This is a genomic window from Actinophytocola sp. (assembly GCF_035762905.1).
Taxonomy (GTDB): Bacteria; Actinomycetota; Actinomycetes; order Mycobacteriales; family Pseudonocardiaceae; genus DASYTH01.
The window spans coordinates 1-57,671 of record NZ_DASUCC010000146.1; the positions used below are offsets into that span (position 1 = coordinate 1).

At 68.8% G+C, this 57,671-nt stretch carries 46 protein-coding genes and 2 pseudogenes (1 of these 48 running past the window's edge); 12 read left to right on the plus strand and 36 right to left on the minus strand.

Annotated elements, in window-relative coordinates; genetic code table 11:
* Positions 1-390: 390 nt before the first annotated feature.
* Together tyrS and VFV67_RS31240 are read right to left on the minus strand one after the other, a co-directional pair.
* On the minus strand, positions 391-1,665 hold the full coding sequence (tyrS, locus tag VFV67_RS31235; protein ID WP_326474289.1) for a tyrosine--tRNA ligase: 1,275 nt from the start codon (positions 1,663-1,665) through the stop codon (positions 391-393).
* 28 nt (positions 1,666-1,693) lie between these two features.
* Positions 1,694-2,062, minus strand: a complete 369-nt coding sequence (locus tag VFV67_RS31240; RefSeq protein WP_326474290.1) for a RidA family protein — start codon at positions 2,060-2,062, stop codon at positions 1,694-1,696.
* A 64-nt stretch (positions 2,063-2,126) separates the two neighbouring features.
* Here VFV67_RS31240 and VFV67_RS31245 point away from each other — a divergent pair, with 64 nt between their 5' ends.
* The gene (locus tag VFV67_RS31245) at positions 2,127-2,417 is read left to right on the plus strand and encodes a PASTA domain-containing protein (RefSeq protein WP_326474291.1); all 291 of its coding nucleotides are present in this window, start codon (positions 2,127-2,129) and stop codon (positions 2,415-2,417) included.
* A gap of 1 nt (position 2,418) precedes the next feature.
* On the opposite strand, the gene VFV67_RS31250 is transcribed toward VFV67_RS31245, so the two are convergent.
* The 11 genes from VFV67_RS31250 to VFV67_RS31300 form a co-directional block, all read right to left on the minus strand.
* Positions 2,419-3,033: a DNA-3-methyladenine glycosylase gene (locus VFV67_RS31250; RefSeq protein WP_326474292.1), complete on the minus strand. Its 615-nt coding sequence runs from the start codon at positions 3,031-3,033 to the stop codon at positions 2,419-2,421.
* Positions 3,030-4,427, minus strand: a complete 1,398-nt coding sequence (gene argH / locus VFV67_RS31255; RefSeq protein WP_326474293.1) for an argininosuccinate lyase — start codon at positions 4,425-4,427, stop codon at positions 3,030-3,032. Before argH ends, VFV67_RS31250 begins: the two co-directional genes overlap by 4 nt.
* Positions 4,424-5,626 (minus strand): argininosuccinate synthase, encoded by a 1,203-nt coding sequence (locus VFV67_RS31260; protein ID WP_326474294.1) that lies wholly within the window; start codon positions 5,624-5,626, stop codon positions 4,424-4,426. The genes argH and VFV67_RS31260 overlap by 4 nt, the downstream gene beginning before the upstream one ends.
* Positions 5,623-6,153 (minus strand): arginine repressor, encoded by a 531-nt coding sequence (locus VFV67_RS31265; protein ID WP_326474295.1) that lies wholly within the window; start codon positions 6,151-6,153, stop codon positions 5,623-5,625. The genes VFV67_RS31260 and VFV67_RS31265 overlap by 4 nt, the downstream gene beginning before the upstream one ends.
* Entirely contained in the window at positions 6,150-7,070 is a 921-nt protein-coding gene (gene argF / locus VFV67_RS31270) for an ornithine carbamoyltransferase (RefSeq protein ID WP_326474296.1), read from the minus strand. Before argF ends, VFV67_RS31265 begins: the two co-directional genes overlap by 4 nt.
* 1 nt (position 7,071) lies before the next feature.
* Positions 7,072-8,253, minus strand: a complete 1,182-nt coding sequence (locus tag VFV67_RS31275; RefSeq protein WP_326474297.1) for an acetylornithine transaminase — start codon at positions 8,251-8,253, stop codon at positions 7,072-7,074.
* Positions 8,250-9,152: an acetylglutamate kinase gene (gene argB / locus VFV67_RS31280; RefSeq protein ID WP_326474298.1), complete on the minus strand. Its 903-nt coding sequence runs from the start codon at positions 9,150-9,152 to the stop codon at positions 8,250-8,252. The genes VFV67_RS31275 and argB overlap by 4 nt, the downstream gene beginning before the upstream one ends.
* Positions 9,149-10,300: a bifunctional glutamate N-acetyltransferase/amino-acid acetyltransferase ArgJ gene (gene argJ / locus VFV67_RS31285; RefSeq protein ID WP_326474299.1), complete on the minus strand. Its 1,152-nt coding sequence runs from the start codon at positions 10,298-10,300 to the stop codon at positions 9,149-9,151. The genes argB and argJ overlap by 4 nt, the downstream gene beginning before the upstream one ends.
* Positions 10,297-11,325, minus strand: a complete 1,029-nt coding sequence (gene argC / locus VFV67_RS31290; RefSeq protein WP_326474300.1) for an N-acetyl-gamma-glutamyl-phosphate reductase — start codon at positions 11,323-11,325, stop codon at positions 10,297-10,299. Before argC ends, argJ begins: the two co-directional genes overlap by 4 nt.
* 28 nt (positions 11,326-11,353) lie before the next feature.
* Complete coding sequence (locus VFV67_RS31295) at positions 11,354-12,349, minus strand: winged helix DNA-binding domain-containing protein (protein ID WP_326474301.1); 996 nt, start codon at positions 12,347-12,349, stop codon at positions 11,354-11,356.
* Between the two features lie 306 nt (positions 12,350-12,655).
* Positions 12,656-14,269, minus strand: a complete 1,614-nt coding sequence (locus VFV67_RS31300; RefSeq protein ID WP_326474302.1) for an alpha/beta fold hydrolase — start codon at positions 14,267-14,269, stop codon at positions 12,656-12,658.
* Between the two features lie 111 nt (positions 14,270-14,380).
* On the opposite strand from VFV67_RS31300, the pseudogene VFV67_RS31305 reads away from it, so the two are divergent.
* Together VFV67_RS31305 and VFV67_RS31310 are read left to right on the plus strand one after the other, a co-directional pair.
* A pseudogene (locus VFV67_RS31305) lies at positions 14,381-15,078 on the plus strand (DNA alkylation repair protein).
* Positions 15,079-15,284: 206 nt separating this feature from the next.
* Positions 15,285-17,534 carry a hypothetical protein gene (locus VFV67_RS31310; RefSeq protein ID WP_326474303.1) on the plus strand — a complete coding sequence of 750 codons (2,250 nt, stop codon included), beginning with the start codon at positions 15,285-15,287 and terminating at the stop codon, positions 17,532-17,534.
* Between the two features lie 57 nt (positions 17,535-17,591).
* On the opposite strand, the gene pheT is transcribed toward VFV67_RS31310, so the two are convergent.
* From pheT to VFV67_RS31360, 10 genes are all read right to left on the minus strand, one after another.
* On the minus strand, positions 17,592-20,090 hold the full coding sequence (gene pheT / locus VFV67_RS31315; protein ID WP_326474304.1) for a phenylalanine--tRNA ligase subunit beta: 2,499 nt from the start codon (positions 20,088-20,090) through the stop codon (positions 17,592-17,594).
* A gap of 3 nt (positions 20,091-20,093) precedes the next feature.
* On the minus strand, positions 20,094-21,161 hold the full coding sequence (pheS, locus tag VFV67_RS31320; RefSeq protein ID WP_326474305.1) for a phenylalanine--tRNA ligase subunit alpha: 1,068 nt from the start codon (positions 21,159-21,161) through the stop codon (positions 20,094-20,096).
* A gap of 113 nt (positions 21,162-21,274) precedes the next feature.
* Positions 21,275-21,667, minus strand: coding sequence for a type II toxin-antitoxin system VapC family toxin (locus tag VFV67_RS31325; protein WP_326474306.1), 393 nt, complete (start codon positions 21,665-21,667; stop codon positions 21,275-21,277).
* Entirely contained in the window at positions 21,664-21,954 is a 291-nt protein-coding gene (locus VFV67_RS31330; RefSeq protein WP_326474307.1) for a hypothetical protein, read from the minus strand. Before VFV67_RS31330 ends, VFV67_RS31325 begins: the two co-directional genes overlap by 4 nt.
* 64 nt (positions 21,955-22,018) lie before the next feature.
* Positions 22,019-22,765, minus strand: coding sequence for an RNA methyltransferase (locus VFV67_RS31335; protein ID WP_326474308.1), 747 nt, complete (start codon positions 22,763-22,765; stop codon positions 22,019-22,021).
* A 35-nt stretch (positions 22,766-22,800) separates the two neighbouring features.
* Positions 22,801-23,175, minus strand: coding sequence for a 50S ribosomal protein L20 (gene rplT, locus VFV67_RS31340; RefSeq protein WP_326474309.1), 375 nt, complete (start codon positions 23,173-23,175; stop codon positions 22,801-22,803).
* Positions 23,176-23,250: 75 nt separating this feature from the next.
* A complete protein-coding gene (rpmI, locus tag VFV67_RS31345; RefSeq protein WP_326474310.1) occupies positions 23,251-23,445 on the minus strand; it encodes a 50S ribosomal protein L35 in 195 nt (64 codons plus the stop codon).
* 46 nt (positions 23,446-23,491) lie between these two features.
* On the minus strand, positions 23,492-24,133 hold the full coding sequence (gene infC / locus VFV67_RS31350) for a translation initiation factor IF-3 (protein WP_326474311.1): 642 nt from the start codon (positions 24,131-24,133) through the stop codon (positions 23,492-23,494).
* A 343-nt stretch (positions 24,134-24,476) separates the two neighbouring features.
* The gene (locus tag VFV67_RS31355; protein ID WP_326474312.1) at positions 24,477-25,160 is read right to left on the minus strand and encodes a response regulator; all 684 of its coding nucleotides are present in this window, start codon (positions 25,158-25,160) and stop codon (positions 24,477-24,479) included.
* Complete coding sequence (locus tag VFV67_RS31360) at positions 25,157-26,737, minus strand: sensor histidine kinase (RefSeq protein ID WP_326474313.1); 1,581 nt, start codon at positions 26,735-26,737, stop codon at positions 25,157-25,159. Before VFV67_RS31360 ends, VFV67_RS31355 begins: the two co-directional genes overlap by 4 nt.
* Positions 26,738-26,834: 97 nt before the next feature.
* Between VFV67_RS31360 and VFV67_RS31365 the strand changes: the two genes are divergently transcribed.
* A complete protein-coding gene (locus VFV67_RS31365; RefSeq protein WP_326474314.1) occupies positions 26,835-28,220 on the plus strand; it encodes a cation:dicarboxylate symporter family transporter in 1,386 nt (461 codons plus the stop codon).
* 70 nt (positions 28,221-28,290) lie between these two features.
* Here the strand turns inward: VFV67_RS31365 and VFV67_RS31370 are convergent, their stop codons facing one another.
* The 6 genes from VFV67_RS31370 to VFV67_RS31395 form a co-directional block, all read right to left on the minus strand.
* A complete protein-coding gene (locus VFV67_RS31370; RefSeq protein WP_326474315.1) occupies positions 28,291-29,937 on the minus strand; it encodes a long-chain fatty acid--CoA ligase in 1,647 nt (548 codons plus the stop codon).
* Complete coding sequence (locus tag VFV67_RS31375; RefSeq protein ID WP_326474316.1) at positions 29,934-31,163, minus strand: helix-turn-helix domain-containing protein; 1,230 nt, start codon at positions 31,161-31,163, stop codon at positions 29,934-29,936. The genes VFV67_RS31370 and VFV67_RS31375 overlap by 4 nt, the downstream gene beginning before the upstream one ends.
* Positions 31,164-31,270: 107 nt before the next feature.
* Positions 31,271-31,729, minus strand: coding sequence for a polyketide cyclase (locus tag VFV67_RS31380; RefSeq protein WP_326474317.1), 459 nt, complete (start codon positions 31,727-31,729; stop codon positions 31,271-31,273).
* A 1-nt stretch (position 31,730) separates the two neighbouring features.
* A complete protein-coding gene (locus VFV67_RS31385) occupies positions 31,731-32,438 on the minus strand; it encodes a zf-HC2 domain-containing protein (protein ID WP_326474318.1) in 708 nt (235 codons plus the stop codon).
* Positions 32,439-32,532: 94 nt separating this feature from the next.
* Positions 32,533-33,066 (minus strand): sigma-70 family RNA polymerase sigma factor, encoded by a 534-nt coding sequence (locus VFV67_RS31390; protein WP_326474422.1) that lies wholly within the window; start codon positions 33,064-33,066, stop codon positions 32,533-32,535.
* Positions 33,067-33,285: 219 nt separating this feature from the next.
* A complete protein-coding gene (locus tag VFV67_RS31395) occupies positions 33,286-33,813 on the minus strand; it encodes a hypothetical protein (RefSeq protein WP_326474319.1) in 528 nt (175 codons plus the stop codon).
* A 183-nt stretch (positions 33,814-33,996) separates the two neighbouring features.
* Here VFV67_RS31395 and VFV67_RS31400 point away from each other — a divergent pair, with 183 nt between their 5' ends.
* On the plus strand, positions 33,997-34,875 hold the full coding sequence (locus tag VFV67_RS31400; RefSeq protein ID WP_326474320.1) for an oxidoreductase: 879 nt from the start codon (positions 33,997-33,999) through the stop codon (positions 34,873-34,875).
* Between the two features lie 86 nt (positions 34,876-34,961).
* Here VFV67_RS31400 and uvrA read toward each other — a convergent pair whose 3' ends face one another.
* Positions 34,962-37,841: an excinuclease ABC subunit UvrA gene (gene uvrA / locus VFV67_RS31405; RefSeq protein ID WP_326474321.1), complete on the minus strand. Its 2,880-nt coding sequence runs from the start codon at positions 37,839-37,841 to the stop codon at positions 34,962-34,964.
* Positions 37,842-38,069: 228 nt separating this feature from the next.
* Between uvrA and VFV67_RS31410 the strand changes: the two genes are divergently transcribed.
* On the plus strand, positions 38,070-38,873 hold the full coding sequence (locus VFV67_RS31410; protein ID WP_326474322.1) for a maleylpyruvate isomerase N-terminal domain-containing protein: 804 nt from the start codon (positions 38,070-38,072) through the stop codon (positions 38,871-38,873).
* Between the two features lie 56 nt (positions 38,874-38,929).
* On the opposite strand, the pseudogene VFV67_RS31415 reads toward VFV67_RS31410, so the two are convergent.
* Positions 38,930-39,997: pseudogene (locus tag VFV67_RS31415) on the minus strand (acyltransferase family protein); the annotation flags it as partial.
* Positions 39,998-40,121: 124 nt separating this feature from the next.
* On the opposite strand from VFV67_RS31415, the gene VFV67_RS31420 reads away from it, so the two are divergent.
* From VFV67_RS31420 to VFV67_RS31430, 3 genes are all read left to right on the plus strand, one after another.
* Positions 40,122-40,799, plus strand: a complete 678-nt coding sequence (locus VFV67_RS31420; RefSeq protein ID WP_326474323.1) for an MBL fold metallo-hydrolase — start codon at positions 40,122-40,124, stop codon at positions 40,797-40,799.
* A gap of 425 nt (positions 40,800-41,224) precedes the next feature.
* Complete coding sequence (locus tag VFV67_RS31425; protein WP_326474324.1) at positions 41,225-41,680, plus strand: hypothetical protein; 456 nt, start codon at positions 41,225-41,227, stop codon at positions 41,678-41,680.
* A 646-nt stretch (positions 41,681-42,326) separates the two neighbouring features.
* Positions 42,327-45,632: a type ISP restriction/modification enzyme gene (locus VFV67_RS31430; RefSeq protein ID WP_326474325.1), complete on the plus strand. Its 3,306-nt coding sequence runs from the start codon at positions 42,327-42,329 to the stop codon at positions 45,630-45,632.
* Here the strand turns inward: VFV67_RS31430 and VFV67_RS31435 are convergent.
* Together VFV67_RS31435 and VFV67_RS31440 are read right to left on the minus strand one after the other, a co-directional pair.
* Positions 45,629-46,021: a hypothetical protein gene (locus VFV67_RS31435; RefSeq protein ID WP_414636383.1), complete on the minus strand. Its 393-nt coding sequence runs from the start codon at positions 46,019-46,021 to the stop codon at positions 45,629-45,631. The two genes, VFV67_RS31430 and VFV67_RS31435, sit on opposite strands and share 4 nt — an antisense overlap.
* The gene (locus tag VFV67_RS31440; RefSeq protein ID WP_326474326.1) at positions 46,018-47,286 is read right to left on the minus strand and encodes a helix-turn-helix domain-containing protein; all 1,269 of its coding nucleotides are present in this window, start codon (positions 47,284-47,286) and stop codon (positions 46,018-46,020) included. Before VFV67_RS31440 ends, VFV67_RS31435 begins: the two co-directional genes overlap by 4 nt.
* A gap of 993 nt (positions 47,287-48,279) precedes the next feature.
* On the opposite strand from VFV67_RS31440, the gene VFV67_RS31445 reads away from it, so the two are divergent.
* From VFV67_RS31445 to cyaB, 3 genes are read left to right on the plus strand one after another with little or no spacing between them, the layout of a single operon-like run.
* Positions 48,280-50,421 carry a radical SAM protein gene (locus tag VFV67_RS31445; RefSeq protein WP_326474327.1) on the plus strand — a complete coding sequence of 714 codons (2,142 nt, stop codon included), beginning with the start codon at positions 48,280-48,282 and terminating at the stop codon, positions 50,419-50,421.
* A gap of 19 nt (positions 50,422-50,440) precedes the next feature.
* Positions 50,441-51,481, plus strand: coding sequence for an aldo/keto reductase (locus VFV67_RS31450; protein ID WP_326474328.1), 1,041 nt, complete (start codon positions 50,441-50,443; stop codon positions 51,479-51,481).
* A gap of 12 nt (positions 51,482-51,493) precedes the next feature.
* Positions 51,494-52,048, plus strand: a complete 555-nt coding sequence (cyaB, locus tag VFV67_RS31455) for a class IV adenylate cyclase (protein ID WP_326474329.1) — start codon at positions 51,494-51,496, stop codon at positions 52,046-52,048.
* A gap of 140 nt (positions 52,049-52,188) precedes the next feature.
* On the opposite strand, the gene VFV67_RS31460 is transcribed toward cyaB, so the two are convergent.
* The 3 genes from VFV67_RS31460 to VFV67_RS31470 all read right to left on the minus strand — a co-directional run.
* A complete protein-coding gene (locus VFV67_RS31460) occupies positions 52,189-55,779 on the minus strand; it encodes a hypothetical protein (protein WP_326474330.1) in 3,591 nt (1,196 codons plus the stop codon).
* Positions 55,780-56,452: 673 nt separating this feature from the next.
* Positions 56,453-57,652: a relaxase/mobilization nuclease domain-containing protein gene (locus VFV67_RS31465; RefSeq protein ID WP_326474331.1), complete on the minus strand. Its 1,200-nt coding sequence runs from the start codon at positions 57,650-57,652 to the stop codon at positions 56,453-56,455.
* Positions 57,649-57,671, minus strand: the 3' end of a protein-coding gene (locus VFV67_RS31470) for a hypothetical protein (RefSeq protein ID WP_326474332.1). 358 nt of this gene lie beyond the right edge of the window; the window shows 23 of its 381 coding nt (coding positions 359-381); the start codon falls outside the window, past its right edge; it ends in the stop codon at positions 57,649-57,651. Before VFV67_RS31470 ends, VFV67_RS31465 begins: the two co-directional genes overlap by 4 nt.

A 57,671-nucleotide genomic window follows, 5' to 3' on the forward strand; every position in this document is an offset into this window, starting at 1 on the left:
CAGCGTTCGTCCTGAGCCAGGATCAAACTCTCCAAAAAAACCTAGCCCAACTCAAAAAGAACCAACAAAGGTTCACAAAACATAAAGCTCTACTGGCTTAAATCGGCACACTGTTGAGTTCTCAAACAACACACGCGCACCTACCGCAACGCACATGGCGCGCCGCAGGGGCTGAGTACTGCGTTTGCTTTGTCCGGCCCGAATCCCTCCGAGCCAACGGTCGCCCACTCTACCACTCGCTGTGGGAGCTTGGTTCGCGACCCCCTTGCCGGCACCCGTTCTCGAAGTCCGAGCCCGTTCCGTTCCGGCGTCAACGAAGTTACACCGCGGCCGTCGCGATGGTCAAATCGATATACATCCGACGGAAACCCGCTGGTCACAGCGTTGTCATCAGCGGACCAGGTGCACCCCGGCGATGTTGCGCTTGCCCCGGCGCAGCACCAACCACTTGCCGTGCAACAGGTCGTCCGGTCCCGGCCGCCAGTCCTCCGCGGCGACCTTGACGTTGTTCACATACGCCCCGCCCTCGTTGACCGTCCGGCGCGCCGCCCCGCGACCGGGCGCGAGGCCGGTGGTCACCAGAAGATCCACGATGGTCGGCGACTCGGTCAGCGGGGCGGTCCCGGTCGGGACCTCCGCCATCGCCGCGTCGAGCGTGGCGGCGTCCAGGTCGCGCAGCTCCCCCCGGCCGAACAGGGCCTGGCTCGCCGCGACCACCTGGTGCGTCTCCCGCTCGCCGTGCACCAACGTGGTGAACTCCTCGGCCAGCCGGCGCTGAGCCTGCCGCAGCTGAGGAGTCTGCTCGGTGCAACGCTCGAGCTCGGCCATCTCTTCCCGGCCGATGAACGTGAACATCCGCAGGTAGCGCAGGGCGTCCTGGTCGCCGACGTTGACGAAGTACTGGTACCACGCGTACGGCGAGGTCATCGCCGGGTCCAGCCAGACGTTCCCGCCGCCGGTGGACTTGCCGAACTTGCGGCCCTCCGAGTCGGTGACCAGCGGCAGCGTCAGCGCGTGCACCGCCGCGCCGTCCACCCGGCGGACCAGATCGACCCCGGAGATGATGTTGCCCCACTGGTCGGCACCGCCGATCTGCAGCCGGCAGCCGTGCCGCCGGTGCAGCTGCAGGTAGTCGTTGGCCTGCAGGAGCATGTAGCTGAACTCGGTGTAGGAGATGCCGTCGGTCTCCAGCCTGCGCTTGATGGTGTCCCTGGCCAGCATCACGTTGACCGAGAAGTGCTTGCCGACCTCGCGCAGGAACGTGGTCACCGGGAGATCGGCGGTCCAGACCAGGTTGTTCGCCACCAGCGCGCCGGTCGGTGAGTCGTCGAAGTCGACGAACCGCTCCAGTTGCCCGCGGATCCGCTCGGTCCACTCGGCCACCGTGTCCAGGGACTGCATGGTGCGCTCCCCGACGTCCCGCGGGTCGCCGACCATGCCGGTGGCGCCGCCGGCCAGCACGATCGGACGGTGCCCGGCGCGCTGGAACCGGCGCAGGCCGAGGAGCGGGACCATGTGGCCGGCGTGCAGGCTGGGACCGGTCGGGTCGAAACCCGCGTAGAGCGTGACCGGTCCGGCGTTCAGGTCGCGGCCAAGCGCGTCCTGGTCGGTGGACTGCGCGATCAGCCCGCGCCAGGCCAGCTCGTCGAGAATGTGTTCACCCACGGCTAGGTATCTTCCTGTACGCACCCGGTCAGTCGGCCGCAAGGCCCTCGATCTCGAGGAGCCAGGCCTCGTCATAGATGCCGGTGATGATGACCGTCAGCGCCGGGCAGTGATCGCCGAGCACCTCGCGCCGGATCTCGGCGTTCTCCTCGCGGAAGCGGCGATCGGACAGGAAGATCGTGACCTTGACCAGGTCGCGGACCGTCATGCCGGCCTCGGCGAGCACGCCCGCCACGTTGCGCCAGGCCAGCCGGCACTGCCCGGCGAAGTCCGCCGGGATGCCGTCCTCGGGGGTCTCGGGCACCTGGCCGCTGACGAACAGCAGCCGCCGCGCGCCGGTCACCAGGGTGCCCTGCGCGTAGGCGCGGGGCTGGGGGAAGATCGACTCGAGCCGCACTCCGGCACGGTAACGAGCCGGGGACCGTTGGCACGACCGGTTTCCGGGGGTAGCGTCGGTCGCGGTGACCGAGCCGACCATCGAGGTGCCCGATTTCCGGGGGATGCAGGCGTTGAACGCCTGGCTCACCGGGCACGACCGCGGTCTGCTGTTGCAGGGACCCGATCCGGACAGCGCCGAGCCGCTGCTGCACGGCATCGTGATCCGGCAGTTGCCGGAGCCGCGCACCCGGCTGAACCGATGGGATCCGGTGACGGTGTGGGTGCGGATACCGCCGGAGGACGGCAGCGGGGTGCGTGAGCCGCGCCGGCCGCTGCCGCCGGTGCGGAGCAACCGGGCCCACGGCGAGACGTAGCTCAGCGCGCGCGTTTGCCGCCGCGGCGGTAGGTGCTGACCGTGGGTGAGCCGGACAGCCAGAAGCGCCAGGGGACGTCCATGGCGACGGCGACGCCGATCCGGGGGCCGACCCGGATGTCGGTGGGCGAGACCGGGTCGCCGGTGAGCAGGCGCACCGGCGAGTCGGGGTCGGTGAGGTCCACGCCGTTGTGCCGGCGGTCCAGGCCGAGCACGCCGGTGAGCCGGGCCGGGCCCTTGGCCAACTCGGTCGTGCTGCGCGCGCTCGGTCGCCTGCGGGTGGCGACGTCCACACCGGACACCACCTCGCCGGCGCGCAGCAGCACGGCGCCGGGCACGCCGTCGGTGAGCGCCACCACGTTGGCGCAGAAGTGCATGCCGTAGACGAAGTAGACGTACAGGTGGCCGGCCGGGCCGAACATCACCTCGTTGCGCGCGGTGCGGCCGCGGTAGCAGTGCGACGCCGGGTCGTCGCCGCCGCGGTACGCCTCGACCTCGGTGAGCCGGACCCGCACCACCCCGTCCGGCAGGTCGGACTCCAGCACGCAGCCGATCAGCCGGCGGGCGGCTTCGACCGGATCGATGGCCAGTTCCGCGCGCGTGATCGGCCCGGTCACGAAATCCACGCACGGTGGTCGGCGAGACGACCGGCCACACGGTGCAACTGCTCGGCCACCCGGTCGGGGGCCGTACCGCCATAGGCGTCGCGCGAGGCGATCGAACCGGTCACGGTGAGCACACTACGCAACTCGGAGGTCAGGCTGGGATGGATGCCGGCCAACTCGGCGTCGGTCAACTCGTCCAGTCCCACCTCGCGGGACTCGGCCAGCCGGACGCAGGCGCCGGCCGCCTCGTGCGCCACCCGGAACGGAATCCCTTGCCGCACAAGCCATTCCGCGATGTCAGTGGCCAGGGTGAAGCCGGCAGGGGCCAGCTCGGCCAGCCGCGCGGTGTCGAAGGTGAGCGTGCCGACCAGGCCGGCCACCGCGGGCAGCAGCAGCTCGAGCTGGTCCACCGAGTCGAACAGCGGCTCCTTGTCCTCCTGCAGATCCCGGTTGTAGGCCAACGGCTGGCCCTTGAGCGTGGCCAGCAGCCCGGTCAGGTTGCCGATCAGCCGGCCGGACTTGCCCCTGGTCAGCTCGGCCACGTCCGGGTTCTTCTTCTGCGGCATGATCGAGCTGCCGGTGGCCCAGGCGTCGTCCAGCACCACGTAGCCGAACTCCGCGGTACTCCAGATGATCACCTCCTCGGCGATCCTGGACAGGTCCACCCCGAGCATGGCCAGGCAGAACGCGATCTCCGCGGCGAAGTCCCGGGACGCGGTGCCGTCGATCGAGTTCTCCGCCGCGGCGTCGAACCCCAGCTCGGTCGCGACCGCCACCGGGTCCAGACCCAGCGAGGAACCGGCCAACGCGCCCGACCCGTACGGCGAGACCGCCGCCCGCCGGTCCCAGTCGCGCAGCCGGTCCACGTCCCGCAGCAGCGCCTGCACGTGCGCGAGCAGATGGTGGGCCAGCAGCACCGGTTGGGCGTGCTGCAGGTGGGTGCGGCCGGGCATCGGCGCGTCCGGGTGCGCCTCGGCCTGCGCCACCAGAGCGCCGGCCACGTCCAGCACTCCGGCGGCCACCCGACGAGCCGCGTTCCGCAACCACATCCGGAACATCGTGGCGATCTGGTCGTTGCGGGACCGGCCGGCCCGCAGCTTGCCGCCGAGCTCGGTGCCGGCCCGCTCGAGCAGCCCGCGCTCCAGCGCCGAGTGCACGTCCTCGTCCTGCGGCAACGGGACGAACGCCCCCGAGCCGACGTCGGCGGCGAGCGCGTCCAGCGCGGCGAGCATCGCGGCCAGCTCGTCGTCGGTGAGCAGCTTGGCCCGGTGCAGCACCCGGGCATGCGCGCGCGACCCGGCGATGTCGTACGGCGCCAGCTGCCAGTCGAAGTGCGTCGAGCAGGACAGCGCGGCCATGGCGCCGGCCGGGCCGGACTCGAACCGGCCGCCCCACAGTCCGCTCATGAGGGGTAATGCTGGTCGCGCTTGGCCGCGATCCGGCTGGGCAGGCCCCACAGCTGCACGAAGCCCTTGGCCATGGACTGGTCGAAGGTGTCGCCCTCGTCGTAGGTGGCCAGGTTGAAGTCGTACAGCGACCGCTCGCTGCGCCGGCCGGTCGGAACCGCCCGGCCGCCGTGCATGGTCATCCGGATGTCCCCGGTGACGTGCTCCTGTGTGCTGGCGACGAACGCGTCCAGGGCGTCCCTGAGCGGGGAGAACCACAGGCCGTCGTAGGCCAGCTCGGCCCAGCGCTGCTCCACCTGCCGCTTGAACCGGGCCAGGTCCCGCTCGACCGTGACCGACTCGAGCTCCTGGTGCGCGGTGATCAGCGCGATCGCCCCCGGCGCCTCGTACACCTCCCGGGACTTGATCCCCACCAGGCGGTCCTCGACCATGTCCAGCCGTCCGACGCCGTGCGCGCCGGCCCGCTGGTTGAGCAGCTGGACGATCTGCAGCATGGTGTACCGCTGGCCGTCCACCGCCACCGGAACGCCAGACTCGAAGCTGATCACGACCTCGTCCGGCTCGCGCGGGGTGGCCGGGTTCGCGGTGTAGGCGTACACGTCCTCGATCGGCGCGTTCCAGATGTCCTCGAGGAACCCGGTCTCCACCGCGCGGCCCCAGACGTTCTGGTCGACCGAATACGGCGACTTCTTCGACTGGTCAATCGGCAGCTGCCGGTCCTCGGCCCAGGCGATCGCCTTCTCCCTGGTCCAGGCATAGTCCCGGACCGGGGCGAGCACCTTGAGGTCGGGCGCGAGCGCGCCGATGCCGACCTCGAACCGGACCTGGTCGTTGCCCTTTCCGGTGCAGCCGTGCGACACCGTGCCGGCGCCGTGGTACTTGGCGGCCTCGACCAGGTGCTTGACGATCAGCGGCCGGGACAGCGCCGACACCAGCGGGTAGCGGTCCATGTAGAGCGCGTTGGCCCGCAGCGCGGGCAGGCAGTACTGGTCGGCGAACTCGTCCCTGGCGTCGGTGACCACCGCCTCGACCGCGCCGCAGTCCAGCGCGCGCTTGCGGATGGTGTCGAGGTCCTCGCCGCCCTGGCCCACATCCACGGCCACGGCGACCACCTCGGCACCGGTCTCCTCGGCGATCCAGCCGATCGCCACCGAGGTGTCCAGCCCACCCGAGTAGGCGAGCACGATCCGCTCGGTCATTCGCGATTCTCCCTGTCTTCTGTAACGTCTATTGTGGACAGTCGGGCGGCCATGCCGATGAACCGGTCGGCCAGTTCCCGACCGGTCAACGGCTCCCTGGCGATCACCAGAAGCGTGTCGTCGCCGGCGATCGTGCCGACCACCTCGTGCAGCGCGGACCGGTCGATCGCGCTGGCGAGGAACTGCGCCGCGCCCGGCGGGGTGCGCAGCACGGTGAGGTTGGCCGAGCCGTCCGCGGACACCAGCAGCTCGGCCAGCAGCCGGACCAGCCGCGAGGTGCCACCCTGCACGCCGCGGACCGGGCTGCCGTCCTCCGGAATCACGTAGACCGGGACACCCCCGTCCGCCCCGCGCAGCTTGACCGCGCCGAGCTCGTCGAGATCCCGGGACAAAGTCGCCTGCGTGACGTCGATCCCTTCCGCGGCAAGGAGCTTGGCCAGCTCGGCCTGGCTGCGGATACCCATCGAGCTGACCAGCTCGACGATCCGGGCCTGCCTGGCCACCCGGGTGAGTCCCGGACTCGTCATCCGTGCTCCAGCAACCAGGTCAGCAGCGCCTTCTGGGCGTGCAGCCGGTTCTCCGCCTCGTCCCACACCGCGCTGGCCGGGCCGTCGAGTACCTCGTCGGTGATCTCGACGCCGCGGTGCGCCGGCAGGCAGTGCAGCACGATCGCGCCAGGGGCGGCCCTGGCCAGCAGGTCGGCGTTGACCTGGAACGGCCGGAACGGGGTGATCCGGTCCCGGCCGTCGTTCTCCTGGCCCATCGACGTCCACGCGTCGGTGACCAGGACGTCCGCACCGTCCACGGCGGCGTGCGGATCGGTCAGCAGGGACACGCCACCGCCGGTCGCGGCGGCGCGGTTCTTGGCGTCGAGCAGGTAATCCTGATGCGGTTGGAACCCGTCCGGGGTGGCCACCCGCACCTGCAGGCCCGCAGTGACCCCGCCGAGCATCAGCGAGTGCGCCATGTTGTTCGCGCCGTCGCCGAGATAGGTCAGGGTCAACCCGGCCAGCCGGCCGTGCCGCTCGCGCACGGTCTGCAGGTCGGCAAGCACCTGGCACGGGTGGAACTCGTTGGTCAGCGCGTTGATCACCGGCAGGGCCGACACCGAGGCCATCGCCTGCATCCGGGCCTGGGCATAGGTCCGCCAGACCACCATGTCCACGTACCGGGACAGCACCCGGGAGGTGTCCTCGATGGTCTCCTCCCGGCCGAGCTGCATGGTGCGGCCGTCGATGATCACCGGCTGCCCGCCGAGCTGGACGATGCCCACCTCGAAGGAGAGCCGGGTGCGGGTGGAGTTCTTCTCGAAGATCGCCGCGACACTGCGCCCGGCCAGCGGGCGCCGGCCGAGCGGCTGCTGCTTCATGGCCGCGGCCAGGTCCAGCACCGCCGCCTGTTCCTCCGGGGCGAGGTCGTCGTCCCTCAGGAAATGCCTGACCACGTCACCTCGTCTCCAGCGCGGCCGGCAGCGCCTCGAGGAAGCCAGCCACCTGTTCGTGGTCGATGATCAGCGGCGGGGCCAGCCGGATCGTGTCCGGCTGCACGTTGTTCACCAGGTAGCCGGCGGCCTGCGCGGCCCTGGCCACCCCGGCGGAGACCGGCTCGCGCAGGACGATGCCGAGCAGCAGCCCGGTACCGCGCACGCCGGCCACCAGCGGGTGCCCCAGCTCCTCGATGCCCGCTGCCAGTTCCTTGCCCATCGCCGCGGCGTGCGCGCACAGGCCGTCGGCGGCGATCGTGCGTAACACGGCGAGCCCCGCGGCACTCGCGACCGGGTTGCCGCCGAACGTGGTGCCGTGCTGGCCGGGCCGGAACGCCTCGCCGGCCGCCCCGACGCCGATCACCGCGCCGAGCGGCAGCCCGCCGCCAAGGCCCTTGGCCAGGGTGATGACGTCCGGGGTGATCCCGGCCTGCTGGAAGGCGAACCACGAGCCCAGCCGGCCGATCCCGGTCTGCACCTCGTCGAGCACCAGCAGCGCGCCGGCCCGTGCGGTGATCTCCCTGGCCCGGTGCAGGTAGCCGTCCGGCGCCGGCCACACGCCGCCCTCGCCGAGCGTCGGCTCCAGGAACACCGCGGCGGTGTGCTCGTCCACGGCGGACTCCAGCGCGCCGGTGTGTCCGAACGGGACGTGCACCACGTCCGGCAGCAGCGGCTGGAACGGCTCCCGTTTGGCCGGCTGCCCGGTCAGGGTCAGCGCGCCCATGGTCCGCCCGTGGAACGCGCCCTCGCAGGCCACGATCTTGCTGCGTCCGGACAGCCGGGTCAGCTTCACCGCGGCCTCCACCGCCTCGGCACCCGAGTTGCAGAAAAGGACCTTGGCCGACCCGGTCAGCCCGGCCACGTCCAGCAGCGTCTCGGCCAACTCGACGGTGACCGGGTTGATGTACAGGTTGGACGTGTGGCCGAGCCGGGCGATCTGCTCGGTGACCGCGGCGACGACGGCCGGGTGCGCGTGCCCGAGCGCGTTGACCGCGATGCCGCCGACCAGGTCCAGGTAGCGGTTTCCGTCGGCGTCCCACACGTAGGCGCCCTCGCCGCGCACCAGGCTCAGCGCGGGCGTGCCGTAGTTGTCCATCAGCGCCGCCCGCCACCGGTCCTGACCATCCACGTTGGACGCGATCATTCGTCCTCCAGGTCCGGGAGCACCATGGTTCCGACGCCATGGCTGGTGAACATCTCCAGCAACACCGAGTGCGCCAGCCGCCCGTCGATCACGTGCGCCCGGGGCACCCCGCCGCGCACCGCGTGCAGGCAGGCTTCCATCTTCGGGATCATCCCGCTGGCCAGGTCCGGCAGCAGCTTTTCCAACTCGGTCACGCGGATCACGTCCAGCAGCGAGGACCGGTCCGGCCAACTCGCGTACAGGCCCTCGACGTCGGTCAGCACGACCAGCTTCTCCGCGCCGACGGCCACGGCCAGCGCGGCGGCCGCGGTGTCGGCGTTGACGTTGTGGGTCACCCCGTTGCTGTCCGGGGCCACACTGGACACCACCGGAATCCGGCCGGCCCGCACGATGTCCAGCACCGCGTCCGTGCGGACCGCCACCACGTCGCCAACCAGGCCGAGGTCGATCACCTCGCCGGCCACCGTCGTGGTACGCCGCTCAGCGGTGAACAGCCGGGCGTCCTCACCGGAGATGCCCACCGCGTACGGCCCGTGCGCGTTGATCAGCCCGACCAGCTCCCGGCTGACCTGGCCGGTGAGCACCATCCGGACCACGTCCATGGCCTCCGGCGTCGTGACCCGCAGGCCGCCGCGGAACTCACCCGGGATGCCCAGCCTGGTCAGCATCGCGGTGATCTGCGGCCCACCGCCGTGCACCACCACCGGGTGCAGCCCGGCGAGCTTGAGGAACACCATGTCCTGGGCGAACGCGGTCTTCAGTTCGTCGTCGACCATGGCGTTGCCGCCGTACTTCACCACGACCGTGGCGCCGTGGAAGCGTTGCAGCCAGGGCAGTGCCTCGACCAGCACCGCGGCCTTCTCCGTCGCCGCGGCCCGTTCGCCGGTGAGATCGGTCATGTCGAGTAGGCGCTGTTCTCGTGCACGTAGCCGTGGGTCAGGTCGTTGGTCCAGATGGTGGCCGCGTCGGTCCCGGCCTTGAGGTCGACCGTGACGGTGACCTCCCGGCCGGACAGGTCCACCTTGTCGCGCGCCTCTCCCGGTCCGCCGTTGCGGCAGATCCACACCCCGTTCATCGCGACGTCCAGGTTGGCCGGGTCGAACGCCGCCGCCGTGGTGCCGACCGCGGCCAGGATCCGGCCCCAGTTCGGATCCCCGCCGAACACCGCGCACTTGAACAGGTTGCTGCGGGCGATCGCGCGGCCCACCTGCACCGCGTCGTCCTCGGACGCGGCCCCGACCACCTCGATGGCGATGTCGTGCTCGGCACCCTCGGCGTCGGTGAGCAGCTGCTGGGCGAGGTCATGGCAGACCGCGCGGACCGCATCGGCGAACTCCGGGTAGTCCGGCGTGACCCCGGACGCGCCGCTGCACATCAGCAGCACGGTGTCGTTGGTGGACATGCAGCCGTCGGAGTCGAGCCGGTCGAAGGTGACCCGGCAGGCCGCGCGCAGCGCCTGGTCGGCGGTCTCGCCGTCCACGGCGGCGTCGGTGGTGAGCACGACCAGCATGGTGGCCAGCGCCGGCGCCAGCATCCCGGCGCCCTTGGCCATCCCGCCGACCGTCCAGCCCGGACCGGCGTGCACCGCCTGCTTGCTGCGGCTGTCGGTGGTCATGATCGCGGTGGCGGCCGCGGCCCCGCCGTCCGCGGTGAGCGCCTCGGCGGCGTGCTCGATGCCGGCCAGCAGCCGGGGCCGGTTCAGCTGCTCGCCGATCAGCCCGGTCGAGCAGACCACGACGTCGGCCGCGCCGAGACCGAGCAGCTCGGCCACCAGCTCTGCGGAGGCGTGCGTGTTCTGGAAGCCCTCGGGACCGGTGTAGCAGTTGGCCCCGCCGGAGTTGAGCACCACGGCCCGGGCCCGGCGCTCGGCGAGCACCCGCTCGCTCCACAGCACCGGGTTGGCCTTGCACCGGTTGGCGGTGAACACCGCGGCGGCGGCGTCTCCCGGGCCCTCGTTGAGCACGATGGCCACGTCCGGTGCGCCGCTGGACTTGAGCCCGGCGGCCACGCCCGCGGCCCGGAACCCCTTCGGCGCTGTCACTGTCACGGTGCGACTCCCACTGTCGTCAGGCCGGCGGTCTCCGGCAGGCCGAGGGCGATGTTCATGGACTGGACGGCGGCACCGGCGGTGCCCTTGGTCAGGTTGTCGATCGCCGCCACGGCGACCAGGCGACCGGCATCGCGGTCCACGGTCACCTGCAGGTGCACCGCGTTCGAGCCGAGCACGCTCGCGGTGGCCGGCCAGACGCCGTCCGGCAGCAGGTGCACGAACGGCTCCTCCTGACCGTACTTCTCGTAGGCGGCGCGGGCCGCCCCGGCGTCCACCCCGGACCGGACCCGCGCCGAGCAGGTGGCCAGGATGCCGCGGGGCATCGGGGCGAGCACGGGGGTGAACGACACCGTGACCGGGGTGCCGGCGAGGCCGGCGAGGTTCTGCGCGATCTCGGGGGTGTGCCGGTGCGCGCCGCCGACGCCGTAGGCGCTGGCCGAGCCCATCACCTCGGAACCGAGCAGGTTCGGCTTGAGGCTGCGCCCGGCGCCGGACGTCCCGCTCACCGCGACCACGGTGACGTCCGGCTCGACCAGACCGGCGGTGAACGCCGGAACCAGGGCGAGCGAGGCGGCCGTCGGGTAGCAGCCGGGGACGGCGACCCGCCGGGTGCCGCGCAGCGCGTCCCGGCAGCCGGACAGCTCGGGCATCCCGTACGGCCAGTGTCCGGGGTGGTCGCCGCCGTACCAGCGCTGCCAGTCCGCCGGGTCGGTCAGCCGGTGGTCGGCGGCGCAGTCGACGACCAGCGTGTGCTCGTCGAGCGCGGCGGCGATGGCGGCGGAGTGTCCGTGCGGGAGCGCGAGGAACACCACGTCATGGCCGGCGAGGGCGTCCGGGGTGGTGTCGGTGAGAACCCGGTCGGCAAGCGGCGGCAGGTGGGCGTGGTGCTGGCCGAGCGGCGTGCCGGCGTTGCCGCCCGCGGTGAGCGCGCCGATCTGCACGTTCGGGTGGGCGAGCAGCAGGCGAAGCAGCTCACCGCCGGCGTATCCGCTCGCGCCGGCGACCGCCGCCCTGAAGACCATGTGGATGAGTATGCACAACTATGCAACTTCACTCAACCTGCACGGACCGGACGTCGAGGTGCGGAGCGGCGAAGGCCAGCAGCCGCTCGGCCTCCGCAACCACGGCCGCGGCGTGCCGCTTGGTCAGCGGGGTGAACGGCCGGATGACGATCGTGGCGGTCCGCCGGTCCGCCTTGAGCCGCCAGATCCCACGCACGAAGCCGTCGACCAGGAAGGCCGGCATCGGGGCGTCGTTCTTCGTGGCGAACAGCGCCGCCCAGCTCTCGGCGGACATCACCCGGAGCCGGTCGGTGTGCGAACGCAGGCAGTTGTCGTACTCCGGCAGCAGCCGCACCGGCGCCGGGGTGTCCGGGTCGGGCAGCGGCGCGTCCGGCAGGTCGAACAGCTCCGTGCCCCGCTCGTCACGGAACGTGTCCAGGTCGAGCTGGGCGAACGTGGCCCGCCATCCGGGCAGGCCGCTCCAGGTCTGCACATCCTTGACGCTGGCCGGGCCGTACCCGGCCAGGTACCGGCGCAGCATGGCGGCCGGATCCCCGTGCGGCTGCACGTCGCGACCCAGCCAGGCCCGGACCGTGGTCAGCCGGGCCTGCCCGCTGTGCCCCCACAGCCCCTTCGGCGGCACGTGCACCAGCGGCAACAGGTAGCGCGCGGCGCGGCCGAGCGCCTCCGGATCCTGGTCCGGCCGGCGGTCCCCGAGCAGCCGGCGCAGCTCGGCCAGGGAGCGCGGCTGCTCGGCGAGCAGCCCGGCCGCCTCGGCGAGCACCTCCTCGAGCACGCCGGCCGCCGGGAGGCCGGGTCCGCCGCGCACGGCCCGCTCGAGGATGGTCCTGGTCAGCGGGTGCAGCGCCAGGCAGTCCGCCGCGCTGACCAGGTGGATGGTGCCGCGCATCAGGCTGGACCGGACCAGCGTGCGGTCGGTGATCGCGGTGACCAGGTCGTCGACCGCGAACGAGGTCAGCCGCGACCACAGGCCGACGTATGGCGCGTTCGGGGACTGGGCCTGCATGCCGACCAGATGCTCCACCGCGTCCGGCACGGTGCGGCCGGCCCGCTCGAGCAGCAGCTGGCGGTGCAGCAGGGCCCGGTTCAGCGCGCGGTCGCTGAGGATCTTCGCTGTTCCGCCTCTCCGGGATTAACTGCTGTTGTTGCGTTCCAGCGAACGTGCGGATTACGGGGTGATTGTGGCTGGGTGCCGTCACGGTACCCCTGAGGTTGCGTTGGTTGGGCCGAGACTTGCCTCAATGATCCACTGTGAACCGGACCGGCAGGTGCCTGACACGACGACGCCCCGCCACCGTGGCACGGTGGCGGGGCGTCGCTGCTGTGGGGGTCAGCGCCGGAAGGACTTCAGGAACTCCTGGCGCAGGTCGGCCACCGACGTGCCGGTGGCGGCCGCCGTCCTGGACTGTGCCGCGGCGGACGGATCCGGCCGGGGCACCGGCGGGCACTGCACGTCGGACCGGTTGCCGGGCACCCGCGCCGGCAGCGCCCCGGTCCTCAGGTACTCCGCGATCCGGTCGTCGGTGCACGCCACGCCGGACAGCGAACCGGAGTGCGTCGTGCCGCCGACACCCTCGATCAGCACCGAGTTCGGGAACAGCCGGCGGGTGACCAGCGCTCCCTCGTACGGCGTGGCCGAGTCCAGCGTCTCGTTGATCAGCAGGGCGTTCCGCACCCGGCTGCCGTCGATCCGCACCGGGGTGCCGGCCCGGGCGCCCCAGTACAGGCACGGGGCGTTGAACCAGGCGTTGCCCCAGGTCGCGAACGGAGCCCGGAGGAAGGTGCGCCAGTTGTCCCGGCGCCACTTGTCCCAGTCCGTCGGCCACTGGATGTCGGTGCACTGCACCGCGAGGTAGATCGCGTAGCCGTTGTCGTCGAACGGCGGGGAGCCGTACAGGTCGATCAGCGGCTGCACCTCGCCGTCGTGCACCCAACCGGAGAACGCTTGGGCGACGTCCTCCCAGCCGTACACGTAGTACGCGGCCTGCAGGAACAGGTCGGCCCACTCGTCCGGCCCGATCACGCCGCCGGCCGGTGCCCGCAGCAGCCTGGCCTGCTCGGTGTAGAACAGCCGCTCCACCTGCGCGCCGGTGGTGCCGAGGTGGTAGCTGTCGTCGTGCTCGGCGACCCAGTCGAAGTAGATCTTGATGTTGCGGTCGAACGCGAGGTCCTGGTCGATGTTCGCGTCGTACCAGATCCGCTGCGCGTTGACGTTGCCGTCGAAGATCACCCGGCGGAACTTGTCCGGGAACAGCGTTCCGTAGACCTGGCCGAGGTACGTGCCGTACGAGAACCCGTAGTAGTTGATCTGCGGCGCACCCAGGGCCTTGCGGATGCTGTCCATGTCGCGCGCCGAGTCGACCGTCTTCAGGTGCTTGAGCAGCTCATGCTGGTTGCGGTCGCACGCCCGGGCGTAGTCCCGGGACCGGTTCAGCCAGGTGCGCTCCAGTTGGGGGGTGACCGGAACGTAGAACGGCCGGTTGTAGCCGGCGTAGTCCGGGATGCAGTTCAGCGACGGCTGGCTGGAGCCGACCCCGCGCGGGTCGAACCCGACCCAGTCGTAGCTGTCCCCGGCACCGCCGGGCACGAACTCACCGAAGATCGCGTAGATCAGCCCGGAGCCGCCCGGACCGCCGGGGTTGACCAGCATCGGGCCCTGCGCCTGCGCGTCCGGCGTCTTGTGCTTGACCCGCGACACCGCGAGCTGGATCTTGGTGCCGCGCGGCTTGGCATAGTCCAGCGGCACCTCGACGAACCCGCACTCCGCGCCCGCATCCACCAGCCGGGGGTGCTCGCAGGCGCCCCAGCCGACCGGCGGCGGGGTGTAGTCCGCAGCGCTCTGCGGCGGCGCCGCCTGGGCGGAGGGCACCATGACCAGCCCGCCCACGACGGCAACCGTGGCGGCTGCCACGGCGATCAATTTCTTCACTTTGCCCCTTTTCATCCTTTTCCTGCGCCGAACAGCATCTGATCCACGACGCGCGACCGAGCTTGCCTGTCAACGGTCCGATGCGGAACCGACCTTCGTCGCATTGTTGGATCGACTACCGGCAGGATGACCGCCGTGACCTCGTTCGACCGCGCGCTCGTCCGGTCCGTCCGGGACGGCCTCGCCGAACTCGCCGATCCGGCCAAGGCGCCGGAGATGCAGCGCTACATGAAGTCGGAATGCCGTTTCGTGGCGTACCGAAACCGGCACGCGCCGCGTTGGCACGGCGGGTGTTCGGCGCACATCCACTGTCCGACATGGACGTCTGGGCGGCCACGGTGCTCGAGCTGTGGCGCGGTGCCCGGTACCGCGAGGAGCGCTACCTCGCCATCGACCTCACCGGCCACGGCGACCGGGCATGGCAGCGCCCGGAGCTGCTCGGGCTGTACGAGGAGCTGGTCGTCACCGGCGCGTGGTGGGACTTCGTCGACGAGGTGGCCAACCGGCGGATCGGCCCGCTGCTCCGCTCCCACCCCACCGTGCTCACCCCGGCGATGCTGACCTGGAGCCGCGACCAGGACCCGTGGAAGCGCCGGACGTCGATCATCTGCCAGCTCGGCGCCAAGCACGCGACCGATGTGGACCTGCTCGGCCGGTGCATCGAGGCCAACATCGGCGACCCGGACTTCTTCCTGCGCAAGGGAATCGGCTGGGCGCTGCGCGAGTTCGCCAAGACCGAGCCCGGCTGGGTGCGCGCGTTCGTCGACACCCACCCGGCCCTGTCCACGCTGTCCCGCCGGGAGGCGACCAAACACCTCGGATAGTTCACGGAATGTGACCGCCGATATCACCTTCCGACTAATACACTGTTTTACCTGGTGATTAACTTCGTTTCCCGTAACATTTACTATCGAGCGCCCGACGCCAGTGTGGGCCATTCACGGCTTCCGGACCACACCTCTGAGAGGGATATGCCATGCGCTCAAGAATCCGAATAAGATCACGATCAAGGCTGCTCAGCGGCCTGGTTGTGACCACACTTGCGATTGTCCCGATCACCGTCTCGGCACCCGTTGCCGCCGCCGCACCGGTGCCGGGAACCGATGTTCTCTACACATTGGACGCGGATTTCGATCAAGGCGTCCTGCAGGATGTCAACCACGACGCACCCAACAACAATCAACTCCAGCTCGACAAGTCGAGCGTGTTCTTCCCGTTCGTCAACATCGCCAATTCCGGCCGCGGCACGATGGTGCGCATCGACGTCGACTCCGGTGCGATCCTCGGCGAGTGGTGGTCGGCTCCGGACGGCCGGTTCCGCAACCCGTCCCGCACGACGGTCGACCGGCTCGGCAACACCTGGCTGTCCAACCGGGACGAGTTCCAGGACTACAACGGCGACGGCGATCCGGACGGCTCGGTCACCCGGATCGGCGTCGTGGTCGGCGGCACCCGGGTCAACGGCGACGCAACGCCCAACCCGGCCGGCGACTTCCTCCTCGGGCCGTTCGGCTACAACACCTGCGTCGACCGCAACAACGACGGGCTGATCGCGACCTCGCGCGGATTGGGCGACATCCGGCCGTGGACCAACGCCGGCGGGGTCGACAACGACGGCGGCGTGGACACCGCGACGGACGAGTGCCTGATCAACTACACCCGGGTACCCGGCACCAACACCCGCACCGTGGCCGTGGACGCCAACAACGACATCTGGACCGGCGGCGCGGACAGCGACCACCAGCGGGTCTCCGGCATGACCGGGCAGTTGGTCGGCCCGGAGGTCAACTTCGGCTGCGGCGGCTACGGCGGTCTGATCGACCAGGCCGGCACGCTGTGGTCGGCCCGGTACGGCAACAACCTGCTGCGCTACGAGCCCGGCCCGAACACCGGCGCCTGCCTGGACACCACGCACGGCGACTACGGGCTCGGCCTCGATCCCAACACCAACCACGTCTGGCACACCCTGCTCGGCGGCGACCAGGTGGTCGAGCTCGACCCGGCCGGCAACGTGCTCAACTCCTACCCGCACGGCAACACGTTCGCCCAGGGCGTCGCCGTCGACTCCGCCGGCAACGTGTGGGTCGCGCACTCGATTCTGGGCCCGCAGACCACGGTCGGGCACATCCGCACCGACGGCACCTTCGTCGGCACCGTGCCGCTGCCCGGCGGCGCCGGACCGACCGGCGTGGCGGTGGACAGCAACGGCAAGATCTGGGTCGCCAACCTCAACACCAACAACGCGATGCGGATCGATCCCGACGCCGGCCCGATCGGCGGCGGTGGCTTCCCGGTCGGTGCGGTCGATCTGACCGTGGACCTCGGCGCCGGCGCGGCGCCGTACAACTACAGCGACATGACCGGATCCGTGCTCGGTGAGATCACCGCGCCGGTCGGCACCTGGTCGGTGGTGCAGGACGGCGGCGTGACCGGGCAGACCTGGGGCCGGATCACCTGGAACACCGAGCCGCAGGGCAGTGTCCCGCCGGGCACCAGCATCACCGTCGAGGCGCGGGCGGCCGACACCGAGGCGGGCCTGGCCGGCGAGGCGTTCGTCCCGGTCGGCAACGGCGCGGTGTTCTCGTTGACCGGTCGCTACATCGAGGCCCGCGCGACCCTGCGGGCGGCCCCGAACGGCACCAGCCCGGTGCTGGCCGATCTGCGGATCAAGACCGCGGAGCGGACCGGCGTGTTCTCCTGCCAGGCCACCGCGCTCAACCTGGCCGGGATCATCGTGGCCAGGGCGAACCCGCCGGACGTGCCGTGCGCCGACGACTTCCGCGAGGTGGTCAACATCTCGCTGGGCTCCGGGATCCTCGGCGTGCAGGCGAACGCGCTGACCGCACGCACCGACCAGACCCCGGACAGCCTGACCGGGCTGCCACCCACGACGCTCGACAACGCCACGTCGACCGCCCGGGTGGAGTCGACCCGGGTCACGGCGACCCTGGTGAACATCCAGCTCGGCCTGATCCAATCGACGGCGACCGCGCGGTGCGTCGCCGGGCCGAACGGGCTGCAGCCACAGTTCACCGGCTCCTCGAGCATCGCCAGCCTGCGGATCAACGGGGTGTCCATCACGGTCGGCAGCGCTCCCCTGACGATCCCGCTGCTGATCGGCTCGTTGCGGCTCAACAGCACCACGACGACCGCAACCAGCGTGACGCAACAGGCCGTCGTGCTCGACACGCTGCTCACCGACCTGGTGATCGGCGAGGCCAAGGCCAACGTCGAGGGTAAGCCGGGCAACCCGACCGGAAACCCGTGCAAGCTGGGCTGACCAGTCCCGCAGCGCCCGGTTCGGCGGCCGCCGAACCGGGCGCGACCCTTGTCCTGATCAGGCGCGGAGCGTGGCGCCGTGGTGGGTGGCGGCGGCGGCGATGGCCGCGTCGCGGGCGGTGGTGGCTTCCTCGAGGGTGAGGGTGCGATCGGAGGCGCGGAAGCGCAGGGAGTAGGCGAGGGAGCGTTTGCCCTCGGCCAGTTGGTCGCCGGTGTAGACGTCGAAGAGGTTGAGGTCCTCGAGGAGGGTGCCGGCGCCGGAGCGCAGGGAGTCGGCGACCTCGGCGGCGGGGACGGTGGCGTCGACGACGAGGGCCACGTCCAACAGGACGGGTGGGTAGGCGGAGACCGCGACGGCGGGGCGGGGTTCGGTGAGCGGCAGGGCGTCGAGGTCGAGTTCCATGGCGACGGTGGCCTTGGGGAGGTTGAGGGCCTCGACGACTTTGGGGTGGAGCTCGCCGGCGTGACCGACGGGCCAGTCGCCGACCAGGAGCTGGGCGCACCGGCCGGGGTGCCAGGGGAGCAGGTCTGCGGCGCGGATCCGGAGTTCGACACCGGCGGCACTGGCGACGAGGCGGGCCGCCGCCACGGCGTCGGCCCAGCCGGCCGGTTCGCCGGGACCCCACCAGCCGGCGCGCTGGCGGTTGCCGGCCAGCACGACGGCAACGTGCACCGGCTGCTGCGGGAGCGCGGCGTTCATGGCGGCGATCTCGTCGTCGGAGGGGCGGTCGGCGACGCCGAGGTCGGGGACCTCGACCTGCGCCGCGCGCGGCTGGACGACCTGTCCGACGTGGTAGAGGGACACGTCCCGGGCGCCGCGGGAGACGTTGCGCACCAACGTGTCCAACAGGCCGGGCAGCAGCGTGGTCGCGAGCTCGTCGCGGTCCGACTCGAGCGGGTTGAGGATCTTTACGGTGCGCCGCCGACTGTCCTTTTCGGACAGTCCGAAGGCGTCCCACACGGCCGGGGACACGAACGGGAACGGGAGGACCTCGACGTAGCCGGCGGCGGCCAGCGCCCGGGACACGGTGCGGCGGCGGCGCTGCGCAAGGGTCAGGCCGGTGCCGGCCGGCGCGGTCGGCAGCACGCTCGGGATCGTGTCGTAGCCCTCCAGCCGCAGCACCTCCTCCACCAGGTCGGCCGGCTGCTCGAGGTCCGGCCGCCAGGACGGCGGGACCGCGACGACCATGGGGCGGCCCTCGTCGTCGGAGTCCACCTCGGGCCGGCAGCCCACCTGCCGGAGCCGGTCCACGGTCACGCCGCGTTCGTAAACCACGCCCGCGGTCCTGTCGGGCAGGTCGATCGGCATCCTGATGGCCGGCAGCTCCAGCGGAGCCCCCTCGTCGGTGCGGCCGGGCCGGATGCTGCCCTCGCCGTGGTCGCGCAACAGCCGCGCGGCGATCTCCAGCGCCACCGGCGGAAGCGCCGGATCGACCGACCGCTCGAACCGCTTGGACGCCTCGCTCGGCAGCTTGTGCCGGCGCACCGCCCGGGCGATCGACGGCGGATCCCAGTTCGCCGCCTCCAGCAGGATGTCCGTGCTGTCCGGTCGGATCTCGGTGCTGGCCCCGCCCATCACGCCGGCCAGTGAGATCGGCCCGGACTCGTCGCACACCACGACGTCGTCCGGGTCCAGCACCCGCTCCACGTCGTCCAGCGTCACCAGCTTCTCCCCGGCCCGGGCCCGCCGCACCGAGATCCCGCCGGACAGCGACGGGGCGTCGAACGCGTGCATGGGCTGGCCGGTGTCCAGCATGACGTAGTTCGTGACGTCCACGGCCAGCGAGATCGACCGCATCCCGGCCAACGCCAGCCGCCGCCGGATCCACCACGGGGTGGGCGCCGTCGGGTCCACCCCGGAGACCCTGCGCACCGCGAACCGCCGGCACACCTCGGGATCCTCGATCTTCACCGGCACCGACCGGCCGTCGCCCGGGGGTACCTCGATCGCCGCGGGGTCCAGGTAGGCCACGTCGAACGCGCAGGCCAGCTCCCTGGCCAGCCCCCTGGCCGAGAAGCAGTAGCCGCGGTCCGGCGTGATGGCCAGCTCGATCACGGTGTCGTTCAGTTCGAGCAGCTCGATCGCGTCGTCGCCGGCACCGGAGTCGCCCGTGGGCAGCACCAGGATCCCGCCGTGCTCGTCGCCGAGGCCGATCTCCCGGGCCGAGCAGATCATGCCCTGGCTCAACCGCCCGTACGCCTTGCGCTCGGTGATGGTGAACCCGCCCGGCAGCACCGTGCCGGGCAGCGCGACCACCACCAGGTCGCCCTCGACGAAGTTGGTCGCGCCGCAGATGATCCCGCGGGTCCGCTCGCCGGTGATCTCGTCATCCGGCTCGGCCACCTCGACCCGGCAGAACCGCATGGGTTTCTTGAGACCGGTCAGCTCCTCGATCTCGGCCACCCGGCCGACGATGAGCGGACCGGTCACCGAGTCGAGCCGGCGCACGTCCTCGACCTCGATGCCGACCCGAACGAACGCCTCGGCGATCTCGTCCGCGGAGAACTGTCGGTCGGTCGCGAGGTACTGGAGCAACCAGCTGACGGGGAGCCGCACGGCTCAGGCCTCCGTTCCGAACGGCAGGGTGAACCGGACGTCACCTTCGACCATGTCCCGCATGTCCGGGATCCCGTTGCGGAACTGCAGGGTTCGCTCGATCCCCATGCCGAACGCGAAGCCAGAGTAGACCTCGGGGTCGACCCCGCAGGCGCGCAGCACGTTCGGATGGACCATGCCGCAGCCGCCCCACTCGACCCAGCCCGCGCCGCCCTTCTTGGCGGTGAACCACACGTCGGGCTCTGCGGACGGTTCGGTGAACGGGAAGTACGACGGGCGCAGCCGGATCCGGGCCTCGTCGCCGAACATGGCCCTGGCGAAGGCATCCAGCGTGCCCTTGAGGTGCGCCATGGTCAGGCCCTTGTCCACCGCAAGGCCCTCGACCTGGGTGAACACCGGGGTGTGTGTGGCGTCCAGCTCGTCGGTGCGGAACGTGCGGCCGGGACAGACCACGTAGACCGGCAACTGGCGCTCGAGCAGCGTCCGGATCTGCACCGGGGAGGTGTGCGTGCGCAGCACCAGACCCGAACCCTCCGGCGCGACGTAGAAGGTGTCCTGCATCGTGCGGGCCGGGTGGTCCTTCTTGAAGTTCAGCGCGTCGAAGTTGAACCATTCGGTCTCCACCTCGGGTCCCTCGGCGACCTCCCAGCCCATGCCGACGAACACGTCCGCGATCCGTTCGGACAGCGTGGTGATCGGGTGCCGGGCGCCGCGCGGGAACCGGTCCCACGGCAACGTGACGTCGACCCGCTCCTCGACCAGCACCCGCTCGTCCCGCTCGGCCTGCAGCTGCGCCATCCGCTCGTCGAAGGCGGCGCGCACCGCGAGTTGCGCCTCGTTGACCCGTTTGCCCGCCTCGGCGCGCGCCGCGGGCGGCAGCGCTCCGATCTCCCGGCGGGCGGTCAGCAGGGGGGACTTGTCGCCGAGATGCGCGGGCTTGGCCGCGGCGAGCGCGGCGAGGTCCGCGGCGGCGGAGAACTCCTCGCGCGCCTTCTCCACGGCGGCCTGCAGCGTCTCCGGTGCAAGGGCCGCGACCTCCTTGGGATCGTAGGAGTCGTTGGCTCCGGACATGGTTGGTGTACAGCTCCTGGATTCTGTGGCCAGGTGTGGCCGGCTCGTGGCTGCGGCGTCAGCAGCGAGCAGACCACGATCTTAGGTGATGGCCACACCCGGTTCGAACTCGGTTACTCGAGGCCCGGCATCGCCACCGGCAACCCGTTCTGCCGCGCCGTCTCCGCCATCCGCTTGTCGTAGGTGACCAACGCGGTCAGCTCCCGGCCCAGCGCCTCCGCACTGGCGATGTGGATCGCGTCAAGCGACCGGACCGGACCGGGCACGTTCGCCGCGGCGTCCCGGATCAGGCCGGTGACCGTGATCTCGGTGTGTTCGCGGAGCAGGCGCGGCAGGAGGTTGGGATAGTTGCCGAGCCGGTCGCAGGTCCGGACCGTCTCGATCATGCCGATGGTCGAGGTGGCCAGCTTTTCGGTGGCACGGGTGTCGAGGAACCTCCGCAGCGCCTTGGCATGCGGCCGCTCGACCACGATCGTCACCAGCGCCGACGAGTCGAGGTAGATCAATACCGCTCACCCTCGCGCATCTCAAACAGGATCGCCAGCGGGTCGACGTCGTCGGGCACCTCGATGTGGGTGAACTTGTCCCAGTCGCCCGCGGTGAGCTGGCCGGAGGCCGGGTTGATGGTGCCGTTGGCGACCAACTCGTCGTACTTGCTCATGTGTGGGCTCGGTTGGCGGACTTCGGCGATCACCTTGCCGTGCCGGGTGATCTCGATGGTCTCGCCCTGCTCCACGCGGGCGAACATGGCGCTCGGGTTGAACGAGAACTCGCGAATGCTGACCACGGTCATGGCGCACCCCCTCTGGATAGATGTGCCTACATGAGAGTACAACAAGTAGGCACATTTCTGCCGGTCAGTGCTGGGCGCCGGCGCTGGCGTAGAGGCAGACCGCGGCGGCCGTGGCCAGGTTGAGGCTCTCGGCCCGACCGTAGATCGGGATCCGAACGAGTTGGTCGACCGCCGCGCGCGCCGCTTCCGGTAGGCCGTGAGCCTCGCCGCCGAACACCCAGGCGGTCGGGCCGGCCAGATCGACACTGCCCAGGTCGTTCTCGGCGGTCCCGTCCGCGGCCAGAAGCCTAAGGCCGGCTGCCCGGCACGCGGCCAGGGTCGCACCAACATCACGCGATCGAGTGATCGGAAGGTGGAACAAGCTGCCGGTCGACGCCCGAACGCACTTGCCGTTGTGCGGATCGACGGTGTCCCCGGCGAACAGCACGGCGTCCGCGCCGGCCGCGTCGGCCACCCGGGTCACCGTGCCGGCATTGCCCGGGTCGGCCACCCCGGCCAGCACCGCGACCAGCCGCGGGGAGCCGGCGAGAGCGGCGTCGAGCGGCCCGTCGACCAGATCGCAGACCGCCACGATCCCCTGCGGCGTCACGGTTTCGGACAGTCCGGCGGCCGCCCGGCCGGTGACCGTGGACACCGGCACACCCACATCGCGCAGCAGCTCAGCGTTGCGGGCGGCGGCATCCACGGTCACGAACAGCTCGTGCACCGTGCCGAAGGCGAGCGCCTCCCGGACGGCCTGGGCCCCCTCGGCCAGGAACCGGCCGGCCCGCTCACGCCCGGAGCGCCTGGTCAGCTGCCGGGCGGCGGCCACCCTGGGCGTCCGCTCCGTATACGGCGGACTCTCGGTCAGGAAGCCTTGCCCTGGGCCGGAGCGTTCTCGCGGGCGACGGCCACCAGCGCGGCGAACGCGGTCGGGTCACTTACCGCCAACTCGGCGAGGATCTTGCGGTCCACCTCGACGCCGGCCACCCGCAGGCCCTGGATGAACCGGTTGTAGGTCATGCCGTTCTGCCGAGCCGCGGCGTTGATCCGGGTGATCCACAGCTGCCGGAAGTCCCCCTTGCGCGCCCGGCGGTCCCGGTAGGCGTAGTTGAGCGAGTGGAGCACCTGCTCCTTGGCCTTGCGGTACAAGCGCGAGCGCTGCCCCCGGTAACCGCTGGCAAGTTCAAGAGTCGTGCGACGCTTTTTGTGGGCGTTGACCGCCCGCTTGACGCGTGCCACTGATCCGTCCTGTCGAGCTCGTGGGCGGCATGGGTGGCCACCCAGATGGTCAAGGGTCTCAAATCGGCCGAACGGTCAGCGGCCGAGCAGCCTGTTCACCCGGCGGCGGTCCTTCTTGGACACCTCGGTCGTACCGGACAGGCGCCGGGTCAACTCACTCGACTTCTTCTCAAGCTTGTGACGCAGACCCGCCTGCTGACGGAGCAGCTTGCCGCCCGCGGTGACCTTGACACGCTTCGCGGTCCCCGTGTGGGTCTTCTGCTTGGGCATGTTTGTTCCTCGATCTGTATCGGATGGTTCGCCGTGACCGGCGGGGTCACTCCGGGTCGGAGCCGGCACTCGGCGTCGTCGCCCGCTGGCGCGCCTTCTGGGTCTTGTGCGGCGCCAGCACCATGATCATGTTGCGGCCGTCCTGCTTCGGCGTCGCCTCGACGAAGCCGAGGTCGGCGACGTCGTCGGCGAGCCGCTGCAACAGCCGGAAACCCAACTCCGGCCGGGACTGCTCGCGGCCCCGGAACATGATCGTGACCTTGACCTTGTTGCCGTGCTCGAGGAAGCGCACGACGTTGCGCTTCTTGGTCTCGTAGTCGTGCGTGTCGATCTTGGGCCGGAGCTTCTGCTCCTTGATCACGGTGAGCTGCTGGTTGCGGCGCGACTCGCGGGCCTTCTGGGCGGTCTCGTACTTGTACTTGCCGTAGTCCATGAGTTTGCACACCGGCGGCCGGGCCGTCGGGGCGACCTCGACGAGGTCCAGATCCGCCTCCTGCGCCAGCCGGAGCGCGTCCTCGATGCGGACGATCCCGACCTGCTCGCCGTTCGGTCCGACAAGGCGGACTTCCGGCACGCGGATGCGGTCATTGATACGGGTCTCGGAACTGATGGGGCCTCCTTGGTCCGAGGTCAGGTCTCTGCAGGTCTGTCGTGCGGCCCGGGTGGCACGTGAGGCCCCCGACAGCATCGAACCCCGTCGCCTGTGGCGAACGGGGCCCGCATCCGACCGACCCCGGCGGCTCCGCCGGGACACCGTGACCTGCCGGACGAACCGGCATCGGCCACCGCGATCGGACCCGGCCACCTCAAGAGTGACCCGGGTGGGAGCGGGGGCTCCACTTTGCCGCCCCACACGGGGGCAGGTCGCGTCGTTCAGGATATCAGACCGGTCGGCGCCGACACGCCCACCCACCGCCGCCGGCGCCGCCCGGATCACCGACACCGGGGCGCCCCGCTGGGCGGCCCCGCTGGGCGGCCCTGCTGCACTCCCGCTGGAACGCAACAACAGCAGTTGATCCCGGAGGGGCGGACTAGCGAGGCGGGTGACTCCAGTGGAACCACAGTTCGGGCCGGCCGACCTGGCCGTACTGTAACCGGCGCACGGCGAACCCGTTGTCCGCGAGGTACTCCAGGTAGCGGCGGGCGGTCACCCGGGACACCCCGATCGCGTCGCTGGCCCCGCCGGCCGAAAGGCCGTCCCCGGCGCCGCGCAGCGCGGCGATCACCGCGTCCAGCGTCGGCGCGCTCATTCCCTTGGGCAGTGCGGGACTGTCCGGCCCGCGCAGCGTCGCCAACAAGCTGTCCACATCGGACTGACCGGCGACCTCGCCGGCATTGCCGGTGCCGGCGAGGAACCGCGCGTAGCGCTCCAGCCGGTCCCGCATCGCGGCGAAGGTGAACGGCTTGAGCAGGTACTGCACCACGCCCGCGGACACCGCCGCCCGCACCACGGCGAGGTCGCGCGCGGAGGTCACCGCGATCACGTCGACCGCGTGCCCGGCCGCGCGCACCGCCCGGCACACGTCCAGCCCGTGCGCGTCCGGCAGGTAGAAGTCCAGCAGCAGCAGGTCCACCGCGCGCTGCCGCAGCGCCCGCAGCACCTCGGCGCCGGTGTGTACCACGCCGACCACCACGAAACCGGCAACCCGCTCCACGTACTGCCGGTGTGCCTCCGCGGCGACCGGATCGTCCTCGACCACCAGCACCCGGATCACGACCGGACCCCGCTGGACACCGGCAGCCGCACCGTGAACACGGCGCCGCCGTCGGCCCGCACCTCGATCGTGCCGCCGCCCCGCCGCACCGCCTGACCGACCAGGGCGAGCCCGAGGCCCCGCCCGGCGCCGGACTTGGTGGACCAGCCGCGGTGGAACAGGTCCTGCACCTGGTCGGGTTCGACGCCCGGTCCGTTGTCGGCCACCCGCAGCACCAGCTCCGCGCCGTCCACCCGCGCGGTCACGAACACCTGCGCCGGGCCGCCCGCCTCCAACGCGGCGTCCAGCGCGTTGTCGATCAGGTTGCCCAGGATGGTCACCACGTCCCGGGCGGCCACCGGATCCCCGTCCAGCACCGCGTCGTCGATCCCGGTGTCCTCGGTGATCACCAGTGTCGCGCCCCGCTCGCTGGCCTCCGCCGCCTTCCCGAGCAGCAGTGCGGCCAGCACCGGCTCGGCCACCGCGCCCACCACCCGGTCGGTCAGCCGCTGGGCGATCCGCAGCTCGGCCGTTGCGAACTCCACCGCCTCCCGGGTGCGGCCCAACTCCACCAGCGACACCACGGTGTGCAGCCGGTTGGCCGCCTCGTGCGCCTGGGAGCGCAGCGACTCGGCGAACCCGCGCACCGAGTTCAGCTCACCGGTCAGCGCCAGCAGCTCGGTGTGGTCCCGCAGGGTCACCACGCTGCCGTGCACCCCGTCGCCGGCGTGCACCGGCGCCGAGTTGACCACCAACACCCTGCGGTCGGTCAGCCGGATCTCGTCGTGCGCCACCCGCGCACCGGACAGGCTGTGCACCAACGGCTCCGGCAGTCCGAGGTCGTCGATCCGCCGGCCCTCGACCGGCCCGGCGAGGTCGAGCAGCGCCCGCGCCCCGTCGTTGCACAGGGCCACCCGGCGGTCCCGGTCGACCAGCAGCAGGCCCTCGTGCACCGCGTGCAGGATCGCCTCGTGGTAGGACAGCCTGCGGCCCAGCTCGGCCGGACCGAGCCCGTGCGTCTGGCGCCGCAGCCGCCGGCTGACCAGATAGGTCCCGGCGGTGCCGACCGCCAACGCCAGCACCGCCACGATGATCAGCGGCACCAGCCGGTCGCGCACCTTGCCGGCGATCGCGTTCAGCGTGATCCCGACGCTGACCAGCGCCACGATGTGCCGGTCCTGGTCGTAAACCGGCACCACCGCGCGCACCGACGGGCCCAGGGTCCCGGTGTAGGTCTCGGTCAGCGTCTCCCCGGCCAGCGCCCGGTCGGTGTGGCCGAGGAACTGCCCGCCGATCTGTTCCGGGTTGGGATGGGTGAACCGCCGTCCCTCGGTGTCCATCACCACGACGAAGTCCACCCCGGTGTCCACCCGGATCCGCTCGGCCAGCGGCTGCAGGATCGCCGTCGGGTCGGCCGTGCCGACCGCCTCGGTCACGGTCGGCTCGTCGGCGAACGTGCTGGCCACCGAGATCACCTTCTCCCTTGCGGAGTCCTCGGCGTGCCGCGCCACGTCCAGGTAGACGAACACCGCTCCGCCGGCGACCAGCAGGCTCACGATGATCACCTGTAACACGAGCAACTGTCGGGCCAGGCTCATCCCCACAGTGTGAACGAAATGAACACAACCGTGACCCCACGCTCGGTGGCGGGGATAGTGCGGACCGGAGTCGCCGAATGTCGCGAGGAGGCGAACCATGACCGCGAACGCCCAGCAGACCACGCAGAACCGGCGCCGGGATCGCACCCACTACCTCTACGTCGCGGTCATCGTGGCCGTGGTCGCCGGGATTCTGGTGGGCTGGCTGTTCCCCGAGTTCGGCAGAGCGATGCGGCCGCTGGGCCAGGGTTTCGTGAACCTGATCCGAATGATGATCAGCCCGATCATCTTCTGCACGATCGTGCTCGGCATCGGGTCGGTGGCCAGGGCCACCAAGGTCGGCAAGGTGGGCACCCTGGCGATCGGCTACTTCATGGTCATGTCCACCGTCGCGCTGATCATCGGCCTGGTGGTCGGCAACCTGCTGAGCCCCGGCGAGGGCCTCAACCTGACCGACGCGGCCCGGGCCCAGGGCGAGGCGCAGGCGGAGGGCTCCGAGAGCACCACCGAGTTCCTGCTCGGCATCATCCCGACCACGCTGCTCTCCGCGCTCACCGGCGACAGCGTGCTGCAGACCCTGCTGGTGGCGCTGCTGGTCGGGTTCGCCCTGCTGTCCCTCGGCAGCCACGGCAAGCCGATCCTGACCGTGATCGAGTACTTCCAGCGGCTGGTGTTCCGGATCCTGTCGATGATCATGTGGACCGCGCCGATCGGCGCGTTCGGGGCGATAGCAGCGGTGGTCGGCTCGACCGGGCTGGCCGCGCTGAAGAGCCTCGCGGTGATCATGCTCGGGTTCTACGCGACCTGCCTGGTGTTCGTGTTCGGCGTGCTCGGCTCGCTGCTCTGGGCGGTGGCCCGGGTCAACATCCTTGCGCTGTTCCGGTACCTGAGCCGGGAGTTCCTGCTGATCCTGTCCACGTCCTCGTCCGAGGTGGCGCTGCCCCGGCTGATCGCCAAGATGCAGCACTTCGGCGTCGGCCGGACCACGGTCGGCATCACGGTGCCGACCGGGTACTCGTTCAACCTGGACGGCACGGCGATCTACCTGACCATGGCCACGCTGTTCATCGCCGAGGCGACCGGATCTCCGCTGTCCGCGGGCGAGCAGATAAGCCTGCTGGTGTTCATGATCATCGCGTCGAAGGGCGCTGCGGGGGTGACCGGGGCGGGCCTGGCCACGCTGGCCGGCGGGCTGCAGGCGCACCGGCCGGACCTGGTCGAGGGGGTCGGGCTGATCGTCGGGATCGACCGGTTCATGTCCGAGGCCCGGGCGCTGACCAACTTCGCCGGCAACTCGGTGGCCACGGTGCTGGTCGGGGTGTGGACCCAGGAGTTCGACCGGGAGCAGGCCAGCCGGGTGCTCTCCGGAGAGGATCCGTTCGACGAGACCACCATGCTCGACGAGCCCGACGACGACGCGGATCGGCAGGCCACAGCGGACGCGGATCGCGCGAGCGAATCCGCGCCCGCGGCCAGGGGGTAAGAGGATGTAGTGGACTTCTCCGCCGTCCCTCGGAGAAGTCCACTACATCCGCCTCGCGGGTGCCGCGCGGTCAGTCCTGTTCCAGGACAGTGACCTCCAGGGTGCCGTCGGTGTAGCGGCGGCGCAGTTCCTTCTTGTCGAACTTGCCGACGCTGGTCTTGGGCACCTGCGGGATCACGCTCCACCGCTCCGGAACCTGCCACCAGTCGACCCGGCCGGCCAGGAAATCGCGCAGCTCGGCCAGATCCGCCCGGCGACCCTCCAGGAACACCACCGCGGCCAGCGGGCGCTCGTGCCAGCGCACATCCGGCACGCCGATCACGGCCGCCTCGGCCACCGCCGGATGGGTCATCAGCTGGCTCTCCAGCTCCACCGACGAGATCCACTCGTCGCCCGAGCGGATCACGTCCTTGGCCCGGTCGGTCAGGGTCAGGAACCCGTCCGGGGTGAGCGCGCCGATGTCGCCGGTGCGCAACCAGCCGCCGGCGAACCGGTTCGTCGCGTCCCGGTCGGACTCCTCCGGCCGGTAGTACCCGCTGGCGATCCACGGCCCGCGGATCTCCAGTTCCCCGACGCTCTTCCCGTCGTGCGGCACCGGCCGGCCGTCCGCGCCGACCAGCCGCGCCTCCAGCGACGGCAGCAGCCGGCCCTGGCTGATCCGGTACGGCCAGGCGTCCTCCCCGACCGCGGCCGGCGGCGGGTGCGCCACCATCGCGATCGGCGACGTCTCGGTCATTCCCCAGCCCTGCACCACCCGGACCCCGTGCCGCTCCTCGAACTCGCGCATCAGCGCCGGCGGGCACGCCGCCCCGCCGGCCAGCACCTGGCGCAGCGAGGACAGGTCGGCCGGGTGCGAACGCAGGTGCTCGAGCAGGCCGGACCACGTGGTGCTCACCGCCGCCGCCACGGTCGGCCGCTCCCGCTCGATCATCGCCACCAGCGACTCCGGCTGCAGGAACCGGTCCGGCAGCACCTGCCCGGCCCCGGCGAGGAACGCCGCGTACGGCGTCCCCCAGGCGTTGACGTGGTACATCGGCACCACCGGCAGCAGCCGGTCCGCCGGGCTCATGCCGTGCGCGGCCGGCGTGTTCACCGCGATGCTGTGCAGGAAGATCGACCGGTGGCTGTACGCCACGCCCTTCGGCTCCCCGGTGGTGCCGCTGGTGTAGCACAGCGACGCGGCGTCGTGCTCGTCCGGCTCGGCCCACTCGAAGTGCTCGGACTGCGCGGCCAGCAGCTCCTCGTAGTCGTGGGTGAGCCTGCCGGCGCTGCGGGTGGCCGCCGGCCGTCCGCCGCCGACCACCACCACGTGCTCCACGGTGGGCAGCTCCGGGAGCAGCTCGGCGAACCGGGGCAACGCGGTCTCGTTGACCAGGATCACCCGGTCCTCGGCGTGGTTGATCGTGTACACCAGCTGGTGCTTGGAGAATCGCAGGTTGATCGTGTGCAGCACCGCGCCCATCGCCGGCACCGCCAGGTAGGCCTCCAGATGCTCGACGTTGTTCCACATGAACGTGCCGACCCGATGGTCCCCGGTCACCCCGAGCGAGCGCAGCGCGCCGGCCAGCCGGGCGCAGCGGGCGCCCACCTCGCCGTAGGAGCGGTACCGCGCCGAGGTCCCGGCCCAGGTCGCCACCCGGGCGTCGGCGTGCACGGTCGAGCCGTAGCGCAGCATCCGCGCCACGGTCAGCGGGGCGTCCTGCATCGTGCTTCTCACCGCGGCCGGCCCTCGCCCCGGCCCCGGCCCAGCTCCCACGCGGTCAGCGCGAGCGAGACGGCCACGAACGTCGCCCGGCCCTTGAGCGGGCGGCCGAGCAGGCTCTCCAACCGGTTGAGCCGGTTCAGCACCGTGTTGCGGTGGCAGTACAGCCGGGTCGCGGTGTGCGCCACCGAGCAGTTGGTGTCAATCCACACGGCGAGGGTGGTGAGCAGGTAGTGGCCCTCCTTGCCGGGCAGGTCCAGCACCGGGCCGAGCAGCTCGCGGACCAGCATGTCGGCCAGGTCCGGGGAGCGCACCAGCAGCGCCTCGGGCAGGTGGTCCTCCAGGATGGCCAGCCCGGGCTTGCCGGCCGGCAGCGTGGCCATCGCGACCGATGCGAACTGGTAGGCCTCGTCGACCTGACCGAGGCCGGACACCACCGGACCGATCCCGCCGCGGCCGCGCATCGCCGGTCGCAACCGGCGCAGCGCCGCGTCCTGGCCGGCCCGCTCCAGCGCCACCAGGCCGACCAGCAGCTCGCCGCTGACCTGCCAGACCGACCGGAACCCGCCCGCGGCCAGCGTCTCGGCCGGCATCTCCACTCCGGGCCGCCCGCTGGACGTGGGTTCCACGGTGACCACCAGGTACGGGCTGTCCGCCGGGAGTTCCAGCTTGAGCGCCGCCTCCTCGGCGAAGCCGCCGTCCCGGCCGCGGCCGCGGAGCAGCTCGTCCACCATCACCCGGCGGCGTTGCTCGGCCATCCGCAGCAGCTCCAGCTCGGTGCGGTGGTAGTGGTAGCAGGTGGCGAACTCGGCCGAGACCTCGTCCACGGTCAGCCACAGCGCGCCGGCCAGGTCGACCAGCTCGGGCTCGCCGCGGCCGGCCGCGCAGCCGGCCAGCTCCTGCCACAGCGCCAGCCCGCCAAGCCGGTAGGAACGCAGCAGCGAGTCCAGCGGGATGCCGCGCTCGGCCGCCCGCCGCGCGCTCGCTCGCACCACCGCCATCGGCTCGCGCTCCGTGGTCAGGTCACCGGCCAGCAATCGCAGCACGGACTCGGCGTTGTCCCGGCAGGTGCGGCGCAGATCCGGCAGCGACACCAGCGCGTTGTCCAGGTAGGCGGAGTTCTTCGCCACGATGTGTGAGACCCAGCGCTCGGCGATCGCGTCCAGCCGCTCGCGCAGCGCCGCGACGAGTCCGGCTGACTCGATGGGCACCGCGCCGGCGGCAGGCTCGACCGTCACCATGAAGTCACGATGCTCGATTTGACCCCGAACAGCAAGGATGGCGGGGGGTCAACGGTGTGCACTGCGCACAAGCGACGAGCGGTCGAATTGAGCGTTACCACCAGTGATCACGCGGTGTCCGGGCCGGCCAGGTAACGGCGCAGCCCGCGCTGGCCCCGGCGCATCATCGCGGCGTGGTTGGCCCGGAACAGCGGGCGGGCGACCGGGGCGAGCCGGCGCAGCAGCGACTTGTTGACCACGACCCGCTGCGAGATCGCCAGCGTGGCCGGACCGGCGCCGCCGGCGGCGACCACCCCTTCGCAGTAACCCGCCAGATCGCCGGACAGGTCCACGCGCAGCCGCCCGGCCCGCTCGTCCTGTTCGACCCGGTGCAGCCGGAACACCAGCGCGTAAGGGAGCACGGCCCGGCAGGTCAGCTCGGCGGTGTCCTCGTCCACCCGGTGCACCGACCGGACGTCCGGCCACCAGCGGGGGTAGTTGGTCAGGTCGACCAGGGCGCCGAACAGCCGGGCCGCCGCCACCTCGACCGACCACACGTTGCGGAACCGGTACTCGTGTAACGACACCTCAGACCGGTACCGACACGAACTTCTTGCCGCTGGTGGTGACCACGTCGACGGAGACCACGTCGTCCGCCTTGACCAGGGCCGAGCCGTCCAGCGTCGTGCCCTCGCGGGCACCCTTCTCGGACACCAGCCAGCCGCCGACCAGCACCGGCGACCCGGACCGCGGCACCACGTACAGCTCACAGGGCTCGCCCTGCGGGATGTCCCGGGCGACGACGTGCACCCGCACCCACCCCTCCTGCGGGGTCACGTCCACGGCGAGCTTCGCCCCGGTGGTCGCGTCGGTCGCCTCCGCGTGCACGGCGTTGGCGGCAATCGTGGGTCCAGGTGCGGTCTGCCGGCCGACCAGGTATCCGGCGCCGAGGGCCACGCCGACCAGCACCACGAACGAGGCGGCGACCAGCGCCAGCCGGCGGCCGGGCGAGCTTCGCTGGATCTGTGTCGGAGTCGCGGCCGCGCGCTTGCCGTGCTCGGTGCGGGCCGCCCGGATGGTGCGCTGCAGCAGCAGGTCGCTCTCCGGCGGGCCGTCCAGGAAGGCTTCCGAGGGCACGTCGTCCATGGCGGCGCGCAGGTCGACAAGGTCGGCGATCTCGCGGCGGCATTCGAGGCAGCCGGCGATGTGGTCGTGCACGATCTGGGCCTCGCGGGCGTCCAGGACGCCGAGGGCATAGGCGCCGAGCAGCGAGCGGTCATGCTCAACCGAACTCATCGGATCCGCACCTCGCAAGCTCGGTGCTGCTCGACCCCGCCGCCTCGCAGGCTCGGCCGCGGGGCAGTGCTCATCGGTTCGCTCGCAAGCTCGCTCATCGCAGCACCTCCCCTGCTCCAGGCCGGCCGGCGAGCACGGTCCGCAGCGCGCGCAGCGCGTGGTAGGACCGCGACTTCACGGTTCCGGCGGGTATGCCCAGTTCCTTGGCGGCCTCGGCCACCGTTCTACCCCGGTAGTACATCTCCACAAGCACTTCCCGGTGCTCGGCGGACAGCGAGTCCATGGCGCCGAGTACGGCCATCGAGTTGACCACTTGTTCGGCGTGGTCCAGCTCGACGGCCGGCACGTCCACCGGCTCGCCCACCTCCTGCGGACGGGCCGCTCGGGCCCGGGCGCGGTCGGTGATGATGTTTCGTGCGACGGTGAGCAACCACCCTCGCACCGACCCCTTGGAGTCGTTGCGCAGATCATCCGCGTGCTTCCAGGCGCGGAGCAGCGTCTCCTGCACCACGTCCTCGGCCGCGGCCCGGTCCCCGGTGAGCCGGGTTGCATAGGCCAACACGCTACGACCGTGTTCGTGATACAGGAAACGGATCAGGTCCTCGCCTGGCGCGCGCTGTTCCTGCACGTCGCTGTCGCGCCGTCGGCGCGACCGCAAGCCTGGGAACGTCACGCCTGCCCTCACCTGCCCGGACTAATCGGACACTACCGTGGTCGGCGAGAACAGTACTGGACCGTGCCATGAGACATGTCCACCCTTTCATCTTTGCCGTGCTGGCGGGTCCGCCGGGCGGGTGTGGAAGGGGACCGTTTCCCGCCCGGCGGAGCCTTTTCTCAGTTACCACCGTCATCGGCCGCCGCTGTCGGGAGGCGGGGCCGCCACGGTGGTCTGAGCCTTCTCGCCATCGGGTCGGGCGGCGAACCACGTGCCGCCGACCCCCTGGCCGTTCGTGTCGCCGGGTCTGACGTCCTCGGCGAAGTGGTAGAGCGGCCACCCCTTCAAGGTGACCTGGGTACGTCCGTCGGCCCGGCTGACCACGCCGACCAGGCCCGGTTCGATGCCGCTGAGCACGACCTCGGAAGCCGTTCGGACGATCATCGGCGGCCACAGCCGCGCGCAGTCCGCGGCGCAGGTGGCGGCCGGCGGGCTGGCCCGGTCCCGGTCGAACCGGTACAGCGTGAGCCCGTGCTGGTCGGTGACCACGGGGCCGAGCACGCCGGCCTCGGTCACCACGAGCCTGGCATCGACCGCGCCGCCGGTCCCGGCGCCCGTGGCGGGCACCGGGACCGCGGTGCCGGCCTCCCGGCCGCACGCCGCGAGCGCCATCAGACCGGTCGCCGCCGCGGCGACGACCGGGGCTCGGGTGCGCGTCATGGGACCGGCCTCTCTACTCGTGCGACACCATCCACACGAGCGGCCCGTCGCTCCGGTTCACCCGGTTCGCCAAATTTTTCGGAGAACTTGGTCGGGGTCACCGCCGCCGCTCATGCCGAGGAACCGCGACTCGACGGCGACCACCGATCCATGAACCGGCCGGGGACCCCTAGGCTTTTCGCCATGGCGACGTGGGCAGCGACCGACATACCCGACCAGACCGGCCGCACGGTGGTGATCACCGGAGCGAACAGCGGGATCGGGGCGGCCGCCGCCGGTCAGTTGGCCCGGGCCGGGGCGCAGGTGATCATCGCCTGCCGCAACACGGAGAAGGGCGCGGCGGCCGCGGCGGCGATGTCGGGCCCGGTCGAGGTCCGGGCGCTGGATCTGGCCGACCTGTCCTCGGTGCGGGCGTTCGCCGAGACGGTCACCGAGCCGGTGGACATTCTGATCAACAACGCCGGGGTCATGGCGACCCCGCTTCGCCGCACCCCGGACGGCTTCGAGCTGCAGATCGGGACCAACCACCTGGGTCATTTCGCGCTCACCGGCCTGCTGCTCGACCGGATCCGGGACCGGGTGGTGACGGTGGCCAGCAGCATGCACCGGGCCGGCCGGATCCGGCTGGACGACCTGAACTGGGAGCGTCGGCGCTATCAGCGGTGGGGCGCGTACGGCCAGTCCAAGCTGGCCAACCTGCTCTTCACCTACGAGCTCGGGCGTCGGCTGACCGCGGCCGGCTCGCCGGTGCGGGCGGTCGCCGCGCACCCGGGCTACGCCGCGACCAACCTGCAGGCGCACACCGAGTCGGTGCTGGACCTGCTCATGCGCATCGGCAACCGGGTGTTCGCCCAGAGCGCGGCCAACGGCGCGCTGCCCACGCTGTACGCCGCGGTCACCGACGTGCCCACCGGCAGCTACGCGGGACCGTCCGGAATGTCGGAGATGCGCGGCGCACCAAAGCTGGTCCAGTCCAGCCCCGCCGCACGCGACGAGGACACCGCCGGCAAGCTCTGGGACCTCTCCGAACAACTCACCGGCGTCACCTACAAGTTCGGCTGACGCCGCGCCGCCCGGCGAAAGCCCCGCGCCGGATCCGGCGCGCGGGCTGCCCGCTCGAGCCGTGGCCGAGCGGGAACGGTCGCGGGTCAGCCGGCGGCGGCGGTGTCCTGGTCGGTGAGCACCGTGCGGAGGAACTCGCCGGTGTAGCTCTCGGGTAGGTCGGCGACCTGTTCGGGGGTGCCCTCGGCGATCACCAGGCCACCGCCGGAGCCGCCCTCCGGGCCCATGTCGATCACCCAGTCCGAGGTCTTGATCACGTCGAGGTTGTGCTCGATCACGATCACGGTGTTGCCCTTCTCCACCAACCCGTTGATCACGCCGAGCAGCTTGCGGATGTCCTCGAAGTGCAGGCCGGTGGTCGGCTCGTCGAGGATGTAGACGGTCTTGCCGGTGGACCGCTTCTGCAGTTCGCTGGCCAGCTTGACCCGCTGCGCCTCGCCGCCGGACAAGGTCGGCGCGGGCTGCCCCAGCCGCACGTACCCCAGGCCCACGTCGACCAGCGTGCGCAGGTGCCGGTGGATCGCCTTGATCGGCTCGAAGAACTCCTCGGCCTCCTCGATCGGCATGTCCAGGACCTCGGAGACGGTCTTGCCCTTGTAGTGCACCTCAAGGGTCTCCCGGTTGTACCGGGCGCCCTTGCACACCTCGCACGGCACATACACGTCCGGCAGGAAGTTCATCTCGATCTTGATCGTGCCGTCGCCCGCGCACGCCTCGCACCGGCCGCCCTTGACGTTGAACGAGAACCGGCCCGGCTGGTAGCCGCGCACCTTGGCCTCGGTGGTCGCGGCGAACAGCTTGCGGATGTTGTCGAACACCCCGGTGTAGGTGGCCGGGTTGGACCGTGGAGTACGGCCGATCGGCGACTGGTCCACCCGGACCAGCTTGTCGACCTTCTCCAGGCCGCGCACCCGGGTGTGCCGGCCGGGAACCTGGCGCGCCCCGTTGAGCTTGTTCGCCAGCACCGTGGCCAGGATGTCGTTGACCAGCGTGGATTTCCCGGAACCGGAGACCCCGGTGACCGCGACCAGGCAGCCGAGCGGAAACGACACGTCGATCCCGCGCAGGTTGTGCTCGCGGGCGCCGACCACCGTGAGCTGGCGCCGGTTGTCCACCGGGCGGCGCATCATCGGGACCGGGATCTCCTGCCGCCGGGCGAGGTAGGCCCCGGTGAGCGACCGCTTGTTGCGCAACAGCTCCTTGAACGATCCACTGTGGACGATCTCGCCGCCGTGCTCGCCGGCGCCCGGCCCGATGTCCACGATCCAGTCGGCGGTGCGGATGGTCTCCTCGTCGTGCTCGACCACGATCAGCGTGTTGCCCAGGTCGCGCAGCCGGGTCAGGGTCTCGATCAGCCGGTGGTTGTCCCGCTGGTGCAGCCCGATCGACGGCTCGTCCAACACGTAGAGCACGCCGACCAGACCGGAGCCGATCTGCGTGGCCAGCCGGATCCGCTGCGCCTCGCCGCCGGAGAGCGTCGCCGACGCCCGGTCCAGCGACAGGTAGTCCAGGCCGACGTCCAGCAGGAACCGCAGCCGCGCCTGGATCTCCTTGAGCACCGCGCCGGCGATCATCTTCTCCCGATGGCCGAGCGAGAGCCCGTCCAGGAACTCGGCGCACTCGCCCACGCTCAGCGCGCACACCTCGGCGATGGACCGCGCCCCCTGCACGGCGTGCTCGAGCGTGACGGCCAGGATCTCCGCCTTGAGCCGGGTGCCGCTGCACGCGGGGCAGGGCACCTCGCGCATGTAACCCTCGTACTTCTCCCTGGCGTAGTCCGACTCGGTCTGGTCCAGCCGGCGCTCCAGGAACGGGATCACGCCCTCGAAGGCGGCGTAGTAGGAGCGCTCACGGCCGTAGCGGTTGCGGTAGCGGACGTGCACCTGCTCGTCGATGCCGTGCAGCACCGCCTTCTGCGCCTTGGCCGACAGCCGCCGCCACGGCACGTCCATCCGGAAGCCGACCGCCTCGCCGAGCGAGGTCAGCAGCCGCTCGAAGTACTCGGCGGTCTGGCCGACCGACCACGGCGCGATCGCGCCCTCGCCGAGCGAGAGCTCGTCGTCCGGCACCACCAGCTCCGGATCGACCTCCATCTTCGTGCCGAGACCGGTGCACACCGGACAGGCGCCGTAGGGCGAGTTGAACGAGAACGACCGCGGCTCCAGGTCCTCGATGGCCAGCGGGTGGCCGTTCGGGCAGGCCAGGTTCTCGGAGAAGCCGCGGATCCGCTGCGGGTCGTGCTCGGGCAGGTCGACGAACTCCAGCTCGACCAGGCCGTCGGCCAGCCGCAACGCGGTCTCCACCGAGTCGGTGAGCCGCTGCTTGGCGCTGGTCTTGACGGTGAGCCGGTCGATGACCACCGCGATCTCGTGCTTCTCCTGCTTCTTCAGCTTCGGCGGCTCGGTCAGCGAGTACACCGTGCCGTCCACCCGGGCTCGCGAGTAGCCCTGCGACTGGAGCTGGGAGAACAGGTCGACGTACTCCCCCTTCCGGCCGCGCACCACCGGGGCCAGCACCTGGAACCGCACCCCCTGCTCCATGGCCAGCACCTGGTCCACGATCTGCTGCGGGGTCTGCTTGCTGATCGCCTCGCCGCAGATCGGGCAGTGCGGCTTGCCGGCGCGGGCGAACAGCAGCCGCAGGTAGTCGTAGACCTCGGTGATGGTGCCGACGGTCGAGCGCGGGTTGCGGCTGGTGGATTTCTGGTCGATGGACACCGCGGGCGAAAGGCCCTCGATGAAGTCCACGTCGGGCTTGTCCATCTGGCCGAGGAACTGCCGAGCGTAGGCGGACAGCGATTCGACATAACGCCGCTGCCCCTCGGCGAAGATCGTGTCGAAGGCGAGGCTCGACTTGCCCGAGCCGGACAGGCCGGTGAAGACCACCAGGCTGTTCCTGGGCAGGTCGAGGTCGACACCGCGCAGGTTGTGCTCCCGCGCACCGCGGACGACGAGGCGGTCGGCCACTGAGTTCCCTTCAATCGTGCTGGTGGGTCGTGCTCGGAGCAGCCGGATGAGGCCACCCGAGCGGCCGCGCCCATGCTATGACCGAGCACCGACAATTCCGTCGGGTACCCGAACGGCGACCGACGCCACTCACCGAGCGGTTTCGGTCCCGGCCAAATCCGCCTAGGCTGTCCGAATCCCAACCCAAGCCTTGACCACTTTCACGACCGATCACGCGGGGATGTCGGTATGACCGGATCAAGCACCTCACCGGAGACGTCGGTGGAGCACGAGACCGTGCCTGCCCAGCGTAGCTCCGCCGAACGAACGGCAATGGAGCGCGCCGGCAAGGGCCTTGCGGCCGTGCGGCTGGCGACCGAGCGGCTCTGGGGTGAGGTTTCCCTGCTCGATGACCGGGAGATCAAGCGCCCGACCCAGCTGCCCGGCTGGACCAGAGCGCACGTCGTGACCCACCTCGCGCGCAACGCCGACGCGTGTGTGAACCTGCTCACCTGGGCACGGACCGGGATCGAGCACCCGATGTACGCCAGCCGGGCGGACCGGGACGCCGACATCGAGGAGGGCTCGAAACGGATGGCCCAGGTCCTCCGCGAGGACCTGCTCGCCGCGTGCACCCGGTTCGAGGAGGCGGCCGACCGGTTGACCGGCCGGGACTGGCTGGCGCAGGTCGCGCACCGCACCGGCCGGGTGTTCGCCGCCGGCTACGTGCCGTGGATGCGGCTGTTCGAGGTGTGGGTCCACCTGGTCGACCTGGACGTCGGCTTCGGCTTCGCCGACATCCCGGCCGCGCACCAGACGGCGCTGCTGCAGAGCGCGGTGTACCCGCACGTGCGGACCGACGGCACCCCGCTGCGCATCCGGGCCGAGCTGCCGGACGGCGGTCAGCGCAGCTGGGAGATCCGCACGCCGGCGGCGGCCAGCATCTCGACGGACATCATCGGACCGGCCGCGCCGATGCTGGCCTGGCTCGCCGGCCGGGGCAGCGGCACCGACCTGCGCGGCAACCCACCGGAACTCGCGCCCTGGGGCTGAGCCGCACCGGTCAGCCGCCGGTGCGCCGGCCGCTCGACCAGCCGGGTCATCAGCCAGCCGAGCAGCACGGCCGCGGCGACGCAGACGATGATCCGCGCCCATGGCCGGACGCCGCCGTCGACCAGCAGCCGGGCGACCACGAAGCCGAGTTCCTGGTTGACCAGGTACAGGCCGTAGGAGATGCCGGCCAGCCAGGTGATCACCGGGGCGAGCCGGTTCAGCGGGCCGACCTTCCAGTCCGGGCCGCCGGCCGCCGCCACGATGCCGACCAGGACCACGCCGAACGCGATGGTGGACGGGGTGTCGGTGAAGTGCGCGTGGGCGTCCTGGGCGACCAGCACGGCGACCAGGTAGCCGGCCAGGTGCGCGCCGCCGAGGCGCTTGCTGGTCCACATCCAGATGGCCACTCCGGCACCGAACAGCGCCACCCGGTGCAGGGCGAGGCCGTCGAACGTGGACTTGATCCACTGTGCCGCGTCGTCACCCCTCAGCGTGAAGCGGATGATCACCGGAACGAGGACCAGCGACCACAGCAGCCCCGACAGCCGCTGGCCGCCCCAGCCGAACCGGCGGCACAGGAACGTGGCCGCCACGAACGCCATGACCTGCGCCGGCAGGGTCCAGTAGGAGGCGTCGATCCAGTGCAGCGCCGGTGACCAGGCCTGCACCATGAACACGTTGCCGAGCAGGTCGGCGAGGGTGGGCAGGTACCAGGGATGGGCGGTCACGCCGGCCACCGAACTGGGCTGACCGAAGACGAGGTCGAGCGGGCCGTCGAACCGCAGGTGGTTGAACGCGGCGACGGCGAGCCGGGTCACGAAGTAGGTGGCGAGCACGGCAACCACGTAAGCGGGGATCACTCGGGCGAGGCGGTTCCATAGCCACTTGCCGGTGTTACCCCTGCGTACAGTGACACAGACGAAATAGGCCGAGATCACCATGAGGGTGCTCGCACCGAACTGCAGCGGGAGCACCACCGGATAGGGCCCGAGTTCCGGATGGTTGATCGGCGCTTGGTGCGTGACGTGCTGAAAGACGACGGCGCCGACGGCGATGACACGGAGGAGATCCCAGCTGAGCCGCCGCTGGGAGCGTTGTGGGGTATCAGTTTTCGGGTTCGGCACGAGCTCGCAGACGAGTCGGGGGCACTGGGTTACGGTCGCTCTCAGCTACCAACCCTAAAGCGTGAACCTGAGACTCCGCTGAACGAGTGGAACCGGCGCCCGCGGCCCACTAGCGTCAGCCAGCGTGAACGTTCTCGAGAACTACACCGGCCACGTGGACCCGGGCGGCGCCGCCACCCGCCGCACCCTGGAGGCGCTGACGATCACCAAGGTGTCCGTCGGCCCCATGGACAACAACGCGTACCTGCTGGTTTGCCGCGCCACCAACGAGGCCCTGCTGATCGACGCCGCCGCCGAGCCCGAGCGGTTGTCGGACCTGATCGGGCACGACGACGGCCGGCCGACGCTGCGCACCATCGTCACCACCCACCAGCACCCCGACCACTGGCAGGCGCTCGGGGCCATCGCCGGCTCCTACGGCGCCAACACCATCGCCCATCCCGACGACGCCGGCCCCTTGCCCGTCCCCCCCGACCGCCTGGTGACCCACGGCGACACCGTCACCGTCGGCGAGATCTCCCTGGAGATCATCCACCTGCGCGGCCACACCCCCGGCTCCATCGCCATCCTCTACCGCGACCCCACCTCCCACCCCCACCTCTTCACCGGCGACTCCCTTTTCCCCGGCGGTCCAGGGCGGACAACAAGTCCCGAGGACTTCACCAGTCTGCTGAACGACCTGGAAGCACGGATCTTCGGCGAACTCCCCGACGACACGTGGTTCTACCCAGGCCACGGCGACGACTCCACGCTCGGCGAGGAGCGTCCCAAGCTCGGTGAATGGCGCGAACGCGGCTGGTGAGCTTGATCGAGACCCAACCGGGGCCGCCTCGACAGTAGGCGGCCCTGCCTGTTGCTCGGCGGGGCCTCGACCGAGGGAGCCCGTCCGTGCCACCGAACAGTCTCAACGGAGCCGCCGTCCTCGACCGCATCCGCGCGGCCACGGCCGAAGCCCATGCAACCGGCCGACCCCGCCCCGGCCGCTCGACACTCGCGCGCATCACCGGCGCCACCGAACACCAGATCCGCAAGGCCCTGGCGACCCTTCAGCAGGAACGCACCAGCCCTGGCGAAACCGAAGAACCGCAACAGGTTGCGACTCCTCTGAGCGACCAATCACCTGCCACAGAATCCGCATCCACCCCGGCCACGCCACCAACTCTGGGTGAGCCACTCACCAGCCATGCGCCAAGCCCAACCAGGCGGCGACCACCGTCGTGGCCGCTGGTGATCATCGGTCTCGCCGCCGCCATTTCGGTCTGGTCCGGCTGGGTCGGCCTCGGCCAACTCGCCGGCTTCGGCATGATCCAACCCCTCCCCGGCGTCTGGGACGACCTCCGCATCAACACCGCGGTCGTCCTCCCCATCTCCGTCGAGGCCTACGCCGCCTACGCCCTCCGCTGCTGGCTCACCACCCGCACCATCACCCCACGCGCCCGCACCTTCGCCCGCCGCTCCGCCATCACCAGCCTGACCATCGGCGCCACCGCCCAGATCGCCTTCCACCTGATGACAGCCGCCGGTCTCGACCACGCACCCTGGCCGGTCACCGTCGGCGTCGCCACCATTCCCGTCATCGTCCTCGGCCTCGCCACCGCCCTCGCCAACCTCATCACCGACACCCGCGTGGGCGCAGCGTGCGGACCAGGGTGTGCTCCCGCTCATCCCACCCGGCCCTCCTGACACACCCTCCCGCAGCGCCTTTGGCCCTGCTCGCGCTTTCGCAGGTACGCCTACCGGGAGGTAGGCGACTCCGCCGCCGGTGCGTGCCAACGGTCAGCGACAAGTTGGGCGATGCATGCGGCTATGTCGATCACGGATCCCGCAGGGTAGATCAACTAATCACCTCATTGCCAACCGTCTCGTGATCTTTTGCCGTTGACCAGATCTGCGCAAACGCGCAATTCCGAAGAGCGATGGACCTTGTAACAGCGTCAGCGTCCACGGCGAATCGTCATCTATGGAACTGATCACGCTGCCTACCGGCACTCAGTGTGTGTGCGCCGGGATCGAACGTGCGAGGAACTACGACCTCCGGGTGATCCACTCGGGAGAGGCGTCTATCTCTCAGGGCCGGATGAAGCCGATCAAAAGGCAGCAGTCATCGCCACCGACGGCCCGGCGACAGTAAAGGGGTCAAATCGACCTAAGCGGTACAAGATCACAATATTCCTCCGCCTGCGGGTTACTCACACCCCATCAGCGGTTGCCGTGACAGTCCGCTCTTAGAACTTTCTCTCTCCATTCACCCGGATGGCCGTCAACACCGTAGCCCCCATCGGTGTGACATCGAACTACTAAGGTGTCCACCCGTCTCGCGGGAGAGATCATGGCACGAGGCAAGACAGCGCCTCTCCATCGAGGGGTTAATCGCATCGATGTAGTTATCTCGGAGTTCGGCCGCGAGGTTACCCAAAAGCTCAGGACACAGCAAGGATCCCAAGAAGATCATTTGCGCGGGCCTTTCGAGCGCATGCTGCGTGATATTGCGATCAGCCTCGGACTGAAAGTCACACCCATTGGGGAGACAAGACTACCGGATCTCTCAATTCGCCCTGATTACGCGATCAATGTCGCAGGCGCACGAGTTGGCTACGTCGAGCTCAAACGTCCCAACTACGGCTTACCGAGCACATGGAAGCGACCGAGCGCCCATGACAAGAGGCAATGGGAGCAACTCAAGCTGCTACCAAATGTTCTATACTCCGATGGGCAAAGTTTTGGTCGATACAAGTTCGGCAAGCTGCAAGGCAGAATTGCCCGATTAGAACCTGGCCTCGATCGAGCGGGGGAAAGGCTTCGTCCTGTTGACAACGAATTCGCTCGAGTAGTCACCGATTTCTTATTATGGGAGCCCGAGCAGCCGCGAAGGCTCGATGAGCTGATTCACCTGGTAGCAAACTTGTGCCGCCTACTGAGAGACGACGTCGCTGCCGAACTCACCCGCGAACAGACCGGAGAATCAACCAAGCGCATCTTCACTGGGCTTGCCGATGACTGGCGGCGCGTGCTATTTCCCAACTTGAGCGACAAGGAGTTCGCCGACCAGTACGCACAAACCGTCACGTTCGCACTCCTCCTAGCACGTGTCGAAGGCGTCAGCTTCCAGAACCGCTCGATCGGAGAGATAGCAAGACTACTTGGCAAGAAGCACTCTCTGATGGGCAAAGCGCTCGCCGTCCTAACTAACCAATCCGAAGAAGACCACAGCATTGCGCTAATTACAATGATGCGAGTTGTCAGTGTTGTCGACTGGTCCTATTTTCCTGAGGACTCATACGCAATGCTGTACGAGCATTTCCTCGAGAGATACGATTCGACTCTCCGCAGAAAGAGCGGGGTCTACTATACACCGGCGCGCATTGTTTCGTTCATGACAAGGTTCGTTGATGATATTCTCAGCGAGCGACTAGGCCGCCGCCTGGGCTTTGCCGAAGAGGACGTCATCGTCGTTGATCCAGCGATGGGAACCGGCAGCTTCCTGGCGGAGGTTATCAATCGAGTCGCCACGACGGTATCCGACGAAGAGGGGCCTGGCGTTGTTACACCCCGCTTGCGAGAGCTGTCGAATCGTCTCATTGGGTTCGAAAACCAGGCCGCTCCCTACGCAGTCGCCGAACTCCGCATTCATAGCTTGCTCAAAAAGCGGCACCGAGCTGAGATACCCCTAAAGGAACGCCGGTTCCTTGCGGATACCTTGGATGACCCAGACGCGCAGATGCTGCCAATAGGCAGTCTCTACGATACAATTAAACAAGTCCGCGACGACGCAAACTTCGTCAAACGCCAAGAACCAGTTATGGTGGTCATAGGCAATCCACCATATCTGGACAAAGTCAAAGGGATCGCGCCATGGATCGAATTCCCGAGCGACGATCTCACGGCGGCGCCTAGTATTAATGCCTTTCGTAAGGCGGGGAATGGTAAGCGTGAATATGTCCTCGCGAACAAATATGTCTACTTTTGGCGGTGGGCGACATGGAAGGTTTTCGATGCGCATCGTGATCACCCGCCCGGAATCGTAGCGTTGATCTGCTCTGCTGGTTTCATCTCTGGCCCAGGGTTCGCTGGCATGCGCGAATACCTCCGTCGAACTGCAGACGAAGGGTGGATCATCGACCTCAGCCCTGAAGGGCATCAGCCGCCCATGAACACGCGAGCTTTTAGAGGTAACCAGCAACCTATCTGCATTGCGTTCTTCATCCGACGCGGCGAAGTAGAGCGACGGGTACCAGCCCACATCCATCGCACGTCGGTGTCCGGAGCATTTGACGACAAGTGCGTTGCCTTGCAGCGACTCAAGTTAAACGGACCCGAATGGGCGGACTGCGCAAGCGGCTGGTGCGACCCGTTTTGGCTACCAGAGGCCGGACCGTGGCATTCGATACCAACGATGACACAGCTAATGCCATGGGCATCACCTGGCGTCAAACCGAACAGAACCTGGGTGTACGCGCCCAGTGAAGCCGTTTTGAGAAAACGCTGGCAGAAACTTGTGTCCGCATCGCCTGACGACAAGGCCCCTATGTTCAAGGAGAGCCGTGACGCAAACCTCATCAAGGTAAACCCGCCGCTTGTTGGTGCCCAAAATAGCACGACTCCTTTCTTGCTAGAATCCGGAAAATGCCCCGACCCGATCGCGGTGGGCTATCGCTCATTCGATCGGCAATGGATTATTCCCGACTCACGAATCATCGCAACACCACGTGCCGCATTGTGGGCCTCGAACGGCCCGCATCAGATTTTCGTCATAGAGCAACACGCCCATAGGATCCGCAATGGCCCAGCATTGGTATTCACCAACTTATTGCCAGACAATGATCATTTCATGGGCCATCACGGCGGCCGCGTTCTTCCACTTTACAGAGATGCAGAGGGTGCAGTCCCCAACATTTCACCCAACCTTTTGGTGACGCTTTGCCGGAAATTGGGAGTCACCGTTACCGCGCTGGATATGCTCGCTTACATAGCTGCTGTCGCGGCCCACCCCGGTTATACTCAACGTTTCCAGGAGGAGCTCTCGAGTCCAGGGGTCCGCATTCCCCTGACTGCGGATACAAACTTGTGGCTCGAGTCGGTTACTATTGGACAGGAGATTCTCTGGCTGCACAGCTACGGCGAATGCTGCGTCGACAGCCAGGCAGGACGGCCGCGGGGGGCACCAAGAATGCGCTCGGCCCGGCCGAAGGTACGCGTGACTATTCCTGATGCCGAGGATCGTATGCCCGACGAGATTGACTACGATGCCGAATCCTTGACACTGAAGATAGGCGCAGGCCGAATCTCACCAGTAGGTCCGAGCGTATGGAATTATCAGGTATCGGGCATGCGGATAATTAGGCACTGGTTTGGCTATCGGAAGAAGAACCCATCGGGGAGCCGCCAGTCGGCCCTCGACCGCATCGTTGCTCGCACGTGGACCCCGGCCATGACTACCGAGTTGCTCGACCTGTTGAATGTCCTTGGTCGGTGCGTAACTCTCGAACCACGGCAAACGACGCTATTGGAGGACGTCATGACGATGCCCCTAATTTCCGTTGCAGAATTGGAGGCTACGTGTGTGCTTCCGGTGCCGTCGTCCGCCTCTGCGGCACCCAAGGTGAACGAGCCGCCTGGCCTTTGGTCGGTCGATTAGATTTCGCGTTCTGCGCTTGCTTGTTCTATGCACTCAAAGATGTCAGCGTCGGTTTCCTGTTGCCAGGCGGGGAGGTCGGACCAGTCGGCGACGTAAGAGGGCTTGGGGTCGGGGAAGTGTTTGTAGATCTGGCCGATCCAGCAGAGGGCGACGAAGCGGCTCTTCTGGTCGCGGGCGAGCTTGGCGGTCGCGCCGTCGCTGATCCTGATAAAGGCGAGAACCTGGTCGTAGACGGCGGTCGCGGCAGCGCGCTCCCAGTCCGGGGTGTCTTCCCAAGGGGTGATGTAGCCGGGCTTTGGTTCGCCGGGGTAGTGTTTGGTGACTCCGGCGATCCATGCTTCGCGGAAGACGCGGCCTCGTTCCTCATGCACTTGGTTCTCCTCGGTCATCCGGCCAGGATGGTGATGTCGGCGTTGAGTCGCTGAACCTGCTTGTCGGTGAGCAGCGGTCCCAGGTGGGATTGCAGCCCGCACAGTTTGCGGGCGATTACGCCGGACCTGGTGTGGCGGGCGGTCGCCAGCGCGGCGTTGGCGTGGGTGACCACCTGGTCGGGGTCACGCTGGTGGATGCCGATCATTGCCAGGTCGGTGAGCACGCTGGCTTTCCGCCGCGCGGTGAGGGGCCCGGACAGGGCCTCGGTCAGCGCGGCCTCGGCAAGATCGGGGCGGCCGAGGGCGATGTAGCAGGTGCCGCGCTCCTCGGCGAGCCGCGATCCGTCGAACCGTAACCATCCGCCGTTGTGGACGGTGCCGGGCAGCTCCTGCACCTGGGCTGCGAGGTCGAGGGCACGCTGGCAGGCGTCGAGGTCGCCGAGACCGGCGTTGGTCTCGGCCTCCACGACCGCGACCCAATGGCGGGTGGAAAGCGCTGGGTCACCGCGCCGGGCGAGTGTCGCTGCCAACTCGAGCATCGGCGCGGCATGAGTGAACTGGCGTTCGTAAAGGGCGACGAAGGCGTGCCGAGTCAGGGCGCACGCCCACAGATCGAACTGGTCGGCCTCCTTCCCCGCGGTGGCGGCGAGGGTGTAGCAGTGAGCGGCGTCCGTGTAGGCATTGCCGTCGAAGAAGATCTCACCGGCCAGTTGGAACAGGTCAGCGGCCAACAAGCAGAGCCGTCGTCGGGCGGCAGGTCCGTGGGGTCCGCGCAATCCATCGGCCAGGACGTCGAGCTGGGTGCGGACCATCGGCAGGACCTGGCTCTTGACTGGAGCCAGGGTGAACACTCGCCACAGGTGGTCGTTGAGGTGCGCGAACTCGTCCATAGTCGCGGCGTCCAGGCGGCCGGGGTGATCGGCGGCAGCGGCGATCCGGTCGACATCGATAGTGGCTTCGATCGGAGGTAGGGCCAGCAGCGTGCCGGTTGTACTGAACAATCGCAGCAGTTCGCGACGCTTCACGTCATCAACCTCCGCGAGGTCCGGCAGCGCCTTCCGCAGGATCGGGTCGTCGGGTTCGGCGAGCAGCTCATCCAGTTGGTCCGGGGAAAGGCGCAAGGCCATCGCGAGCCTGGGACGAATCCACGGCTGAGGCGTTCGCTCTCCACCTTCCCATCGCACCACGGTAGATCGTTCGACCCGAAGATGGCCGGCCAGTCCTTCCTGGGTGAAGCCCAGGCTCTTACGGCGCCGCGCGAGACGAGATCGTCGACCTGCCATCGCAGCGCCTCCCGTCCGAGTCCACCTGTCGAGGTCGCCCCTGGTCAGCGTGGTTGATGCCGCATTGGCGCCTCGTGTCTGCCACATCGCGGCTGTGGTCGCCGTCTGTTACAGCCGGTTGTGTGTCGATAACGGCGTGACAGCAGAGCCACAGTAATCGGAGGCATTCGCGATGACCAACACGACCGGCGGCCTGCGGGATGTCATCGCCATTGTCCTTGCGGCGGACAGCCCTGCCGGGCGCATCGCACCCGCCATCGACGACGTCACAGCTCACCTGCCGATGCCCGCCGATCCGTGGACCTGCCCGTTGTGCTCGGCGGGGTCCTGGCCGTGCTCCAGGTTCGACGAGCCGCAAGCCGAGTGCTGGCTACCGGAGTGCGCCTGGCCGACCTGGTGCCGCTCGACCTGCATCCACGCCTGTGGCCACAGCCACCAGGGACGCAGCCGACCTGCTCTCAAGCGCCGAACCGGTCGAGCGACCAACCGAGTACCTGGTTCGATGGGAAGTCCGACGATGGATGAGGTTCTCGCCTCGGCCCTGTGCGATGCGGTCCTACAGCGACTGGAATACCTCGACGCCTTGGTCGCCGACGCTGATCTTCAGTCCAGGGCCGCGCTGGCAGACACCGAGATCGCGCGAATGACCGCAGCGTGGCGCGCCTTGCTCGCACAGCACCAACCGGATGGGCACAGCCGTTGTCCGCAGTGCTCCGGCTGGCGCCGACCCCGCAAGTTCCCGTGCTCGGTGTGGATCACTGTGCACCGGCACCTGATCGCCACCGAGTACCCCCTCGCGGGCGGACAGGGCAGACACACCTTCGCTGGCCGGCAACCGAGTGCCGCGGTGCCGGCGGCCCATAGGCGTGGGGAACGCGCCACGAGGCCCCGACCCGGCGCGTTCCCCGCCTCTCCGTTCCACCGCTCCGGGTGCATCGCTCCGGGTGCATCGCGCCCCGGCGAACACCCCTGACTTCACCTGCGGAGATTTTCATGCGCGCGGAAGAACTGTCCGTTCACGATCGGCTGTTGCGCGCGGTCGCGCACGCCTCCGTGGCTGTCCCAGGACACGGCATGACGTTGCGATCGGTTCCTCTCGTCGAGCCCAACGCCATCCGCACAGCGCTCGGCGAGCTCGTCGGCGAACACCGTGCGGTCGTGACCGGCACGCTGGATCGCCGCCTGATCCTCATCGAACACCAGGTAGGTCGAACGTGGACGATCGCTGACCTGTCCGGACGGCGTCACAACACCCGCGCCTGGCCGCCGTGGACCACCGGCCACCTCACCATCGCCGAACCCGACACCTGGCTATCCGCAGCCGAAATCACGCCGGAGGGCCAGCGGCGGCTGCTACGCCCCCGACTCTTGCTTGCGTCGCTGTACCACCCGGAATACTTCCCGCTTCCTCGCTTCCCGCTCGCCATCTCCGACCTGGCGCGAGCGGCACGCTCGACACTGCTCGGCCAGGTCGAGCTGATGGACATGCAACTCGGCCTCACCATGGACGACATCGTCGGCCGGGTCCGCTCCGGCGAGGTGGACGTGCTCGGGGTGTCGGTTTCGTTCGGCCAGCACGACCTCGCAGTCCGGCTGCTGGACGAGATCACCAGCCTCGACAACCCGCCGATGGTGGTCGCGGGCGGCAGCCTGACCGTGCGCAACGAGCGGATACTGCTGGAGCGTTACCCGAACCTGCTCATCGGCCGGGGTGCGGGAGAACCCACCATCGCCGACGTGCTCGCGCACTGGCACGGCGATCTGGAGGTCGAGCAGGTTCGGGGTGCGGGATATCGGGGAGCAGCGCGCGGACGGGACACGCTATCCGTCGGCCGGTTCCGGCACACCGCCATAGTGGCGAACCGGATGCAAACTGACATCTGGCCGGAGCTGGACCTGCTCGACCGCACTTTCGCCCACCACGGCGTCGCCCAACTCGAAACGTCGAGAGGCTGCACCAACTTCTGCTCATTCTGCCCGAGAGGCCACAAGGGACAATGGGCCGGGGCGGAACCTGGTGCACTCCCGTGGATCCTGCGCGAGATGCGGGCCGTACTCGACCGGTACCCGCACCTGAGCAGAACTGTGTACCTGGTGGACGAGGAGTTCGTCGGACGCGGCGAGGACGCGGTTACCCGGGCGCTGAGCGTCGCGGACACCCTGGCCGAGGCCGGGTTCTCCTGGGAGACGAGTTGCCGGATCGACCAGGTTGTCAGGTTGGACCGCGACCGCAGCTGGCACGTTGAACGCGGCCACCTGTGGCGCGGCCTGGTCGAGCGCAAACTGCGCCGCTGCCTGTTCGGCGTGGAGTCCGGGGTAACGTCGATCCTGGAGCGGTTCAACAAGGAAACCACTGGTGACCAGAACGCTCTGGCCATCCGCACCCTTACCGCCCTCGGAGTACCGCCCCGCTTCACCTACATCACCTTCGACCAGCTCATGACCGGGACCGAGCTGCGGGAGACTTACTCCTTCCAAGGCCGTACCGACCTATTGCTACGGCCCCAGCCCGAGCTGACGGTGGCCGAGATCATCGACGGAGTTCGCGACGAGCAGTGGGTCGCCGAGCATTCAACTGGGCGACGGTTCTACACCGGCATCAGCTACATGCTGGTGGGCATGGAATGCCTGATCGGCGCCGCGTATACCCGGAAGGCTGAAGCGGCCGGCCTCACTGGCCAGGTTGATCCATCCATGGGTCGCGTCGAGGCCACGTACGCGGACTGGCGCATCGGCACCGTTGCCCACTGGTCCCAGCTATGGATCGACCGGAACTTCGCCCTGGACTACACGCTCAAGTCTCTCGAGAAGATCCTCGACGGTCCGCCTTACGAGGTGGTGCGTGATCTGCGCCGAATGCTCAAGGACGCTGCTTACCAGCTACTCGGAGAGATGACCAAAGCGCTGGATCGCACCGATACCGTGACCAGCAACCGCACCGAACTTGCGACACGCTGCGCCGAGCTGGCCGAGACCATGATCCGTCATCTGCATATCGAGCTGGATCCGGCCGTCGCTGCGGTCCACGCCGACCTGCCGGTCGACCAGCGCAGTCTCCTGCTGCGCGAATACGGCCGATGGCTGATCTCCACAGACTGGCAATTGATCAACGCGGCCGACCCGTGCGGTACCTGAAACCGAAAGGAGCACCCGCTTGCTGGACCGTAGGGTCATCGCCGGCCTCGATGCCGAGGTCTCCGCGATCGGCGCTGGCTGCTGGACCATCGGCGGCCCGGCCGTCAACAACGGCGTGCCGATCGGCTGGGACAACGTCGACCCGGACCTCGCGTACGCCGGCCTGGTGCGCGCATACGAGCTGGGCATCACCTTGTACGACACGGCCGACGTCTATGGCCTCGGCCGGTCCGAACGGCTGCTCGGGCGGCTCGTGCGTGAAGTCCGTCGCGACTACCTCGTGATCTCCAGCAAGGTCGGCTACTTCTCCGGCACAGCTTCACACCCCTACCACCCAACGCAAATGCGCAACCAGCTCGCCACCACGCTGGACAACCTCGGCACCGACCACCTGGACATGTACTCCTTCCACAGCCTCGACTTCGGTGACAACGACCGCTATCTGCCTGGCGCGATCGAGTTCATGTGCGGCCTGCGCGACCAAGGCGTCATCCGCGCCATCGGAATACGCGCTCCCCACACCTTCGCCGAGCAATGGGCCACCGGCAGCCGGCGGGAAGCAGCCGAGATCCGCCGCTGGCTGCACCTTTTCGGGCAGATACAACCTGATGTGGTGACCGCCCGATACAACCTCATCAGCCCGCTCTATGCCGCCGATGAGACCGACATCTTCCGCTTCGCCCGTGGCCGCGGTGTCGGAGTGTTGATAAAGCAAGCCCTTGGGGAGGGTCTTCTGCTGCAGTCCCAACAGTCCGATCCTCCCCCGCAGTTCAGCACCAGCGACCATCGCAGCATCGACCAGGCGTTCTCCGCGGCGAGGCGGCACAACCTGTGCGCCCGGTTGGCTCCGATCCGAGCCCGGTTCGGCGACAACCCCACGGCGTTGGCGCGCCTGTGCCTGCGCTACGCCCTCCAGCACGCACCCGACGCGGCTGTTCTGGTCGGCTTCCGAGACGCCGCTCAGATCCACACCAACGCCACCTGCCTCGGTGACCCGCTGACCGACGACGAGATCACGGAGATCCGTGCTTTGCTTCACTCGAACACACCCGCCTCGTAGGAAGGACGCCCGGTGCAGTACGTCGAGGTCGAGAAGAAGTTCGCCCTGCCCAACCCGGAGGCACTCAAGGCCAAGCTCGATGCACTCGGCGCCAAGCCCAGCGAACCAACCCGGCAGATCGACCAGTACTACAACGCTCCCCACCGTGACTTCCTGGCACCCCAGGCGATTTCGGAGTGGCTGCGCATCCGCACCGAGAGTCGTGGCGCATCGATCAACTACAAGCGCTGGCACCCCATCAAGGCCCTGGTCAAGACCCACGCCGATGAGTACGAATCCGGGGTGGCCGATGTCGAGGCCGTTCGCCGCCTACTCGAAGCTCTGGATTTCCGGCCGCTGATCACGGTGGACAAGACCCGCGAAGCGTGGACACTCCCTGATATCGAGATCGTCTTCGACCATGTCGCCGGCGCCGGCCACTTCGTCGAATTCGAGTTCAAGGGCGACGCCACCGGTGTTGAGGATGCATCCACACGGCTGCAGCAGTTCATTGCATCCCTCGACATGGAATTGGGCGAGCCGATCAACCGTGGCTACCCACACATCCTGCTCGGCCGACAGCACTGACCTTGTCTGACGGATACCTCCCGACGGCCAGCCATGACCTCGACCCGGTGGCCACCGGCTTCCGCACCGACGTCTCACGGCTGCGCTCAAACCCGACGGCCTTATTTGCACTCGCGACCAACATTATTCACCTCGCCCGCTTAGGATTCCTCAGAAGCCCTAAGCCATGCCGACATTTGGCGCAGTCGCATGCGACGAAGGGGCGCTGTCGTGGGGCTGTCAATCAAGGTGCAAACCTGGCCGGCGGCCCACTCGCCCACTCCGGCGCAAAGCAGGTCGTCCATTAAGGTGATGTCGTCGTCGAGTGAATACTCCTGCAACGAAAGCAGCCCAGCCCATACGGTCTTCGCGAGATCTAGCTCACCACAAGCGGCCAACGCGCGGGCCAGTTCTTTTCGCTCATCGAACGATAGCTCGGTCCTTTCCAAGGCGGCGGTGGCCACGGTTCGCGCATATTCTGCACCTTCATGAATCAATCTTGCGAGCAAGGCATCGCGAAGCTCTTCACCTTCAACTTGCTGGAGGACGGTGAGTTCGGCAGCAATGTGCTGCAACAACTGCGCCGCCTCAGGACCATCGTGCTCAGTGAGCGCGTCTAGCGCACCAGCGAACCAATGGCTATGCGGATGCGCCCGTCCGTGCGCCAGCTCACTCAGCGTTGCTGATCCCGTGACCGCGTCAATCTTTAGCAGCACCTCGGCGGCCTCCCGGTATTGCGAACGAATACCTATGTGCCGCGTCCGCAATACAGACTCGGCTAAACATTGAGCTTCAGCTTGAGCGCCTGCCTCGAATAGATGTTTGGCACTAGATGCCCGGTCGTATAGATGAAGGCTCGCACCTTGGTTAACACGTTCCATGATCGATTGAGCGGATGAAGGGCCCTCGACGCCGAGCCAGGCCTCAACGAACCAATGCGCCCCGATTGCACGAGCACACTCCGCAAGATGGAATTTAATTCGTTCCACCACCGATGTTTGCGGTGACACATTCGCTACCCGCTTGAGCAGCTGCGCAATGTGCCAGACTTCTACCGAGCTATGCGGAATTGACCAGCGTTCCAATACGTTCATCACGAGGTCGACACCGTCGGAGCCTCGCACGCCTAGCAGAACATCTACAGCGTCGAGAATCGCGTCAGGGGGTACATTATCCTCGGTTAGGACTACTGTCGCTAGAACTGCCGCCGTGTCTGTGTCCCCGGCCTGCTGAAGGAATTCGGCAAGTCGCACCTTAGTAGAATGGTCATGTTCGGGTCGATCGACGGCAAGAGTGGCAACCTTTGACACGGCTGGTTGGCCCTGTGCATCCAGCCAGGCGTCGGCGGCCCTTTTCAGGTCGGTAGGCGTGGCCGTTGGGTGCGCGAAGACCGATCGTGCCATTGTTTCCACATCGGCCTCGAGTCCTAGATCTCGTAACACTTCCGTGGCCGACGCACGATCCCTAGCGTCCGCATCAGGCTCCACTACCATATCCAGAACGCGCTTCCGGATCTCATCAACGACCGGGGGACCGAGTCGACGCCCCATTGATGCCACTCGCAGCAGTGTTTGGCCGTAGGAAGACGGAAGTATCTTGCCCAAGAGCTCACCAACTCGCTCACTGCCCGTCAGATGCTCGAGCGCCGCAACTGCAGCCATCCTGCGAGCAACGGGTAGGACCGACAAAGACGCAAGTGCCTCGATCCTATCGGCGACCCACGGATAGTCGTACAACGCGCCAAGCACATCGACGGCCTCGATGGCCTGAGAGAACTCCTCTGCGTTGCGTGCCAGGGCAACAAGCCTGTCCACGATCCGATCGGCGATGTCGTGCCCGATAACGATGCCTTCAGCCATGAGCCGGCCAGCGAGTAGCACTCGCCTCGAGTCATAGGAAGACAAAAGGCGCTCGACGATAAGACTGATGTCGTGGCCCGGTTTTGACGCCCAGAGCGAGAAGGTGAACAGTGCGAAGGTGCGTTCTGCCTCCTTCAGTCCTCGACGGATCCAGACCTCCAGATCGGCGAAGTCTTCGCCGATGATGTTCGCGTGCGACTGGGCAGACAAGAATTCGGCGAAGGATTGATGGAGGAAACGCAGTTCCCGTCCGGCTGCCACCAGCAGGCCGGCACCGATTAGTTCCTCCCATAGGTGGTCTTCCCAGCCGTCGATCAGTTTAATGTCCTCGCCCACTTGCTCCCGGACCCATTCCTGGGCGACCGGCCACAGTGCCTCCTGGCTCTCTAACCGGCGGCGGGCAAGCACCGACACGATCTGAAGTCGGTGAGAGTGTAGCCACAGGACGCAGCCAATCCGTTCTGGATCGTCGTGGTGATGGTGACGAAGCTGCGCCACTGTGTTCCTGTTGCCGCTGCGGTCCCCAGACAGGTATCCGCAGAACCGTTCGTACAGGCTAATCCGGCTCGCGGGTAGCGGTCGGTCGGGTTCCTTCACCGCGCTCACTGCTGCGATCGTGGCCAGCAGCGGGTTTCGCACCAGCTCTCGCAGCCGGCCGTCCGAGGTCTCGCGTATGAACCGCTCTGTCTCCTTTGCGGCTGATTCCACCCCTTGGGCGGTGAACCATTGACGCGCGAACTGCTCCAGCTCGGCTCGACCGAAGGGCTGAATCACGTAATTGCCGACATTGCCGATGCGCAGCGGCGAGAGCTCGGACTCGGGCAGGATACGACTGGTCACTACGAATCGATAGTCACTGCCCGAACGGGCATGCTGCGCCAATGTACGGATGATTTCCCCGCGCACTCGCGAGTCAGGGATCTCGTCTAACCCATCTACCAGGATCAGCCAACGAACGCCCTGCACCCGGCCGGCAAACATACCAGCATCCGGGTCTTGGAGAAGGCTTCGTCCCAGGCCGCGGCTCACGGCCTCGGCCAGCACGTTGCACCACGAACCGCTTCCGTCCAAAGACCGAGCGGACACCCGCAGTGGGGCCACCGGCTCGGTCAGCGGCGCGTCAGTGGCGCTCTCTTCCCGTAACCAGATGAGGGAAAGCGTCCGCGCCAGAATGTTGCTCAAGGTCGACTTTCCGGCACCGGGCTCACCGGTGACCAGCAGATGATCGTGCCGTTCGAGCGCCTCGGATACCGACAGCACGGGCTGCGGACCTACCGCAGTCGGCTGCTGCTCAACCGGCACCTCCCGCTGGGCACCCGTTCCACCGACTTCCATGTCGCGATCCGTCGTGGCGCGAACACGGACCTGTTGGCGGACGTACACCGTCGACAGTGGCGGTTCGTCAACACCAAGCAGAGTGTAGGGCAGGCGCTCAACGGTTGTGCTCTGGGCTTCTAACAGGTTACGCAACGCTAGTGACGGCAGAGGGAGGTGGGCCCAAGAAGACAATCGGGGCTGCTCGACGCGCTGCGCGGCCAGCGTTTCCCGGTCCCGCGCCTCCTTCGCGCGCATCCAGACATCGACTACCTGCGCCGGGTTGCGCTTGAGCGCGACAGCCAAGGACTGGGTGGACTCCAATGTCAGCAACCGGGTCGCGTTGAACACCCCGTAGACCGCGTTCTTCTCGAACAAGCCCGTGGACAGGAACTCGTGCACACTGCCGAACCCGGCGTCGCCCAGCGCCTGGTGGAACCAGGTGGCCAGCTCCTCAAGCTCGGGATAACGCTGCTGTTTGCCCTGCGATGGCCGCCCGCCTGGCATATGTCCCTCGTTGATGCAGTCGAGTTTCTTCGGGTTTCCACACTCTAGAGGGAAACACGCGACGGCCGGCACAGTCGCTCCTAGTACTCCCACGAGCAGGCGGAGGTGGCCGTGATCGAGTTCCTCGGCCTTGCTGCCAGTCATCCTGCGCTATACGCAGGACTGCTACTGACCGTAACCGTCAGCGGAGTAGTTCGTCGGTGGATCGCTCACCGAACAACAGTCCGTCACGAGATCGAGACGACCCGGAGGCTGGAATTGGCCATCCAGGGCACGAACTCCTCGGAGCGGGCGGCCGTAGTGCGGGCATGCGCTCAACTGGCGGCTTCCATTCATAGGATCAGCAGGCGTTGTTAAACGCAAGCCAGAGCTTTCGACCCAACAGATCAAAACTAGCGCGAGCGACCTCCCTTCGGAGGTTGTGCCACGGGCGTGCGGATTGCCGGAGGCCGATCAAGGTGGCCCAACCGGTCGGCCAAGGACGGTCGCGACACCGCCGACCTGTCGGCTACCGACGGAATATTGGAACGGCGCTCACGATTCCGTTGCGCGGTGCGGAGGACGGGATGGTTGGCCAGTTCGTCGGCGGCGGTGGCGAGTTGTTGGCGGGCTGATGGGCGGGGTGGTGGCTGCTGGTGTTCGGCGGCGTGTTGTAGGAGCTTGATGATGGCCCAGACCAGGAGCACGACGGCAGCGAGTACGAGGGGCGCGGGGTCTTTGCAGGCGACGGCCGCGCGGGTTGCGGCTACCAGGACGGGTAGGACGGCGCCTCGGTGACGGGGTTGAGGGCGACGTTGGTGGCGTTCGAGTTGACCGGCTCGGGCGAGGTGGTCGGCTGCTCGTTGTAGGCGGTCGGGGTTGGGGTCGAAGCGGGCCAGGGCGGCGACGAGGTCGGCGACCTCACCGACGGTGTGGCTCCATTGGTCGCGGTCTTGGGTGGGGTGTCGCTGATCGTTAGGCGTGCCTTCTCGAGTAGGTGGGTCAGCTCTCGCCATCCGCGCTGGGTTCGGCTTAGCTCGGTGAGGGCGACGGTGTGGCCGCCGGTCCAGAACAGGTGTGCGGTGCGTGACCAGAGCGGACTGGGGTCGTCCCAGCGGGCGCGTAGTCGGGGCAGGCTGAGATCAGGGCGCAGGGTGGAGCCGGCGAACCACAGTGGGTCGGAGCCTTCCGGGTCGGCGTCGAGGGTTACTGCGAAGCCGACGACTTGGCCGTCGGAGAGCCGCGGCTTGTAGCGCACCTTGGCGCGTTCCAGGTGCGCGAGGAAGGCGGGTTCGCTCTCGGCTGTGGCGGCGGCTTCGGTCACGAGCTGAGTCAGCCGGTCTCGGTGGGTGGGCGTGCCGGACTTCGAGGCGCGTTCGAGTTCGGCGCGCGACGTGGTCTTGCGGCCGGCGCCAGCTGGGGCGGTGCCGGTGAGGTTCATGCGCTCCTCGACGGCGAGGCACCAGGAACGCCAGCGTGGCCAGTCGCGGTAGGTGTTGGCGATGATGCCGTCGCCGCGGACGAGGTTGAGCACGAGGTGGACGTGGTCGTTGCCTTCGACGGACAGGCCGTGGTGGACGGCTACCCAGCGGCAGCTGCTGGCGCCGGTCGCGTCGGGTCCGAAGCCCATGTGTTCGATGGCCTCGTTGACGAGGCCTCGCCACACCTCGTCGCCGAGTTGGCCGTCGGCTCGTGGGACGGACAGCACGACGTGGTAGACGTGGCCGTTGGCCAGGTGGAGGTCGTGGCCGGTCATGGCGGCGTCGATGTCGCGGGCCAGGCGGGGAAGTCCTCCGCGCTGGCCGATCAGGTGGGCGAACGCGCCGCCGGTGAGCCACTCCGGGTCCCAGGCGGCGACCAGGTGTGGGTTGGTGTGTTCGTTGGCTTTGCCTTTGCCGAACAGGTAGCGCAGCAGGCCACAGGTGTTGCTGCCGCGCTTCCCGTTCGCGGGCGCTTTGGCGATCATCGGCGTGTGCGGTCGGCGG

Coding starts and splice junctions, on each gene's coding strand:
- argH (WP_326474293.1), bottom strand. CDS start 4,427: ATGAGCGGACTGTGGGGCGGCCGGTTCGAGTCCGGCCCGGCCGGCGCC.
- VFV67_RS31260 (WP_326474294.1), bottom strand. CDS start 5,626: ATGACCGAGCGGATCGTGCTCGCCTACTCGGGTGGGCTGGACACCTCG.
- VFV67_RS31265 (WP_326474295.1), bottom strand. CDS start 6,153: ATGACGAGTCCGGGACTCACCCGGGTGGCCAGGCAGGCCCGGATCGTC.
- VFV67_RS31275 (WP_326474297.1), bottom strand. CDS start 8,253: ATGATCGCGTCCAACGTGGATGGTCAGGACCGGTGGCGGGCGGCGCTG.
- argB (WP_326474298.1), bottom strand. CDS start 9,152: ATGACCGATCTCACCGGCGAACGGGCCGCGGCGACGGAGAAGGCCGCG.
- argC (WP_326474300.1), bottom strand. CDS start 11,325: ATGGTCTTCAGGGCGGCGGTCGCCGGCGCGAGCGGATACGCCGGCGGT.
- VFV67_RS31300 (WP_326474302.1), bottom strand. CDS start 14,269: ATGAAAAGGGGCAAAGTGAAGAAATTGATCGCCGTGGCAGCCGCCACG.
- pheS (WP_326474305.1), bottom strand. CDS start 21,161: ATGTCCGGAGCCAACGACTCCTACGATCCCAAGGAGGTCGCGGCCCTT.
- VFV67_RS31330 (WP_326474307.1), bottom strand. CDS start 21,954: ATGACCGTGGTCAGCATTCGCGAGTTCTCGTTCAACCCGAGCGCCATG.
- rpmI (WP_326474310.1), bottom strand. CDS start 23,445: ATGCCCAAGCAGAAGACCCACACGGGGACCGCGAAGCGTGTCAAGGTC.
- infC (WP_326474311.1), bottom strand. CDS start 24,133: ATGCTGTCGGGGGCCTCACGTGCCACCCGGGCCGCACGACAGACCTGC.
- VFV67_RS31360 (WP_326474313.1), bottom strand. CDS start 26,737: ATGAGCCTGGCCCGACAGTTGCTCGTGTTACAGGTGATCATCGTGAGC.
- VFV67_RS31365 (WP_326474314.1), top strand. CDS start 26,835: ATGACCGCGAACGCCCAGCAGACCACGCAGAACCGGCGCCGGGATCGC.
- VFV67_RS31375 (WP_326474316.1), bottom strand. CDS start 31,163: ATGGTGACGGTCGAGCCTGCCGCCGGCGCGGTGCCCATCGAGTCAGCC.
- VFV67_RS31385 (WP_326474318.1), bottom strand. CDS start 32,438: ATGAGTTCGGTTGAGCATGACCGCTCGCTGCTCGGCGCCTATGCCCTC.
- VFV67_RS31395 (WP_326474319.1), bottom strand. CDS start 33,813: ATGACGCGCACCCGAGCCCCGGTCGTCGCCGCGGCGGCGACCGGTCTG.
- VFV67_RS31400 (WP_326474320.1), top strand. CDS start 33,997: ATGGCGACGTGGGCAGCGACCGACATACCCGACCAGACCGGCCGCACG.
- VFV67_RS31410 (WP_326474322.1), top strand. CDS start 38,070: ATGACCGGATCAAGCACCTCACCGGAGACGTCGGTGGAGCACGAGACC.
- VFV67_RS31430 (WP_326474325.1), top strand. CDS start 42,327: ATGGCACGAGGCAAGACAGCGCCTCTCCATCGAGGGGTTAATCGCATC.
- VFV67_RS31435 (WP_414636383.1), bottom strand. CDS start 46,021: ATGACCGAGGAGAACCAAGTGCATGAGGAACGAGGCCGCGTCTTCCGC.
- VFV67_RS31440 (WP_326474326.1), bottom strand. CDS start 47,286: ATGGCAGGTCGACGATCTCGTCTCGCGCGGCGCCGTAAGAGCCTGGGC.
- VFV67_RS31445 (WP_326474327.1), top strand. CDS start 48,280: ATGCGCGCGGAAGAACTGTCCGTTCACGATCGGCTGTTGCGCGCGGTC.
- VFV67_RS31465 (WP_326474331.1), bottom strand. CDS start 57,652: ATGATCGCCAAAGCGCCCGCGAACGGGAAGCGCGGCAGCAACACCTGT.